At 35.4% G+C, this 57,671-nt stretch carries 50 protein-coding genes and 3 pseudogenes (2 of these 53 cut by a window edge); 31 read left to right on the top strand and 22 right to left on the bottom strand.

Annotated features, from left to right (window positions below; translation table 11 throughout):
• The 3 genes in view from ACNQGH_RS09975 to ACNQGH_RS09985 are tightly spaced (at most 20 nt apart) and all read right to left on the bottom strand, a layout consistent with a single transcriptional unit that may run on beyond the window.
• Window positions 1-1,494: the 5' portion of an arylsulfatase gene (locus ACNQGH_RS09975; RefSeq protein ID WP_417955855.1), read on the bottom strand. The gene continues 426 nt to the left of window position 1, outside the view; 1,494 of the gene's 1,920 nt are visible here — the first part of the coding sequence; the start codon lies at window positions 1,492-1,494; its stop codon lies beyond the left edge, outside the window.
• Window positions 1,495-1,513: 19 nt separating this feature from the next.
• A complete protein-coding gene (locus ACNQGH_RS09980; RefSeq protein ID WP_417955856.1) occupies window positions 1,514-2,983 on the bottom strand; it encodes a RagB/SusD family nutrient uptake outer membrane protein in 1,470 nt (489 codons plus the stop codon).
• Between the two features lie 20 nt (window positions 2,984-3,003).
• A complete protein-coding gene (locus ACNQGH_RS09985; protein ID WP_417955857.1) occupies window positions 3,004-6,123 on the bottom strand; it encodes a SusC/RagA family TonB-linked outer membrane protein in 3,120 nt (1,039 codons plus the stop codon).
• Between the two features lie 1,019 nt (window positions 6,124-7,142).
• Between ACNQGH_RS09985 and ACNQGH_RS09990 the strand changes: the two genes are divergently transcribed.
• A complete protein-coding gene (locus ACNQGH_RS09990; RefSeq protein ID WP_417955858.1) occupies window positions 7,143-7,505 on the top strand; it encodes a hypothetical protein in 363 nt (120 codons plus the stop codon).
• 815 nt (window positions 7,506-8,320) lie between these two features.
• Here the strand turns inward: ACNQGH_RS09990 and ACNQGH_RS09995 are convergent.
• The 10 genes and pseudogenes from ACNQGH_RS09995 to ACNQGH_RS10040 all read right to left on the bottom strand — a co-directional run.
• Window positions 8,321-8,623, bottom strand: a complete 303-nt coding sequence (locus ACNQGH_RS09995; protein WP_417955921.1) for a glycoside hydrolase family 95-like protein — start codon at window positions 8,621-8,623, stop codon at window positions 8,321-8,323.
• A 45-nt stretch (window positions 8,624-8,668) separates the two neighbouring features.
• Window positions 8,669-9,486, bottom strand: a pseudogene (locus ACNQGH_RS10000) (glycosyl hydrolase family 95 catalytic domain-containing protein); the annotation flags it as partial.
• A 1-nt stretch (window position 9,487) separates the two neighbouring features.
• The gene (locus tag ACNQGH_RS10005; RefSeq protein ID WP_417955859.1) at window positions 9,488-9,997 is read right to left on the bottom strand and encodes a family 43 glycosylhydrolase; all 510 of its coding nucleotides are present in this window, start codon (window positions 9,995-9,997) and stop codon (window positions 9,488-9,490) included.
• Between the two features lie 7 nt (window positions 9,998-10,004).
• Complete coding sequence (locus ACNQGH_RS10010; protein WP_417955860.1) at window positions 10,005-10,301, bottom strand: hypothetical protein; 297 nt, start codon at window positions 10,299-10,301, stop codon at window positions 10,005-10,007.
• A gap of 399 nt (window positions 10,302-10,700) precedes the next feature.
• Complete coding sequence (locus ACNQGH_RS10015) at window positions 10,701-12,191, bottom strand: RagB/SusD family nutrient uptake outer membrane protein (protein WP_417955861.1); 1,491 nt, start codon at window positions 12,189-12,191, stop codon at window positions 10,701-10,703.
• A 32-nt stretch (window positions 12,192-12,223) separates the two neighbouring features.
• Window positions 12,224-15,526 carry a TonB-dependent receptor gene (locus ACNQGH_RS10020; RefSeq protein ID WP_417955862.1) on the bottom strand — a complete coding sequence of 1,101 codons (3,303 nt, stop codon included), beginning with the start codon at window positions 15,524-15,526 and terminating at the stop codon, window positions 12,224-12,226.
• Between the two features lie 179 nt (window positions 15,527-15,705).
• Complete coding sequence (locus ACNQGH_RS10025) at window positions 15,706-16,878, bottom strand: FecR family protein (protein ID WP_417955863.1); 1,173 nt, start codon at window positions 16,876-16,878, stop codon at window positions 15,706-15,708.
• 87 nt (window positions 16,879-16,965) lie between these two features.
• Window positions 16,966-17,565 (bottom strand): RNA polymerase sigma factor, encoded by a 600-nt coding sequence (locus tag ACNQGH_RS10030; protein WP_417955864.1) that lies wholly within the window; start codon window positions 17,563-17,565, stop codon window positions 16,966-16,968.
• 811 nt (window positions 17,566-18,376) lie between these two features.
• Window positions 18,377-20,113 (bottom strand): alpha-L-fucosidase, encoded by a 1,737-nt coding sequence (locus ACNQGH_RS10035; protein ID WP_417955865.1) that lies wholly within the window; start codon window positions 20,111-20,113, stop codon window positions 18,377-18,379.
• Between the two features lie 847 nt (window positions 20,114-20,960).
• Window positions 20,961-21,038 (bottom strand): annotated as a pseudogene (locus tag ACNQGH_RS10040) (IS6 family transposase); the annotation flags it as partial.
• A gap of 27 nt (window positions 21,039-21,065) precedes the next feature.
• Here ACNQGH_RS10040 and ACNQGH_RS10045 point away from each other — a divergent pair.
• Window positions 21,066-21,365 (top strand): hypothetical protein, encoded by a 300-nt coding sequence (locus tag ACNQGH_RS10045; RefSeq protein ID WP_417955866.1) that lies wholly within the window; start codon window positions 21,066-21,068, stop codon window positions 21,363-21,365.
• A 78-nt stretch (window positions 21,366-21,443) separates the two neighbouring features.
• On the opposite strand, the gene ACNQGH_RS10050 is transcribed toward ACNQGH_RS10045, so the two are convergent.
• Both ACNQGH_RS10050 and ACNQGH_RS10055 read right to left on the bottom strand, forming a co-directional pair.
• On the bottom strand, window positions 21,444-25,010 hold the full coding sequence (locus ACNQGH_RS10050) for a family 78 glycoside hydrolase catalytic domain (RefSeq protein WP_417955867.1): 3,567 nt from the start codon (window positions 25,008-25,010) through the stop codon (window positions 21,444-21,446).
• A 149-nt stretch (window positions 25,011-25,159) separates the two neighbouring features.
• Entirely contained in the window at window positions 25,160-25,357 is a 198-nt protein-coding gene (locus ACNQGH_RS10055; protein WP_417955868.1) for a hypothetical protein, read from the bottom strand.
• 709 nt (window positions 25,358-26,066) lie between these two features.
• Here ACNQGH_RS10055 and ACNQGH_RS10060 point away from each other — a divergent pair.
• The 15 genes from ACNQGH_RS10060 to ACNQGH_RS10130 all read left to right on the top strand — a co-directional run bounded on the left by ACNQGH_RS10060 (window position 26,067) and on the right by ACNQGH_RS10130 (window position 38,079).
• Window positions 26,067-26,885, top strand: coding sequence for an alpha/beta fold hydrolase (locus ACNQGH_RS10060; protein WP_417955869.1), 819 nt, complete (start codon window positions 26,067-26,069; stop codon window positions 26,883-26,885).
• Between the two features lie 75 nt (window positions 26,886-26,960).
• Entirely contained in the window at window positions 26,961-27,278 is a 318-nt protein-coding gene (locus ACNQGH_RS10065) for a phosphoribosylpyrophosphate synthetase (protein ID WP_417955870.1), read from the top strand.
• An 11-nt stretch (window positions 27,279-27,289) separates the two neighbouring features.
• The gene (locus tag ACNQGH_RS10070) at window positions 27,290-27,922 is read left to right on the top strand and encodes a hydrolase (RefSeq protein WP_417955871.1); all 633 of its coding nucleotides are present in this window, start codon (window positions 27,290-27,292) and stop codon (window positions 27,920-27,922) included.
• A 44-nt stretch (window positions 27,923-27,966) separates the two neighbouring features.
• Window positions 27,967-29,358, top strand: a complete 1,392-nt coding sequence (locus ACNQGH_RS10075) for an alginate export family protein (protein WP_417955872.1) — start codon at window positions 27,967-27,969, stop codon at window positions 29,356-29,358.
• A 207-nt stretch (window positions 29,359-29,565) separates the two neighbouring features.
• On the top strand, window positions 29,566-30,327 hold the full coding sequence (locus ACNQGH_RS10080; protein ID WP_417955873.1) for a M17 family peptidase N-terminal domain-containing protein: 762 nt from the start codon (window positions 29,566-29,568) through the stop codon (window positions 30,325-30,327).
• 7 nt (window positions 30,328-30,334) lie between these two features.
• On the top strand, window positions 30,335-32,221 hold the full coding sequence (locus ACNQGH_RS10085) for an amidohydrolase (protein ID WP_417955874.1): 1,887 nt from the start codon (window positions 30,335-30,337) through the stop codon (window positions 32,219-32,221).
• A 12-nt stretch (window positions 32,222-32,233) separates the two neighbouring features.
• Window positions 32,234-32,662, top strand: coding sequence for a DoxX family protein (locus ACNQGH_RS10090; protein ID WP_417955875.1), 429 nt, complete (start codon window positions 32,234-32,236; stop codon window positions 32,660-32,662).
• A gap of 1 nt (window position 32,663) precedes the next feature.
• A complete protein-coding gene (locus tag ACNQGH_RS10095) occupies window positions 32,664-33,137 on the top strand; it encodes a Dps family protein (protein ID WP_417955876.1) in 474 nt (157 codons plus the stop codon).
• A 7-nt stretch (window positions 33,138-33,144) separates the two neighbouring features.
• Window positions 33,145-33,810, top strand: a complete 666-nt coding sequence (locus ACNQGH_RS10100) for a YoaK family protein (RefSeq protein ID WP_417955877.1) — start codon at window positions 33,145-33,147, stop codon at window positions 33,808-33,810.
• A 53-nt stretch (window positions 33,811-33,863) separates the two neighbouring features.
• Window positions 33,864-34,808, top strand: a complete 945-nt coding sequence (locus ACNQGH_RS10105) for a sensor histidine kinase (protein WP_417955878.1) — start codon at window positions 33,864-33,866, stop codon at window positions 34,806-34,808.
• A 9-nt stretch (window positions 34,809-34,817) separates the two neighbouring features.
• The gene (locus ACNQGH_RS10110; protein ID WP_417955879.1) at window positions 34,818-36,176 is read left to right on the top strand and encodes a sigma-54-dependent transcriptional regulator; all 1,359 of its coding nucleotides are present in this window, start codon (window positions 34,818-34,820) and stop codon (window positions 36,174-36,176) included.
• Window positions 36,177-36,179: 3 nt separating this feature from the next.
• On the top strand, window positions 36,180-36,470 hold the full coding sequence (locus tag ACNQGH_RS10115) for a GNAT family N-acetyltransferase (RefSeq protein ID WP_417955880.1): 291 nt from the start codon (window positions 36,180-36,182) through the stop codon (window positions 36,468-36,470).
• 17 nt (window positions 36,471-36,487) lie between these two features.
• Window positions 36,488-37,108, top strand: a complete 621-nt coding sequence (locus tag ACNQGH_RS10120) for an alpha/beta hydrolase (RefSeq protein ID WP_417955881.1) — start codon at window positions 36,488-36,490, stop codon at window positions 37,106-37,108.
• Window positions 37,108-37,458 carry a cupin domain-containing protein gene (locus tag ACNQGH_RS10125; RefSeq protein WP_417955882.1) on the top strand — a complete coding sequence of 117 codons (351 nt, stop codon included), beginning with the start codon at window positions 37,108-37,110 and terminating at the stop codon, window positions 37,456-37,458. The genes ACNQGH_RS10120 and ACNQGH_RS10125 overlap by 1 nt, the downstream gene beginning before the upstream one ends.
• Window positions 37,459-37,461: 3 nt before the next feature.
• Complete coding sequence (locus ACNQGH_RS10130; protein ID WP_417955883.1) at window positions 37,462-38,079, top strand: TMEM175 family protein; 618 nt, start codon at window positions 37,462-37,464, stop codon at window positions 38,077-38,079.
• A 2-nt stretch (window positions 38,080-38,081) separates the two neighbouring features.
• Here the strand turns inward: ACNQGH_RS10130 and ACNQGH_RS10135 are convergent, their stop codons facing one another.
• The gene (locus ACNQGH_RS10135; protein WP_417955884.1) at window positions 38,082-39,674 is read right to left on the bottom strand and encodes a sigma-54 interaction domain-containing protein; all 1,593 of its coding nucleotides are present in this window, start codon (window positions 39,672-39,674) and stop codon (window positions 38,082-38,084) included.
• Window positions 39,675-39,995: 321 nt separating this feature from the next.
• Between ACNQGH_RS10135 and ACNQGH_RS10140 the strand changes: the two genes are divergently transcribed.
• From ACNQGH_RS10140 to ACNQGH_RS10165, 6 genes are all read left to right on the top strand, one after another.
• Window positions 39,996-40,934, top strand: coding sequence for a ring-cleaving dioxygenase (locus tag ACNQGH_RS10140; protein ID WP_417955885.1), 939 nt, complete (start codon window positions 39,996-39,998; stop codon window positions 40,932-40,934).
• Between the two features lie 253 nt (window positions 40,935-41,187).
• On the top strand, window positions 41,188-42,189 hold the full coding sequence (locus ACNQGH_RS10145) for a type I glyceraldehyde-3-phosphate dehydrogenase (RefSeq protein WP_417955886.1): 1,002 nt from the start codon (window positions 41,188-41,190) through the stop codon (window positions 42,187-42,189).
• 177 nt (window positions 42,190-42,366) lie between these two features.
• A complete protein-coding gene (locus tag ACNQGH_RS10150; RefSeq protein WP_417955887.1) occupies window positions 42,367-44,787 on the top strand; it encodes a sensor histidine kinase in 2,421 nt (806 codons plus the stop codon).
• 444 nt (window positions 44,788-45,231) lie between these two features.
• A complete protein-coding gene (locus ACNQGH_RS10155) occupies window positions 45,232-45,450 on the top strand; it encodes a type II toxin-antitoxin system Y4mF family antitoxin (protein ID WP_417955922.1) in 219 nt (72 codons plus the stop codon).
• 5 nt (window positions 45,451-45,455) lie between these two features.
• Window positions 45,456-45,788, top strand: coding sequence for a HipA N-terminal domain-containing protein (locus ACNQGH_RS10160; RefSeq protein WP_417955888.1), 333 nt, complete (start codon window positions 45,456-45,458; stop codon window positions 45,786-45,788).
• Entirely contained in the window at window positions 45,781-46,734 is a 954-nt protein-coding gene (locus tag ACNQGH_RS10165; RefSeq protein WP_417955889.1) for a HipA domain-containing protein, read from the top strand. The genes ACNQGH_RS10160 and ACNQGH_RS10165 overlap by 8 nt, the downstream gene beginning before the upstream one ends.
• Window positions 46,735-46,956: 222 nt before the next feature.
• On the opposite strand, the gene ACNQGH_RS10170 is transcribed toward ACNQGH_RS10165, so the two are convergent.
• From ACNQGH_RS10170 to ACNQGH_RS10185, 4 genes are all read right to left on the bottom strand, one after another.
• Window positions 46,957-47,079, bottom strand: a complete 123-nt coding sequence (locus ACNQGH_RS10170; RefSeq protein WP_417955890.1) for a hypothetical protein — start codon at window positions 47,077-47,079, stop codon at window positions 46,957-46,959.
• Window positions 47,080-47,892: 813 nt separating this feature from the next.
• Complete coding sequence (locus ACNQGH_RS10175; RefSeq protein WP_417955923.1) at window positions 47,893-48,099, bottom strand: hypothetical protein; 207 nt, start codon at window positions 48,097-48,099, stop codon at window positions 47,893-47,895.
• Between the two features lie 49 nt (window positions 48,100-48,148).
• A complete protein-coding gene (locus ACNQGH_RS10180; protein ID WP_417955891.1) occupies window positions 48,149-48,349 on the bottom strand; it encodes a DDE-type integrase/transposase/recombinase in 201 nt (66 codons plus the stop codon).
• Between the two features lie 233 nt (window positions 48,350-48,582).
• Window positions 48,583-48,777, bottom strand: coding sequence for a hypothetical protein (locus ACNQGH_RS10185; protein WP_417955892.1), 195 nt, complete (start codon window positions 48,775-48,777; stop codon window positions 48,583-48,585).
• 118 nt (window positions 48,778-48,895) lie between these two features.
• On the opposite strand from ACNQGH_RS10185, the gene ACNQGH_RS10190 reads away from it, so the two are divergent.
• The 8 genes and pseudogenes from ACNQGH_RS10190 to ACNQGH_RS10225 all read left to right on the top strand — a co-directional run bounded on the left by ACNQGH_RS10190 (window position 48,896) and on the right by ACNQGH_RS10225 (window position 56,603).
• Entirely contained in the window at window positions 48,896-49,186 is a 291-nt protein-coding gene (locus ACNQGH_RS10190; RefSeq protein ID WP_417955893.1) for a DUF6922 domain-containing protein, read from the top strand.
• Window positions 49,187-49,607: 421 nt separating this feature from the next.
• A pseudogene (locus ACNQGH_RS10195) lies at window positions 49,608-50,907 on the top strand (O-acetylhomoserine aminocarboxypropyltransferase/cysteine synthase family protein).
• Between the two features lie 109 nt (window positions 50,908-51,016).
• On the top strand, window positions 51,017-52,024 hold the full coding sequence (locus tag ACNQGH_RS10200) for an alpha/beta fold hydrolase (RefSeq protein WP_417955894.1): 1,008 nt from the start codon (window positions 51,017-51,019) through the stop codon (window positions 52,022-52,024).
• The gene (locus ACNQGH_RS10205; protein ID WP_417955895.1) at window positions 52,005-53,108 is read left to right on the top strand and encodes a homoserine dehydrogenase family protein; all 1,104 of its coding nucleotides are present in this window, start codon (window positions 52,005-52,007) and stop codon (window positions 53,106-53,108) included. The genes ACNQGH_RS10200 and ACNQGH_RS10205 overlap by 20 nt, the downstream gene beginning before the upstream one ends.
• A gap of 159 nt (window positions 53,109-53,267) precedes the next feature.
• The gene (locus ACNQGH_RS10210) at window positions 53,268-54,140 is read left to right on the top strand and encodes a chromate resistance protein ChrB domain-containing protein (protein ID WP_417955896.1); all 873 of its coding nucleotides are present in this window, start codon (window positions 53,268-53,270) and stop codon (window positions 54,138-54,140) included.
• A 58-nt stretch (window positions 54,141-54,198) separates the two neighbouring features.
• Complete coding sequence (locus ACNQGH_RS10215; RefSeq protein WP_417955897.1) at window positions 54,199-54,699, top strand: hypothetical protein; 501 nt, start codon at window positions 54,199-54,201, stop codon at window positions 54,697-54,699.
• Window positions 54,700-54,711: 12 nt separating this feature from the next.
• Window positions 54,712-55,878, top strand: a complete 1,167-nt coding sequence (locus tag ACNQGH_RS10220; protein ID WP_417955898.1) for a chromate transporter — start codon at window positions 54,712-54,714, stop codon at window positions 55,876-55,878.
• Complete coding sequence (locus ACNQGH_RS10225) at window positions 55,875-56,603, top strand: superoxide dismutase (RefSeq protein ID WP_417955899.1); 729 nt, start codon at window positions 55,875-55,877, stop codon at window positions 56,601-56,603. Before ACNQGH_RS10220 ends, ACNQGH_RS10225 begins: the two co-directional genes overlap by 4 nt.
• 571 nt (window positions 56,604-57,174) lie before the next feature.
• Here the strand turns inward: ACNQGH_RS10225 and ACNQGH_RS10230 are convergent.
• Both ACNQGH_RS10230 and ACNQGH_RS10235 read right to left on the bottom strand, forming a co-directional pair.
• Window positions 57,175-57,531, bottom strand: a complete 357-nt coding sequence (locus tag ACNQGH_RS10230) for an antibiotic biosynthesis monooxygenase family protein (RefSeq protein ID WP_417955900.1) — start codon at window positions 57,529-57,531, stop codon at window positions 57,175-57,177.
• A gap of 12 nt (window positions 57,532-57,543) precedes the next feature.
• Window positions 57,544-57,671: the end of a cytochrome P450 gene (locus ACNQGH_RS10235; protein ID WP_417955901.1), read on the bottom strand. The gene runs 1,036 nt beyond the window's last position; 128 of the gene's 1,164 nt are visible here — the last part of the coding sequence; the start codon falls outside the window, past its right edge — the gene reads right to left on this strand; its stop codon occupies window positions 57,544-57,546.

The following is a 57,671-nucleotide window of genomic DNA, read 5'->3' on the forward strand; positions in this document are numbered from 1 at the left end:
GTAAAAGGACGACCCCTGAATCGTATCTTGTTTAATTTCCCTAATAGTTTCTGGCGCTTTTACTCCCAGAATATCGAGCGTTGTAGGCAAAATATCAATTACATGACTGTACTGGTTTCTAATTCCGCCTTTGTCTTTAATTCCTTTTGGATAGTACACAATCAAAGGATTGTGCGTTCCTCCTTCTGAATTGGCATCTTGTTTCCAGTGTTTAAAGGGTGTATTGGTCGCTTGTGCCCATCCCAAAGGATAATTGGTATTAAGGCCCTGAGGCGTTCCTATTTCACCAATCCTGTTCAAATTATCCAGAAAATCTTTTTCTTCAGATCCACCAGCTGCAAATGTTGGTTTACTAAGAACTCCTTGTAAAGTTCCTTCTTTACTCGCTCCATTATCCCCTATTAAAACAAAGACTAAAGTGTTATCCAGTTGATTTGATTCTTTTAAATAATTAACCACCCTTCCAATTTCATGATCGGTATAGGTAAGGTATCCGGCGTATACTTCCATGAATTTTACATAAACTTTCTTTTGATCTGCGGTTAATTTTTTCCAGTCGCCAATAAGAGGATTACGATCCGGCAATGTCGCATTGGCAGGAACCACTCCTAATTTCTTTTGATTGGCAAGTGTTTTTTCACGGTAGGCATCCCATCCTTCGTCAAATTTTCCTTTATAGGCATCGCTCCAGGAAGGGGCTACCTGATGCGGCGCATGAACGGCAGCTGGTGAATAATACAAAAAGAATGGTTTTCCCGGAGCCGCTTTTTGCTGTTTGGTTATATAGCTGATTGCCTTATCCGTAATTTGCTCACTAAGGTGTCTTCCGTCTGGCGTAACATGCGCCTGATCTTCTATTAAGTCTGGTTTATACTGATCCGTTTGAGAACCTAAGAATCCAAAGAAATGATCAAATCCCTTACCCGTTGGCCACCGGTCAAAAGGACCAGCATCCGTTGCATCTTCATCAGGGGTTACACCATACTTTCCTACACCAAAAGTACTGTATCCGTTATCGCGTAAGATTTCTGCGGCAGTTCCATTTTTCGAAGGTATTTTTCCATCCCAGCCTGGAAAACCTGCCGATAAGGCGGTGTGGGAGAATCCTCCCACATGCACTTTATGGGAATTGCTTCCTGTCAATAAAGCCGCACGGGTTGGGGCACAAATAGCGGTGGTATGAAAATTAGTATAACGCAAGCCGTTGTTGGCAAGCCCCTCTAAAACAGGCGTTGCGATCAGACCTCCAAAAGCACTGGAAGCACCAAATCCCACATCATCCAAAATGATCCAAACCACATTCGGTGCCCCCTTTGGAGCGGTAACCGGTTCCGGCCAATATTCTTTTGATTCTGCTAAGGTTTTACCAATAACCCCTTTGTAATTTGCATCGGGTTTGTTTTGGGCAAAGCCCAATTGAAGTACTAACAAGCCTGCTATCAGCAGCCCTTTTTCAGGGCTTTTGAATTTTAAATTAATTTTAAAATTTTTCATCGTTTTATTGTTTTATAGATTAATAACCTGGATTTTGTGGTAACCCTACCGGGTCAATATTTCGTTCACTTTGAGGAATCGGATATAAATTATTACGCTCTGAAACGGAAGCTTTCGCAGTAACCTTTTTCACCTCGGTAACCAAAGTTCCCCAGCGAACCAAATCATACCACCTTTGCCCCTCCTGAACGAATTCTTTTTTACGCTCTTCGCGAATGGCTTCCCTTAATTGAGGCGCTGTAAGTCCAATTAAATCCACCGTTAGATCTGGTGTGTTGATTGGTTTTCCATAGGCTCTTCTTCTTACCTGATTGACAGCCTCATAAGCTTCTGCAGTTGGTCCTCCCTGCTCATTAATCGCTTCCGCAAAAGACAATAGGATATCGGCATAGCGAATCAATGGAAAATTAATAGCCACATTGCCGCCTGCTGCCAGATTAGTAACATCCAGGTATTTTCTAAAAATGGGCTTCGGAAAAGTGTAAAGGGTTCCTGTAGCAGGATTCAGTAATTGTTTTGCATAACTCACGTCCCTTCTTGTATCTGCTGCCTGATAGATATCATAAAACAAGGCTACATCCGAAATAATATCTGCAGGTTCTGTAGCAGTAAATCCAGTAAAACTAGTACCCATGAAGGTACTTCCGCTGGAACCGTTCCCCGCCTGATTGGGTTCAAACTGAACAGAGAAAATATGTTCTTTTCCATTCTTTTTAGCTTTATTAAACACATCGGCAAAATTTTCGAAAAGCGCATATCCATACCCGCCATTGATAACTTCTTTCGATTTAGTAATGGTTTTATCCCAGTCTTTTCTGGTGATATAAACCTTTACCAACAGCGATTTTGCAGCCCCCGAAGTCGCACGTCCAATATCATTTGCTGAATATGTGGCTGGTAAACTTTCAGCAGCCGTTAGGTCCGAAATAATTTGGGCGTAAACTTCCTCCACAGTCGCTCTTTTTGATTTTAAACTTTCCACATTAATGGAAGTTGGCTCATGCAAAACTATTGGGACTCCACCCCAAAGACGAACCGCCTGGAAGTACAATAATCCCCTGATGAATTTGGCTTCATTAACCAATCTGGTTTTGATAACTTCAGAACCTGGAACTTTCGGAATATTATCAATAGCCACATTGGCCCTGTTTATTCCGGCATAAATTTGGCGCCAGGCTACCTGAACACGGTCTGACGTGGCATCATGTGTCAAACTACTTAAAGCCCTTACCTGAGGATTCGTTGCAGAAACACCGGCCGCCGCATAATCAGAAGCCATATCGGTCAGGAAATATAAATTTCTGCCAAACAGACTTTGTTCGCCCGGATCAATATTCAATGAGGCATAGACCGCAGTCACGCTGGCAACGGCATCATCCTGTGTTTTAAAAAAATTGGCTTCGGTTACAAAAGAGGTAGGTGTTACCTCTAGCTCCGTGCACGATACAAACAGACCGGCACTTAATAGGAGTGTTATTATTTTTTTCATCTTTTAATTTTTTATTTTACTTAGAAAGTTACGTTCAGTCCCGTGATGAATGTTTTGGAATTTGGATACGCTCCAAAATCAATTCCGGGATATAAATTATTTTGCTCATAAGAACTCACCTCCGGATCATAACCAGTGTATTTAGTCCAGGTGAGTAAGTTTTCGGCAGACACGTAGAGCTTAATGCTCTTGGTCCCTATTTTTGAAGAAAGACTTTTTGGGAATGTATATCCCAAGGTGATCAGTTTTAATCTCAAAAAGGAAGCGTCTTCTACATAGCGTTCCGAAACGATACCCAATGGGGAACTCGATGCTCTGGGGATTTCATTTGTTGGATTGGTACTGGTCCAACGATCTTCTAAAGCAGCAGCAGCATTTGTTCCCAGCGTAGAGATTTCTAATTGTTGGTTCAGCGCATTAAACACTTTACCACCAAAAGCGCCTTGAAAAGAAAATTGTAAATCAAAGTCATTGTACGAAAGCGTATTGCTTAAACTCGCAACAAATTTAGGCTGTGAACTTCCGAGGTCCCCTTTGTCAGCAGCCGAAATTATTCCGTCTCCATTGCTATCCTGGTATTTTCTATCTCCTACTTTTGTATTGGCAAGACTGTTTATTTTTGGCTGTGTATTGATTTCTTCCTGAGTTTGAAAAATACCATTGGTTTTGTATCCCCAGAAAGTCCCTAAAGGTTTGCCCACTTTTACGATGACCGGCTGCTGTTGCAACAAAGTACCATTGGGAACTATTGGGAAAAATTGGTCCACTCCATTTCCAATTGCAACCACTTTGTTTTTGTTGCCTGAAAAAACAAGGTTAGAATTCCATGAAAAGTTTTCTGTTTTTAGGTTTTCTGTAATCAGGCCCATTTCAATCCCTTTATTTTCAACACCTCCAATGTTCTGTAGGACGCTAGCGTAGCCTGAAGTAAGTGGGATCGGTACATTGATAAGCAAATCATTTGTTCTTTTATGGTACACATCGAAAACAAAATTTACTTTTCTATCCAATAATGACAAGTCTAAACCAATATTGTATTGGGTTGTTTTTTCCCATTTTAAATCTGGATTTGCCAAGCGGGTTGGTGCCAATCCCGTTTGTATTGTACCTCCAAAAGCATAATTGACAGAACCTATTGAGGCCAGGGAAAGGTAATTTCCAATTTCCTGATTCCCTGTTGTTCCGGCACTCAGTCTCAATTTTGCCTCCGTTACCCCTTTAAGATTTTTAGCAAAGTCTTCTTCGGTAATGTTCCACGAAAATCCTGCTGACGGGAAATACCCCCACAGCGATTTCGAACCAAATCTGGACGAACCATCTGCACGTGCCGAGACCGTAAAATTGTATCGCCCTTTATACGAATAATTTATTCTGGACAACCACGATTTCAACACACTTTCGAATGCATCACTATAGGGTTTTACAGCTGTACCGTCTTGTAAAGCATTGTAGGTATTGGCATCATTTACAAAAGTGTTGGCTCCTGCAGTAACTACCTCCCCTTGGGTGTATTGCAGCGTGTACCCTGCCAAAGCAGAAAACTTGTGATCGTCACCAAAACGGGTATTGTAATTCAAGGTGTTTTCATTCAGTACCGAACTTACCAGCCTGTTACCAATTGAGGCTAATCCTTTAGTTGCTGCCCCGGTTGTAGTATTGGATGGCGCATAATAATTTTGTTTGGTATTGATTACATCACCACTCACAGAAACTTTTGCCGTAATTTCTTTGTTCACTTTATATTCACCAAATAAACTGGTCAAAATTCTATTAATTTTAGTGGTATTGATTGTGGTTTCCAAATCATTAATCGGATTTGGCACAAACCCATTCACCGAGGTCGCATAAGGATTTTGAGTTACATTGTAACTTCCGTCCGTATTTCTGATGGGAACTACGGGAGCCACTAACAAGGCACTGACTAATGGATTAGGCTGTCTCCCGGAAGAATTGGCTCCGATACCATTCGATAGCGAATTCGTATAGTTCGTATTCACGCCAAACTTAAACGTTTGTGAATAATTCCTTTCGTAGTTAGCACGAAGCGAAATTCGTTTGAAATCAGATCCAATTACGACTCCTTTCTGATCAAAATAACTTCCCGACACAGCATATCTGGAGCGATCATCCCCTCCTGAGAATGTCAGTTGATGATTCTGGACCAGAGCGCTTCTAAAAGCGGCCGATTGCCAGTCGTATCCTCCGGAAGTTTTAAGAGCTTCAATTTGACTGGGTGAAAAAGAAGGCGCTTGTCCAATACTTGCCTGTACATCGTTACGCAGGCTTGCCCATTGAGAAGCATCGAGAAGATCGATTTTTTTAGACACGGATTGTATCCCAAAGTAACCCTGATACGAAATGATATCTTGTCCTTTGGTCCCTTTTTTGGTCGTAATAAGTATCACACCATTTGCACCACGTGAACCATAAATAGCGGTTGCAGAGGCATCCTTTAACACCTCAATAGACTCTATGTCACCTGGATTGATCGTTGACAACACGTTCACTCCTGCTCCGGACAAAGCTACTCCAGCCGTACCATTGCTATTGTCATTATAAACCAATACACCGTCTATAACATAAAGTGGTTCGTTACCTGCCGTAATCGAATTCCCCCCCCTGATACGAACACTGGAAGTAGCACCAGGCCTTCCTGAACTCTGGGTAACTACCACCCCTGGTATAGCACCCCTCAGTAAGTTGTCTGCAGAAGAGGTAACCTGATTTAAATTTGCTTTTGGAACTGAGGCGACGGCACCGGTGATGTCTTTTCTTTTTTGAGCACCATACCCTACCACCACTAACTCGTTCAGTTCCTGAAGGTCTTGCTCCAAATTAATGATAACAGGACTTCCATCGACTATTATCGTTGTTTTTTTATACCCTATATAACTTACGATTAAAGTGTATGGAAATTTTTGACCCGTTTGAAAGTAAAATTTACCTTCTGCATCCGATACCACACTATGCGTGGTTCCTTTAATGGTTACAGAAGCTCCCGGAACGGGTTCATTGGTAATTTTATCAATTACGGTTCCATTTAGTTTGGACTGAATAAGCGGTTGTGTATTTTGTGCATTGATTCCCAATGAAATCAGAAAAATGCCGAGCCACGAAAGTATATTTAATTTTTTTTTCATTACTTTGTTTTGGTTTAAATAATAAGGATCCCTGAAGGCTGATAAATCAACTTTCGCTTTCCTTTTAGAGATGAACAATTTTTTTTTTAAGCCTGCCATTTCTGTTCCCGCAGAAATGGCTTCTTTTTTTAGCTACAGCACATTTGCATTATCATTTTATTTATTTTTAAATTATTACTATTTGAATTTATCGCTACAAGATTTTAATCCCAGAAATCCGGGATTGCGTCTTATTAAAGTCAGGAAGGATTTTACATTGAAGGGTTACAGCAACAACACATTCGGCTTGGATTGCCAAATGCAGATTGTTCTTGCTTATTCAAAAAGGAGATGTATTTGAGAGTCTTCAATTTTTACGTATTAGATGATTTATTTAATTCTACTAATTTGATAGAACAAAGGTATATTAAAATTATTAACTACCAAATTTTGATTTAATTTTTTTATAAAAAAATGTTAATTCGATGCATTGTTAAAATTAAATACCTTCCAATCAATACATTATTAATGTTGCTTCTTGATAAATAGGATTAGTTGTGTATGTATTTCCTTTAACATAATCTGCTACTAATTGACGCTTGTTTAATCTTAAAGACATTAGTAAATCGGGATTAGTTTTATTCTTATACAAAATCACTAATACACCACCGCCAAATTCATTTATTTCAGGCTCGGGTAAATCATATTTTTTGTATTCTTCCAGAACCTTTATTTTACCACGTCCCCAAGATTCTATTAATCCGGCTTTATAAAATACTTATGCTAAAAGTGGGTTTCTTGGATAAGAGCTATGGGTTCGTTTTAAATCTTGCATAATACCTATTTTAAATCGCTTATTGATAAGTATATTCATTGCAGTTTTTAGAAATTTTAAAATTGTATGTTGCATTAACCAGTAAAACATAATATTTTAAAGGATAAATATTAGAAGTAAATTTACTTGCTTTTAAATATCTGATAATCAAATTATTACTATCTTTAGTCTCTTAAAAATTTTAACAACTTAAAAATAAAAAAAAATGGAAAATCAAAATCAAAACATTGGCAAATGGGAAGCTTGGACATATCCTAGCGATCTTGTTCCTCACATTTATGTCACTGGTATTATACCTACTAACGGTGTAAAACCAATTTTCACCCTAAGTGTCGATGATTCGGAAAGTACAAATGAAACAGAATTGGTTCTTCAATTAAATCCTGATGAAATTGATACTGCTGGTAAAGAAACCAGTCCGGTTGCAGAATTTTGGACACCAAGTAACAAAAAAACTGTTTTAATTAGAACAAAATCTATTAAACATGTTGCAACAGTTCCTGTAATTGCTAAAGAAAGAGAGGAAATTTTAAACCCACATGAAGCGACTGAAAAAAAATCAACTTAATTAAACAAAATTACAAATCAAGAATATGTTTCTTTTGAACAAAGAAAACAAAATGAATTTATAAAGTTAAGGTAACAACTATTTTATGTTTTTTAAGAAAAACAAAAACAGAATGTAATAGGTGAAAAACCTGGTCAACTGATCAGGTTTTTTTTATTAATCAAAAAAGACTACCAAACAAAAAACTATTTTTTTTTATTGTGGAATTTAGTTGATGTATTGTATTAGTTGACATTTTTATTGGAATTTTTTAAATATTAATTAAATATTAGCCAATTAACCCCACTCACCTGTCTAAAATTAGTTATCAAACATTAGACACTAAACTAAATATTTTGTCTTGTATTAATTTTTTTATTGCATTTGTTTATCTCTAAAAATGGATCATTGGACAAAAGGTTTAAAATAAATGAACTGAACTTATTTTTCAAAGGTATCACTGCTTTATATTTCTCAAACATTTACCAATTATCCCTTAATAGCTGTCGGTCTTTCTCATTAAGACTATCGTTGAAAGCAAATATTATTGTCATTTCTAGTCTAGTGTTTTTTAGAAATAAATAACTCTTTAGAAACTATACCGTCTGAATTTATTGGAAATTCGGATGGTAAGAACTATATTTATTTTTCGTCGAGTTGAGTTTATTCTTTATGTTTTCTGTGTTTGATTTTTGTTGACCACATACAGTCATTAATATACCTAAAGTAAGTGAGAGACTAAACCCTATTTTTTTATACATTTTCCTTTGATTAGAATTATTTTAGATTCTTGATTTAATAATTTTCATGATGTAGAATCAGATAAGCAAAATTTTTTATTTGAAATCTTCAGGTGATAAAATTCTTATTTGATCCTTTTGAAAAATGAAATCAACAATTTTCCCATTATAACGAATTTTACACTCAGTACCACCAACGCTTTTTATGCTTACCGTTTTCATTTGTTTCTTCTCCCAAACAATATCTAACTCAAAACCGCCACGAGCTCTAAGACCTTTAACAGAACCATTTACCCAAGAATCTGGTATTGCCGGTAATAGGTCAATTATATACAAATCATTATTAGCTTGTCCAGCATTTACATCTATTTCTTGACTTTGCAACAACATTTCGGTCATGCCTGCAGTTGCTCCAAAGTTTCCGTCAATTTGGAAAGGTGGATGGGCATCAAAAAAATTAGGGTAAGTACCTCCACCAGTTACACCACCTTCCTGATTATCAGTATACTTTAAAATATCACATAACATCTTATAAGCGTGATTTCCATCTCGTAATCTAGCCCAAAAATGATTTTCCATGCCTTGCTCCAACCCGTTCTTTCGTCACCTCTAAGTTCAAGTGATTTTTTACAGGCTTCAGCAAAATCCGGTGTAGTGGTTGGAGAAATCTGATGTCCAGGATGTAAACCAAATAATTGCGAAGCATGCCGCTGATGAGGGGTTGATTCTTCGTACTCCTCATTCCACTCCAGTAATTGTCCCTTGCTTCCGATTTTAAGAGGAAATAGTTTTGCTCGTTTTTCAATCAATTGACTTCGGAAATCAGCGTCAATATTAAGAATACGAGAAGCGTCAATAAGGTTAGTGAACAAGTCCCAACAAATAGACATGTCCATCGTTGAAGCTACTGCTACACCATAATTCTTTCCGTTTACACGAAATTCATTTTCTGGAGATGTGGATGGAGCCGTTACCAGATAACCCTCTTTTTCTATCAACCAATCAAAACAAAAGAGTGCCGCCTCTTTCATCACAGGATACGCTTTTTCTCTTAAAAATTCTTTATTTCCAGTGAAACTATAATGTTCCCAAAGGTGTTGGCAGAGCCAAGTTCCGCCCATATACCAATTAGCCCAGGTGGGAGCACCATCTCCCTTATTACCAACCGCATTACTCAATCCCCATATATCCGAATTATGATGTGCTGCCCAACCTCTGGCGTTATAGTATTCTCTTGCTGCAATCCTCCCTCTTTGAGACAAATCAGAATGGGCCGTAAATATTCTTAGAACGTTCCATCATTACTACCCGTCCACTATTCTTCACCTCTGAAAAGAAGTGATAATAAGTATCCTTGATTTTAAAAAGCTTATTGGCCTCGCTTCCTTTAGATTGATATATTACTTTATCCGATTCTTTAATTAAATTTTTTCCATCAGAACTAATTTTAAACAGATGAACTTTATACCCATCAGCAAAGTTGGTTCCTATGAAATAACCTTGTCCATTGTCATCCCAAAACGGGCAACCATCATCCCATCCTTTTTCTGCTAGAACTTGAGTAACTGGTTTCCAAGGTCCTTCGGCTTTTGGAGCAGTTGTCATGAAATAGCCTTGATCCGGATCGCCAAAGTAAATCCAAAATTTATTATCGTGATAACGAATAGCCCCAGCCCAAATACCTCTACCATAAGTATTCATCTTATCCCAATTCATCTCCGGTGAAATTTTTGTAATATCATTTAGCGCATGACTAATGATTCTCCAATTCACTAAATCTTTAGAATGTAAAATAACAAAACCCGGGTGAATATTGGAAAGTTGAAGAAACGGCATAATAATCATTCCCTACTCTTATACAGTCTAAATCACTATAATCTGCAGGAAGTATTGGATTCTTATAAGTTCCATCGTTTTGATCTCCCCAAGTTTGCCAATCTCCCCATTTTACTTTTTCCTGCGAAAAAGCCCCATTAATTCCAAATACGAATAAACATGCGGAAAATATAAATTTTAATCTTTTAAAAATCATCTTTTGTTTTGCTTTATCTTTAATATTCTTTTTGTCAGTTGACAAAACAATTACTGTTAGAATAATTTCGCTATCAATTACTTCCCTTCACAAATCTTCTATCTAAATTATTCTTTAAAAAATATCTTTCATCTTATCCCTTGGTACAATGAATATTATTTTTTTGAGCAAAAAGAGGTTGTCCTGCAAGAGAATAAAAAAACTATTAGAATTCTAATATTTTTTATTTATAATCATTTTCTGTATTTATAGTCTATTTTGGTAGAATGTGCATTTTATAAAATTGTTCATACAATTCTTTTTCACTTATTTTTATTTAAAATTAGCTAGGCTCAAATTAACTCCGAACCTAGCTACTGTATTTTTACTCGTTAGACACAATGCATTATGAAATCAATATTTAATAAAAAATATCCAATCCATATTTACCTACAACAGCAAGTTTTATCTTATATTAGGAATCGGTGCCCAATAATAAGTATGATCAGCATCGCTAGGGATATGTATCAATTTCTCTTCGGAAACATCACGATCAGCAAGAGCTTTAGCAACGGTTTCAGTTCTAAGAAGGTCAAACCATCTGCTTGCAGGTTCACCTCCGGCAAATTCCCATCCTCTTTCAGCAATAACAGCATCTCTGAAAGCTGTTTGAGATAAACCAGGTATAAGATTAGGTAAACCTGCTCTAGTTCTTACTTCATTAATAGCTGCGTATGCTGTTGCATCAGGGCTCGCTGACATAGCTTTTGCTTCTGCATAGGTAAGCAATACTTCTGCATAGCGTATAACCGGTACAGTCATGCTTCCCCACCAATTTGATGCTATATGAGTTGTTTTATTGTAAGAATCATCAAAACGATATTTTAAGAAATAAGGATGTTTGCGCAATGTTTTCGTATAATCCCCAGGAGTGTTAGGGTTACCATTCAAAAAATATACCTTTTGATATGTTGCATCCTTTCTAGATCCTTCAGGGAATTTATTGTAAAATGCAATTTCACCATATCCATCACTCCATCCTCCCTCATCTTCAGGTGCAAAACTGTTTGGACCACTCATATTACCGTTTTCCCATGACCAAACAGGTATATTTCCATTGTAATAGCATCCAAACACAGTCTCGTGATTATACTTATATTGTATATCAAACAAGTTAGTGCTATTAGGTTCCAAGTTATAACCCCATGTTCCTTTACTATCAATAACTTCTTTTGCTTTGGCAGCAGCTAACGCATACTTATCAGTTTGCTTAAGTGGCCATCCGGCCATTGTAAGATAGACATTGGCCAATAGTGCTTTTGCTGAGCCTTTTGTAGGAAAAATATCCACTCCATTTTGAACTCTTACACCATCCCAATGATCTGGGAGCATTGTTTCTGCCAATTTTAAATCGGCTACAATTAGTTCATAAACTTCTGCTGGTTGAGAATTAGGTAAATCAGTATAAACGATAGCTTCAGTTGGTACAGGGACAGCTCCCCAAACTCTGGTCAAAAAGAAGTAACTAAGCGCACGCGTAAAATAAGCATAACCTCCCGCTCTATTTCTTTCTGTTTCAGTAGCCTCACTAGCATTTGGATGATTTTTAATCAGTGCATTAGATGATTTAATTGCAGCATAGAAGCCGTTCCACCACACAGTCATCCTGTCATTGGATGATGTGGCATTAAAAGTGTCAAAATCGGAATAACCAAATTTATTACCAGTTCTTTGAACAGAAATATCATCTGCACCATAGGTGACAGATAGCCCAGCAGTTTGATTAAAAGCCCCGTTCAATTGAATACTTAATGCAGCAGTTGCCATATTCAAATCATTATTGGTCTTATAAAAATTGCTTGGTGTAAGACTTCCTTTTGGAGTTTCATCTAAATAACTATTATCGCAGGATGAAATACCAATCATCACAACAATTAAAAAAATATATTTTTTCATTTCTTTTACTTTAAGTGTTTTTAATAAATAATCTATAGTCCTACATTAAGAGACAAAGTCACTGTTTTTGGAGACGGATATGCACCCATATCAATACCTGCGTCTGCGTCACTAAATGGCGAAGTAGAAGATGCTTCGGGATCAAAACCTTTATATTTAGTGAAGGTTATGATGTTTTGTGCACTAATAGATAATTTAGCTGATGAGACTTTCAATAAACTTTTTGGCAGTGAATAAGATACGCTAATGTTTTTAAATCTTACATAACCAGCGTCTTGAAGAAAATGAGTTGACTCAATAATGTTTCTATTGGTCTTACTTCCCGGATTAGCCCAAACTGCAGTTGTATTTTCAGGTGTCCAATAATTAGACACTTCGTTTAATGTTGGATAAGCAACATCGCTTGTAGGAACCGCCGTTGCAGCATAAGTAGCATTAAACATCTTATTACCATGTGCACCTTGTATAAACACATTCAATTCAAAATTTTTATAACTCACGTTATTATTAAATCCCCATTGCCATTTAGGCGTAGCTGATCCTGAAATTACTTTGTCCTCAAAACCGATAGAGTTATTACCATTAGCATCTGTATAACGATTATCTCCAGCTTTAAAACCAAGTGTAGGATCGTCATTGTTATAGATACCAGTCCAAGGAATTAGATAAAAAGAACCTAATGGTTCGCCAATTTTAACTGCTTGAATCTGGCTGGTAATCAACCCATTAATTGGTCCTCTTAATAATATTGATTCTTCTCCAAGACTCACAACTTTATTTTTATTGGTAGATAGATTACCACCTATTGACCATTTGAAATCTTTAGTTTGAATAGCATTATAATCAACCGCAAATTCAAATCCCTTATTGTTTACTTTACCGATATTTTTCAAAAATGATCCACCGCCACTGTAATTTGGAATATTGGTAAACAACAATAAATCACTAGTGTTTTTATTATAGTAATCAGCGGTGATGGTTAATCTATCCTCTAATAAGCCCATGTCAAAACCTATATCTGTTTGTCTTGAGGTTTCCCATTTTACATCTGGTGTTGCTGGGTTACCTACAGTATAACCCAAATAAGCGTTATTGGTACCATAAGAATAATAAACAGGATTCAGCAATCCTAGTGTGCTGTATGGTCCGATAGCTTGGTTACCAGTTATTCCCCAGCCAGCTCTTAACTTAAGATTGGAAAAAAGATTTAAATTTTTGATAAACGATTCTTCAGAAAGCTTCCATCCTAAACCAACGGATGGGAAATTACTCCATCTATTTTTTTCTTGAAATTTAGAAGACCCATCTCTTCTCATTGTTGCAGTTAAAAGATATTTACTGTTATAGGTGTATTCTAAACGACTCATGTAGGACAAAAGACCCCAGTTAGAGTAATAAGAGGAAATACCTTGACTTCCATTCAGTGATAAATTGTTATATCCATTTGTTGTAGATGTTAATCCTGAACCACTGGCATTAAATCCAGACGTTTTATTAGAAGTGTTTTCCGTAACTAAAGTCACGGTCAGGTCGTGAAGATCATTAAAACGCTTATGAAAATTAAGTACATTACTGTTTTGAAAAGTGTATGCTTCGTTCATGCTTTGACCTGACCCCATATTCCCGGGACTAATCCAGTCATTGTTCAAAAATGCTCCTTTAGAAATTTTCATGTCTAGTCCTGCATTGACTGTAAAACTCAACCAATCAGTAATTTTATACTTTAATTTACCGTTAAAAATTCCAACATTTGAAAAATCATCATTATTTCTTTCTTTTAAAACCATATATGGATTGCCCCAAATTGTTGATACCCCTGAACGGTTATATAATCCATTTATTTTGTCATCATAAACCAACTCTGTGGGAGCCCACGTGATTGCAGACATAACAGGATTCCCCTTGCCTCCCGTATCAGTATTATTACTAGAATTAATTCTACTGATAAACATGTTAAGATCTAAATTGAAACGATTACTCAATTTTATACCTAAATTAGAACGAAGTCCGAATTTTTTTTGGGAACTGTTTACGAGTAAACCTTGTTGGTCTGTATAAAAACCAGAAATAAAATATTTAGTGTTGTCATTTCCCCCTGATACGGAAAGTTGATGATTTTGGGTTACAGCATTAGCAAAAATCAAGCTTTGCCAATCAGTTGTTTTATTAACAAATGAATCTGGATTTGGGAATACGGTAACACCCGCCGTAATGTTAGCGACTTTTGCATAGGTAACTGCATCCATCAAATTATATTTTTTCATGGGACTATTAAAACTCACAAAAGAATTATATTGAATTTTGGACCTTCCTAATTTACCAGACTTGGTAGTAATTAATATTACACCGTTTGCTCCTCTTGATCCGTAAATAGCAGTTCCTGAAGCATCTTTTAAAATCTCCATTGATTCAATGTCATTTACATTTACATCTTGAAATCCTAAACTACTTAATGCAATACCATCCACAACATATAGTGGATCATTTCCGGCATTAACAGAATTTGCTCCTCTAATACGAACTTTGATCCCTCCTCCCGGAGCGCCTGAGTTCGTATTTACGGAAACTCCTGCTACACGGCCTTGTAAGGCTGAAGCCGAATTCAATACAGGTTGATCTTTGTAGCTATCAGAAGACAATGTTGTCACAGCTCCTGTCAAGTCTTTACGCTTTTTTGTACCATACCCGATAACGACAATATCCTCTAGTTCTTGCCCTTTCTCTTTTAGAACAATAGTGAGGGGCTCTTTTCCGATGACTACCTCTTGTTCTTTCATACCAACAAAGGAAACAACTAACTTTGTAAAATTTTCGGGCACTTCAATCGTAAAACTACCGTCAAATCCAGTCTGCACTGCAACAGTGCTTCCTTTGACATGCACATTAGCGCCAGGTATAGGCTCTCCTTTTTCATTAGTCACTTTCCCCTTAACTAACTTTTGCACTAGTAACAAATTGGTTGATTCTTTTTCCATTTCATTTTTAGGAATAAACGAAATTGTTTTCCCTTCAATAATCCATGTTATTGATGTTCCTGCGAAAGCTTGTTCCAGCACCTTCTCAATCGGGGCGTCTACAACATTAATAGAAATTGGCTTAACATTTTTTAAGATCGCAGTGTCATAGAAAAAAACATAATTAGTTTGATTTTTTATGACCGATATTACTTTTTTAAACGGAACATTCTTTCCCGAGAAAGTAATCGTTTGTGAGGACACTGCTGCCGAAACTTGTAAAGTTAGAGCGATAAACAATATGGATGTTAATTTCATAACTTTCCAGGTTTTTGAAGTAAGCCAATAATTTTTTGACTTGCCTTTTGATAATAATTTCATACTTTTGGTAATTGTTTTTGGTTAATAATAAATTCTCCTTGCTTGGTTTATCTATCTGTTTTCCATCAACTGTTCCTTTTTTTTAGGAACCAGCCAGCAATGCTTCCAACATTGCTGGCTTTTTTTTATGGATAACAAATACATATTTTATAAAAAAGGGTTTCCCCGTTCTAATCTAATCAGGGCATCACTCTTAAAATCTTTCCATCGATTTTGAAATGAACCTTATTCTTTTCTAAAATTTTTAATACTTGTGATAATTGTAAATTTCTTTGTATTTCTCCTTCAAATGTTCTTGTAGGTATCCCTTTTTCAAATACAACATCCACATCATACCAGCGACTTACTTGTCGTAAAACCGTTTGAAGACTAGCATTGTCAAAGTAGAATACGCCGTTTTTCCACCCCATCACCTCTTCTAAATTCACATTGTCGTTTACTACAATAGCACCTGACTTTTGTTTTTGAGCTTGCTGCCCGGGTTTCAATAGTACTTTTTTACCTTTCTCAGTAAGTAACACACTTCCTTCTAAGAGGGTGGTATTTACGGAAGCTTCATCATCATACGCATTTATGTTAAAATGCGTTCCTAATACATTTACCTGCATATCATTCACAGCAACTCTAAAAGGTCTGGTTTTATCTTTGGCTACTTCAAAATAAGCTTCTCCAGTTAGGATTACTTTTCTTTCGTTTGCGGTGAAAGAAGTTGGAAAAGTAATCGACGAAGATGCGTTGAGCCATACTTTTGTACCATCTGATAATTCCAGATTATATTGTCGTGCTCTGGGGGTGGTCATGGTATTGTAGACTGATTGAGTATCATTGCCAGCTTTATATACCAGTCCTCCATTCTTTTTTGAAACAGTCGTATTGTTTTGATTGGCTAACAATCCATTCCGTACGCTATCCAAAACGATTTTTGAACCATTGGAAAGGGTCAGTATCGCACCCGTTTTACCCGGTTCTTTGTCATCGGCCAGCCTTGGGGTTGCTACTACTGGGGATTCATTGCTGTTTTGAATAAGAAATAAAATTCCAAGACCCATTACCAGTAAAATACTGGCTGCCACGGCTATTTTTTGCCAGTTGAATAAGCTTAAGACTGATCCTTTTTTTGTTTTTTCAGAAGTATTCATCTTTTCCCTAAGTTCTTTAATGAATTTTTTGGTTACTTCAGGACCAATAGAAGGAATTTCTACAGTGTCGTAATTTTCTCTAAGAATGGCATTCAGCTCACCCAAATATTGGGGATTGTCCAACATTGCAAGTAGCTTTACCTTACCTTCAGGAGTGATTTCTCCTGAAACAAACTGCTGCATTAGTTCTTTAAATACTTCGTTTTGATACATAAATACAAGGTTTTGGGTTGACCTAAACAGTCCTTCAATTATAAAGACGAGGATTGGTTGCTAAAGTGGCAATGAAAAATGAAAAAATTATGAAAAAAAATTTAACCCTAATAAAATTAGTGTTAATAAATTGATGTTATAACACTTGTGCAGGTAATTTCTAAGAAAATTTAAGGCCTGCACCAAATGCCAACGAACGGTTCTTTTAGCGATACCCAATTCTTTGCTAATATAATCGGCATCTCTTCCTTCTATGCGGCTTAACAGGAAAACAGAACGCCTAGGTTCTGGTAAAAGTGCAGCCCCTTCATTTATAATTTCAACCAATTCTTTAAACTCATATTGCTCATCGGGCTTAAAAAACATTTCTTGTAGTTTTTCTTCTTTTAGTGAAGTTGTTTCTATAAGTTTTTTCCGAATATGACTGATAATCAAATTACGACTCACTATAAAAAGGTAGTTATCAAAACTATTCACATCTGATAACTTTTCTCGTTTTTCCCAAATCTGAATAAAAACATCTTGCGTTAATTCCTCGGCAATGGAATATGATTTAACAAAGGTGAGGGCATGCTGAAGCACCTTTTGCCAATGTCTTTCAACTAACAAGGTATAGGACAATTCATCACCAGCCGCAATACTCAATAAAAGAGCTAATTCATTTGAATATATCAATTGGGAATTCATATCATAGGGTCTGCAAATTAGTTTTAATGCAATAACAGTGGAACAAACATAGCTAAAATAAAAACATGGTTAAGAGTGAGATCTATTAAATCTTTCCCGCTAGTAATTTTCTTTTATCATTTTTAAAATTTGGGCGCTCATGTGTTTTGAATATGCATCTTTTAGTTTAGTATTAAAAAGAAAAATTACTCCAGCTTAAAACTGTTTCTTGCAATTCTCCTAAGGTTTTTCCTTTGGTTTCCTTGAAACACCATCATCGCTGCAAAAATTAAAAACACAACTCAAGCACCAACAGTTGACAATAAAAAAGCTATTGAAGATGGTATACAAGCTGCTAATACCCAATGCGTTTAAAATCAAAACGCTTGTCGATTGGCTCTTAGGTGGTTTGGAAAAAATTCAGCTATAAAAACCCATACAACTGCCCCATGCCCTATGACATGAGACAATAATCATAAATAAAAATATTGAAACTGCCATACTTTGCCATTTTAAGAAAAAAGCTAGAAACCGAATGAAATGATAGATCCAATTGAACCTATACAGGTTTCCCATTCTCCAACTTTTCTCAACTCTTCGTTTTTCACTTCTTCATTTGAGCCCCGATAAAAGAATTAACTTATACAACACTAAATTGTAAGATCAACCGGACCTCCCCTCATTTTCATTATTTCCTCAACATCACAATAGCTTGAAGAATAATAGATTTTGGCTAGCAATGACCTTTGATAGATCGAATGATTTAAAAGCCCTGACATAAAAAATTATTTTAGATGCGACAGAGCCTTATCTTATGTCCTTCCAGAACTTGCTAAAACAACTGAAACTCACTAATGGCAGGTTTACCAGGGGCTTCAACCGAAAGTCGCACTTTCTGAGCTTCAACTACTGTTGGGAATGTAATGACAGTGTTACTCAGAGTTGTTCCGTTTACAATGGTTATCCATCTATTTTTCTTTTTATATTCAATTTTGAATGACGAAACACTCACATAATTATTCCAATTTTTTAGCTCCCTAACAAGGGCACTGCTAATTTTTATTGGTTTGCCCAAATCAACTTCTACCCATCCACTTTTTTGCCAAACAGGATTTTTAGGATTGTAACCATCCTCAAATTTTATCCCAGAGATACTGTCAGCCAACAACGGATTACGACCCGGTGTCCAGTAGGTTCCTTCATTGTCGTCAAACACAGCACCCGCATCGTGCATAAACAATGGAGCAACACTACTGCTTACTTTTGCGGGTTTATAATAAGCTAGAGATTGGGTCTTTCTAAACGGAGGGATAATAGCCAAATCAGAAGTATTTTCTTTGATTTCGAGAACAATTACTGTGATATTAGGATCTTGTTTTTCAGTTGGAACTTTTAATGTTAGTGCATTTTTATCAGATGTAAACGCTACTGCTGAACCATCAACTAAAGATGTTTTTACAATTTTACCATTGAAAGCAGGAAGTTTCAATTCCTCCTGATTAAACTTCTTTGCCTGGATAAAAATTTTATTTCCTTTGCGGGTACAATTGTATTCCGGCGTTGGAATATATGGCCCACCTTGCGTTCCGTAAACAGCCTCACTATTAGCTCCCACCCATTTACCTATTTCTTTCAAACGGGCAATAAAGGCAGGTTCAAATTCACCCAAAGCATTAGGACCCACATTTAAAAGTAAATTGCCATTTCCGCCAACGCAGCTTGTCAGTACATTCAGTAAATATTTCAAATCTTTTGGTTTGTCATCAATACACCAGGGCCATCCTTTACCCATGGTTTCGCATGTTTCCCAAGGAACGGCGTTGCAATAACTTCCCACTCGATTTTCAGGAGTGGCATAATCACCCCATTTGCCGACAAAACCGTGCGATTCGTCTGAATGAATAGCCTCTAGACGGTTGTTTATAATTGCTCCAGGCTGCAATTTACGTACAAGTTTGTAGGTCTCTTCAGGAAGAGTTGGATTAGGAAGACCATCAAAGTCAAACCAAACCAATGAAATCTTACCATAATTGGACAATACTTCAGTTAAATAACCATGCATACGTTTTTGAAAAACATCATTTGTTTTTGAACGGCAATCAGGGTCGCGCCAATCGCCGGGTGAAAAGTAAATACCGATAGGCATGTTCATTTCGTGGGCAGCATCTGTAAGTTCACGCAACACATCGCGTTTGAAAGGGCTATTAGTGATTTTGTATTCCGTCAGTTTCGAATCCCACATAGCAAAACCATCGTGATGTTTGGCAACGAAAACAATATATTTCATGCCGGCATCTTTGGCATATTGCACCCATTTGTGTGCATCGAAATTTACTGGGTTGAACTGTTGGTACAAGTGGTCGTAAATGTTTGCAGGAATTTCTTTACCACGACTCCAGCTAATATCGGCACCGGTAAGTGTGCATGGACCCCAATGGATAAACATTCCAAAGCGGGCTTCCTGCCACCAAGCAAAACGGGCTTTATCTTCGGGAGTAAGTATTTTTTGCGAAAAGCCAGATTGAAAACTGAGCAAAAGGATTAACGCAATAAAAATTATTTTTTTCATATGTATTTTATTTATTTAGACTCCAATAAAAACCTACAGAAATGAGCTATTCGAATTGAACTGTTTCCATAACCTTAAATGTTTTTTTTTAGATCTTATTTACGAATATATTCAGGTTCCGAGAAAAACTCATTAGTGTTTGCGTGGGCTAGATCATGAATATTTCATTTAGGTTAATTTATAAGTGTACATCTTAAATTTGCAAATAATAGTAAAGGTGGGTTTTATAAAAACAAATTAATCTGATAAAAAAAAAGCCAAAATACATTTTGTGAATAAGATACCTTATTTTGTTTTTCACATTCGTACTGAAGTCATTCTGTCAGCATTTTTATTAAATTATCACTATTTTTAAAATCCAAAGGTCTAATAATTACGGTTTATACATTAATTCAATATTATCTTTGTTTAATCATAAATTATCATATTCTAAATAAAAACTAAAAAGACTTGAATAACACTTGCCTTAACGCTCTTTTAGTACTTTTTAATATTCAATTTCATCACGGTAAAGTCCGACTATACTTTACAAACCAGTGAAACTTTTTTCATTTAAATAAATATAAAATCTATACTACTCCCATTTAGGCTATCCTGACATTGAAAATAAGATAAATTACAAGTTGAAGTGGATGTTTTGGAAACTTTTTCTTGCCATTCCGTCAGAAAACAATAGAGGCATTTGGACATTGGCAAACAGGCTACATGTGATTAGGAAAAAAAAAGGTTCTGTCGCAGCTCGATCACAAAATCAACTTAGTAGTGTTTTCAGTAGTCACCAATGAACAGAGTGGTTTAAACATAGTTATACCAGGATTAGTCATCTGCTTCTTTCTTAGCAGGCTGCGAATCCTAATCCATTTATAATTCTCCTCTTGATAAAACGATGATCTTGTTCGGCAATATTGTTTAGGTATTTACGTTGCCCTCTTACTATTTAAAAAAATGAACGTTGATTATAAACTCTGATAGCAACCTGTTTGATTCACTTTTGTCACTATTTATTATTCCTGGTTTACAATTACCAATCGCTCTAATTAAAAAAGATTGGACACTCATCCTTTGTTTCCTCTCGACACTTTTGCAAAAAAAACTATTAGTTGAAAAAATAAGGGAAGTTATTTGGGATTGTTTGCTTCAAAAATTAAAACAAACAGTCAACTATAAGAAAATCAATTGGAGTGCCCCCCCCTTCCTTAAAAAAGGCAATAAGCAAACAGTTAAAGAAAAGACTAAATTATTTATTCCTTAAAATTTCTGCAATAGACAAATGTTCGCTAACGTTTTTTTCATACTGGGTTATTTCTATGCTTCCATCTTTATAGCTTCGCTATTTTTCCACAAAAAATTTATAATTCCCAGACAACAGCCGAAAGACTAATTTATCCCCTTTTTGACCTATATAAGTTATGCTTTTAACCTTTTTAATTTTTTTACCGCTTTCGCTTATTTTATCTAAATCAGAAGCCTTAATAAATAGAGATGCTGTAGTATTTGCAGGAATATTTATAGTATAAACAACCTGTTTGTCTAAAATTTCCCATTCACTTGTTATTTTTCCATACATAGAATCATAGTAACCCTTTGCAAATGTTATCTTACCAGTAGGATCTGGCGTAGGCTGTAATACGAATTTTTTAAAACCAGGCTCATCTCGAGCTATACCTAACGAATTGTTAATCATCCAGGCACCTACTGCACCAAATGAGTAGTGGTTAAAGGAGTTCATACTGTTATTACCACCAAAACCATTTTCTTTAGTATAGGAATTTAATCGCTCCCAAATTGTAGTCGCACCATTTTCAACCGAATATAACCAAGAAGGATAAGAGGTTTGCTGTAATAATTGATATGCTTCTTTATCCTTACCATTTTTAGAAAGTGCATTACTGATGGATGCCGTACCAATAAAACCGGTCATTAGAGAATATTCTGGACGCATTACACCTAACTCGTCTTTATTTTTACGTTCTAATGCTGCCACAAGATTATTTACAGCTTTGCCTTCTGTATTTTTATCAAATAGATTAAAAGCAAGCGGAATCGCATAAGAGGCTTGTGTATCACTAAAACTTCCTTTTTCAGGAAGTTCTTCTTTAGATACGCGATAGCCCCATGGAAAGCGATGGCCTGAATGTATTGTTTTGCCAGTTATGGAATCTATATGCGTTTTATTGAAATGATCTTTACGGGTAATATATTCTTGCTCAAAACGTTTTGCATCAGCTGTTTTACCAAGTAGAGCTGCAACTTTTTGCATGATATCAAGATCATAGGCATAGTAAGCATCCCAAAGAATGGTGTCATCATTTTTATACCCCTCTGGACTCAACCAATCTCCGAGCAGCGATTCAGATTGTACACCTGTTATAGGATTTTGATGTGTTTTTAGATAATCGGTGTAGTGTTTCATCGCATCATAGTGCTCTGCAAGTAATGAGGTATCTCCATACTGTTGATATGACTCCCACGCTACTATAATTCCAGCACTACCCCATAGAATACCGCCAAAAGCATCTGTAACAGGGGCTGTATCGGTAAATCTTCCATTTTTATCTTGCAGGTCTCGCATGGCAAGCATATGTCGTCTTAAAAATGGGCCAACATTGGCAAGGTAGGTAGCTGTTTTTGAAAACACATTTATATCTCCGCTCCAGCCCATTCGCTCATTACGTGCGGGGGTATCTGTGGGTATATATAAAAAATTACCACGGGTAGACCATTCTATATTTTGCCATAATTTATTGACAAGAGCACTAGATGTTTCATAGTTTGCAGTGGTTAAATCTATGGAGCTTAAAACCATTCCCGTAATCTTATCTAACGGAAGTGCTTTTTTAATACCTGTAATTTCTAAAAATCTAAATCCATGAAAAGTAAAACGAGGTTGCATTATATCATTATTCCCTTTGCAATAATAAATATCGCGAACCATAGCCGCTCTCATATTCTCCAGCATTAGCATTCCTTTGTTTGCTTTGTATTCTTCAATATCAGGATATTTCACTTCGGCATAGCGCATCATTATAGTATCACCCTTGGTAGTATTTTCAAATTCAATTTTCGGAAATCCCACCATATTCTGACCCATATCATATACAAATACTCCAGGACGTACTTCTTCAACATTTACAGGCTTCATTTTTTTCACGATAGTGGCGGTGACTCCAGGCATTCCAATTAACTGTAATCTTGAAAAATCAAGATTTGGATTGGTTAAATTTTGGTTATACGTTGTTCCTTCCAATCCAATGACCTTTGTATTGGTCCATTTGGAGTCATTAAAATCTGGTTTGCTCCAATTTGTAATTGCAAACTCTTTTTGGGCATCATATACCTCCCCTTGAAAAAAGCTTCCGTATCGTATTGGTCCATCTTTATAATATTTCCAAGTCTCGGAATTTGTGGTTACCAGCTGTTCACTTCCATCAGTATAGGTGATTACAAGTTTAGCTAAAAATGATTGGCGATCGCCAAAAAAGTTCCAGTGTTCTCCAGTAAAGGTTATATTGCCACTCCACCATCCTTCACTTAAAAGAGCTCCAAATGCATTGGCTCCATTAGCTACAACTATTGAAGTAACATCATATGTTTGGTAAAGATGTGTTTTGTTGTATTGTGTTAGCCCTGGGCTAAAATATTCTTTCCCAACGCGTTCTCCGTTTAAGTACAGTTCATAAATTCCACGTGCTGTAGCATAAATTCTGGCCTTTTTAATTATTTTGCCTTCCGTTTTAAACTCGGATCTGAGCATAGGCGTTGCATTTTGTGTAGGATTCGCAATGAAATGTACCTTTTGTGATTTGGCATCTAAAACGTACTGTCCGTTGATTACAGAAAATTGCGTTTTATTTGCAGAGGAAAAAATTCCGTTATAGGAGGCTGTATTAAGATTTTCTTTAAACAAGGTATTAGAAGGTGCCCTGAAATTCATGATCTCAACATTAGAGAAATAAGCCTTTTGTCCTTTATCTAAAGTAAAGCCTATATCGCCTACAATTGGATAAGCAATATAATCTGCACCACGACCAATTGGATTAAGGTTTATACTATTGATTCTACCTGAATTGTCCACAGTTATATTGTGGTCATTGTCACTGCCATCTACATAAAAATTAAATACACCAAAAACAGAACTTGCCAAAATTTGATGTTTACTGTATTTATTATTTTGATTGATACTACTTAAAGGTATTTCAAATGTTTTAAACGGGAGGATTGCAGTATCATTTTTAGTATAACCAACACGGTAGATATTTAATTTTGCCTTACCCGTTTTGGTTCCATTTACAGCTGTAATATCCAATTCAATTTTTACATAAGAGGAATCTTTTCTGTTTTCAACACCTAAAATATTCATGTTCTTATCCATAAGACGTTCATCATTTGCTCCAAAAACAAAACCAGCCTTAACTGATTTTGTTTTTTGATCCAGTTGCATTTGATAGCTAAATTGGTAAACAGTAAGATAATGAGAGTAAAATACCATATCCCTATCGGTTCCGCCAATCCAATTGGCACCATTCCAGGCGGATAATTTTGGGTCAGAATTCATCAGCCCTGTTTCAAACCATGATTCAGCGGCCATTTCTTTATCATTTTGGTTCCAAACACTGACACTCCAAGTGTATCTTGTAGTAGCTCTAAGTCCTTCCCCATTATATGGAATACCAATTGAAGTTCCGCTCATAATTTTTTTTGAATCCCAAACAGTTAAGCCAGATTCATCTATAACTTGTATTCGATAGGCTTTCTGCGACAATCCGCGTAAGATAGCATCGGCTTTCATCTGCCAGCTAAACACCGGTTTTTTGATATCAATACCTAACGGAGTTTCCTGATATTCTGTTTGTAGTTTAGTAAGATGAAACTGTGCATGTATTAGTGTTGATGCCAACAAAAAAATAAAAATTAGTATTTTTTTTATAAAGAAATAGTTTCGCATTGATTTATATAATATAATTTGTTAAGTGTAATTATTTGGGTTCTGTTGCGGCTGTCGATCACAAATCTACTTATCAGTGCTTTCAGTAGGTCAGCTGCCAATTAACAGAATGATTTAAACATCATTATGCCAGGATTAATCATCTGCTTCATTCTTAACATTTGCACAACTTCAATTCCTCTTAACGTTCTTTTGGCTGATTCAAATGCAGCAAATCCTAATCCATTTAGAATTCTCCACGTGATAAAACGATGATCTTGTTCGACAAATTTATTCAGGTATTTACATTGCCGGATCACTATTTTAGAAAATGAACATGAATTGAATGATTTAAAAGCCGTAAAGATAAAAAATTATTTTAGATGCGACAGAACCCTCTATTTTACTACTTCTTTCCCCGCTCGAAGTACAATACAAGTAGTTTCACTGTCAAAAAATGCATCCATTGAAATTGAATGTACTGCTGTTACAAGAAAACAGAAGGCTACAATTACTTCATTTGTAATTACCTCGTTAATAAATTTACGAAATAACGTAAATTAAAAACAGCGATAAAAATTAAAATATACTAGAAATCAACTACTTACATATAAAGGTACATTATTTGGCTATTATTTGGCGTCCACCTTATTAATTTAAAATTTGTCGAACATGAAAACAAATGAAAACGAAATATTGCCTTTCTTAGAAGATCCAGCAATTTCAGCACTAACAAAAAAATTTAGCAGCGATTAATTTTGGTCTATATGGCTAAAAGCCATTCTGTAGAAGATTCATCATTCAATATCATTTAAAATTAGCAACTCAAATAAAGCAGGTGCTTTTACATATTAAATAGGTAGCATACGAGAATAACTTTTTTCTTCTCTAGATTAATCGACAGACTTTCGCGCCTTCTGTAAGCTTGTACAAGAAATTTAACAACACCTGTTAAATCAAACTTAGATTTAATCACCCTACTAATTTTGACATTTATCTCTAGAATTTATTAATCTAAAACCATAAAAAATGAGTACAATAAAAGTAAAAGACGGAACAGAAATTTATTACAAAGATTGGGGAACTGGACAGCCAATTGTTTTTCACCACGGATGGCCTTTATCTAGTGATGACTGGGATGCGCAAATGATGTTTTTCGTAAAACAAGGATACAGGGTCATTGCACATGATCGCCGCGGACACGGCCGCTCTGGTCAAAGCTCAGAGGGAAACAATATGGAAACTTATGCAGCAGACGCAGCTGAATTGACAGCTGCCCTTGATTTAAAAGACGCTATTCACGTAGGTCATTCAACTGGCGGCGGCGAAGTGATACGCTATGCGGCAAAATATGGAAAAGGACGTATTGCAAAAGCAGTAATTATTAGTGCTGTAACCCCGATTATGATCCAAAATGAAACAAATCCTGAAGGTGTGCCACTAGCTGTTTTTGATGAAATAAGACAAGGTACCGGATTTAACAGAGCACAATATTTCTATGATTTTCCTATTCCATTCTACGGATGGAACCGCGAAGGAAAAACAGTTCAGGAAGGAATTAAACACAATTGGTGGCGTCAGGGAATGATGGGATCAGTCTTAGCACATTATGAAGGAATAAAAGCTTTCTCTGAATCAGATTTTACAGAAGATCTTAAGAGTTTAGATATTCCTGTTCTTGTATTACATGGAGAAGATGATCAGATTGTACCTTATGGTCAGGCACCTAGAGCAGCAAAACTATTAAAAAACGGAAAACTAATTTCCTATCCTGGGTTTCCTCACGGTATGCCAACTACAGAGGCGGAAACAATCAATAAAGATATTCTTGCTTTTATTAAATCATAAGCAAACGTTACTTACAATTAATCAAAACTGCCTGTAATAATTCTTGCTTTATGGGCAGTTTAATCTTTACAAATTATGAGTTCATCGCAACAGCCGTCTTTTGATACAGTTACAGAAGCTTTACAATGGCTAAGTCAGCAAGGTTTTACAGAAAATTTTAATCTTGATGAAAACTGTATCCGTTATAATAATAACACACAAACCATGTCTCCTGAAGAATTCAAGATCGAATATTTTTTCCGTTTTGAAGGCGATACAGATCCTGGTGATGAAGATATCGTCTACGGAATTATATCTGACGCTTACAATATAAAAGGTGTTTTAACGAGTGCTTTTGGGATCTACGCAGACGCTGTTTCTTCCGAAATGATTAAAAAACTTTCAACCCATTAAAATCAATTTTTATGAAACCATCAATTAACTTATTATCCCCAGATAATCACGCCTTAGTCTTAATTGACTTTGAAGGACAAATGGCATTCGCTACAACCAGTATTCCGTTAAGCGAATTACGTAATAACGTTGCCATCATCTGCGGTGCGTCAAAAATCTTCAATGTACCAACAATTGTTACAACAGTAGCTGAAGAAAGCTTTTCTGGTCCGGTGTTTCCAGAAGTTGAAGAATTTTATCCAATCGCAACTTCAGGATATATCGATCGCACAACCATGAATACCTGGGAAGATGAAAACGCTCATAAAGCCATTACGGGAACAAAAAAACAAAAATTAGTTCTTGCAGGATTGTGGACAGGAGTCTGTATTGTTGGCCCGGCTTTATCTGCTATTGACGAAGGTTATGAAGTTTATGTAATTACAGATGCCTGCGGTGATGTAAGCCCGGAAGCGCACGAACGTGCCATTCAAAGAATGATACAAGTTGGTGCAAAACCAATAACTTCAATTCAATACTTACTGGAACTTCAGAGAGATTGGGCACGTGAAGAAACGTATGTTCCGGTAACGAACTTAATGAAAAAACACGGCGGATCTTACGGATTAGGGATTCATTATGCACATAACATGCTGAAACACTAATTACCAATTCTACTTGCTGTATTATAAATCTCTTATACTTCATTATGTTGGAATCATCAAAATCCATATTGCTAAACTTCAGGACAATTGTACTTTCTTTTCTTTTAATGGGAAGCATTGCATCGGCTCAAAATTTTAAGCTTTTGCGTTATGACGAAAATTATGAATTCTTAAAAGATTCGACAAGAAACTTTTATAAGAATCTAAAATTCGTTCCGTTAAACAAAGTGAAAGATAGCTATATGTCTTTTGGCGGCGAAGCCCGATATGAATATGCTGATTTCGACAATGAAGATTGGGGAAGATTAAATATTGTCCACAACAACTTCTTTTTGCAACGCTATGATCTTCATGTCGATATCCATTTAGGAAAAACCTTTAGAGTATTTGCGCAACTAAGAAGTGCTTTGCAAGACGGAAGAGTCAATGGTCCCAGAGGAATTGACGAAGATCAATTGAATGTTCAGAATCTTTTTTTAGATGTTAATTTATGGAAAAAAGAAGATGAAAAACTAGCTGTTCGCGCCGGAAGGCAAGAACTGGATTATGGCTCCGGAAGATTGATTTCCGTGAGAGAAGGTCCAAATGCGAGACTTTATTTTACAGGTGGGAAAATAATGTATACTTCAGCAAGATTCTCAATTGACGCTTTTGCTATGATGGCAAACACTGTATACAAGGGCGTTTTTGACAATAAAATGTCTAAACAACTTAATCTTTGGGGTGCCTATTCTAAAATCATTTTCCCGAAAGCAGCAAATCTGGATCTTTATTATCTCGGTATACAAAAAATAGAATCTGTATTCGAAGAAGGAATTGCTGCGGAAAAACGACATACAATAGGCGCAAGACTTTGGAAATACGGCGGTGGATTTATTTATAATCTGGAAGCTGCGTATCAATTTGGGAGTTTTGGATCAGGAACTATTAATGCCTGGACAGCCTCTGCCGATTTGGGTTATTCTTTTGAGAACATAAAATTCAAGCCAACCATAAATCTCCGAAATGATTACATCTCAGGAGACAAAAACAAAGGCGATGGAAACCTGCAAACGTTTAATCCGCTGTATCCAAAAGGAGGTTATTTTGGCTTTAGTCCGCAAATTGGGCCAGTAAACCTTATCGATATTCATCCTTATGCTACCTTGGATTTACTGCCGGAACTAAAGATGCAGGTCGACGTGGTATTTAACTGGAGATATTCACTGCAAGACGGTGTTTATAGACCAAGCGGCACGCTGAATCTTCCCGGAAGTGCTTCAGACAAACGGTATATCGGGACGGCATATCTTGCCAATTTTTCTTATAGCGTAAGTAAATACATTTCGCTTGTCAGCGGAATTCAATATTTCAAAACTGGTGCATTTATAGACGACATAATACCAAATTCTAAAGACGGCGTTTTCTTTAATGTTAAACTCGGATTTAAATTTTAATAACGAAACCAATGGGACGTAATTAATTTAACATATAGAAACATAGATTTTGTAATTTTAAAAAGGCATTTCACTTATTTAAAACGCAGCGTCAGCTATGTACAAAAAATATTTTTTTTTACGTTCTTTATATACATAAAATCTATGTTCCTATGTGCTAAATATTTTTTATGAATTACACTTAACAGATTAACTCAATTTATAATTATGAAAAACATATCGATTTTCTCAAAATACAGACCTAGATATTCTTCTCTATTTCTTTTTATCACATTTTTATTTCTTGGTTCATTTACCAATATCACTTTTGCGCAAGTTGTTCCTGAAACCAAAATGGCTTCACTTGGAACTACTGTTACCTGGGGAAAAGTTGATGGAGTTGCCATAAACGGCTTAGTTCAGGGCCCATCTGCAGCAGTAGCAGAATTACAAGTTGCCTGTGTTTTTGAATACACAGAAGGCGACATCTTCAACCCTCCCGCTCTTCCTGCAAACCTAAACGGAATGATACATTTAGACGACGCATTAAAAGGAGTTATTACCGAATTACGCAAAAGCGGAAAGTTTACAGGCCATTCATTAGAAACCTTATTAATCACACCACCAAAAGGAACTCTGGCAGCTAAGAAATTATTGCTTATTGGTCTTGGTGACCGCAATAAATTCACACCCGATTTAATGATCAGCGTAGGAAGTGTTGCTATGCGCGAAGCTTTGCGTTTGGGCGTTAGCGATTACTCATTTGCAAGTGATATCAAAGATGCGGGAATCGATTCTCCAACAGCTTTAATTGCAACAAATGTAGTTTTAGGATCTTTTGAAGCTTATAGAACACAGACTTACTTAAAAAATAAAAAATTATCAGATCACAAGCCTTTAACAGAAATCACTTTGCTTGCAGGTCCTGCATTCTACAATGTTGCAGGCGAAGGAATCAAAGAAGCAATTGAAAAGCTTAACTCTAAATAATCGAATTATGAAAGCAGATCTAATTTTATTCAACGGTAAAATTCATAGTTTCAATGCTGAAACTCCCAATGTTACAGCCGTAGCAATCAAAGACGGAAAGTTTATTGCAGTTGGAAATGATAGTAATGTAATGGAATTTGCATCTGAAGAAACTAAAATAATCGACCTTCAGAACAGAAGAGTTGTTCCCGGAATCAACGATTCGCACATACATCTTATTCGAGGCGGTCTAAATTATAATTTAGAACTGCGTTGGGACGGTGTTCCTTCACTTGCAGATGCACTTAGAATGTTAAAGAAGCAAGTAGATCGTACGCCAAATCCGCAATGGGTTCGTGTCGTTGGCGGTTGGTCTGAGTTTCAATTTGCCGAACGCAGAATGCCAACTTTAGAAGAAATCAATACAATTGCGCCTGAAACTCCTGTTTTTATCCTGCATTTATATGACAGAGCAATAATGAACAGGGCAGCATTAAAAGCAGTTGGTTATACTAAAAATACGCCCGCACCTCCCGGAGGACAAATTGAGCGCGATGCAAACGGTGAACCAACCGGACTTATTATTGCCACACCAAATGCAATGATTTTATATTCGACTTTAGCAAAAGGCCCGACGCTTTCTTACGAACATCAAATCAATTCTACACGTCATTTCATGAAAGAACTGAACCGTTTTGGAATTACAAGTGTTATTGATGCCGGAGGAGGTTTTCAGAATTTCCCGGACGATTATAAAGTCGTTAATGAATTGAATGAAAAGAAACAGCTTACAGTAAGAATTGCGTATAATCTTTTTACCCAAAAACCAAAACACGAATTTGAAGATTTTGAGGATTGGATAGATACTGTAAAATTATACCAGGGAGATGATATGTACCGCCATAATGGTGCGGGTGAAATGTTGGTTTTTTCTGCTGCCGATTTTGAAGATTTCTTACAGCCAAGACCTGATCTACCTGAAACCATGGAAGCTGAACTTGAAAAAGTAGTGCGTCTTTTGGTAGAAAATCGCTGGCCGTTTCGGCTTCATGCCACTTATAACGAAAGCATTTCGAGATTCTTAAATGTTTTTGAAAAAGTAAATCAGGATATTCCGTTTAACGGGCTTCCCTGGATATTTGACCATGCCGAAACTATTGACGAAAGAAACATCGAACGCGTTAAAGTTCTTGGCGGCGGTATCGCTGTACAAAGCAGAATGGCGTATCAGGGAGAATATTTCACAGACAGATACGGAGCAAAAGCAGCTGAAAATACACCTCCAATTAAAAAAATGTTGGAGATGGAAGTTCCTGTTGGTGGTGGATCTGATGCTACGAGAGTAAGCAGTTACAATCCGTGGGTTTCCATGTATTGGATGACGGTTGGAAAAACTGTTGGAGGTTTACAATTGTACAATGAAACCCGATTAAGCAGAGAAACCGCTCTGGAATTGTATACCAGAGGAAGCGCTTGGTTCTCTCAGGAACAAGCAAAAAAAGGAGATATCAGAACCGGAATGTTTGCTGATTTAGTAGTTCTGGATCGCGATTATTTTAATATTGGCGATGAAGACATTAAAAAAATTGAAGCTGATTTGACTATTGTCGACGGAAAAATTGTGTATGCTAATGGCGATTTCTCTTCGTTTTCTCCGCCAAACATTCCGATTTTACCAGATTGGTCGCCAACAAATAGCTATAACGGATATCCAGCAAGAAGTAATTTTCAGAGCATTGTCGAAAAGAATTCGAAAGCAACGGCAAAACCTGGTTTAACATCTCAAATACACAGTTGCAGCGGAAGCTGTGATGTTCACGCTCATAGTCATGATGTTGCCCGAATGAGCAATGTGCCCGTAAATAACTATAATGCATTTTGGGGAGCATTGGGCTGTTCCTGTTTTGCATTCTAAATTTTAAATGAAATGATTGAAATTATAAAACAAATCCTTTATTCCGATTTAGGAACATCATTCAATAATGGGGCACTTTTAATATTTAGAGTATTACTTGCAGTTGAGCTCTTTAGAGTACATGGAATGAAGAAATTCAGAGTTGAAAATGGACAGAGAGAAGCTATTCCGAATCCGCTGCATTTACCCGAGAAACTAAACGGATTAGTAGCTACTTTCTCTGACACTGTAGTTCCGTTTCTTATCATTCTAGGCATCGGAACCAGACTTGTGGTATTGCCTACAATTGGTGTTACAGCCGTAGGATATTTTGTTGTGCACAGAAAAGATTCGCTTGAAGTACGCGACGTTCCTTATATGTACACCTTATCATTATTACTTATTTTGGCACTGGGTGCCGGAAAATATTCACTTGATTATTATTTATTAAACCTAATTTAAAATGAAAGCAAACATCGGAATTAAACAAGAAAGTATCTCGAAAGTAGTTGATGTATTAACTAAAGTTCTTGCAGACGAATTTGTATTATATACCAAGACAAAAAAAGCACATTGGAATGTTGAAGGTCCTGATTTTTACAACAAACATCTTTTCTTTGAACAGCAATACCAAGCCCTTGATGAAGTTGTAGATACTGTTGCTGAAAGAATTAGAACTTTAGGCCATTATGCGCCCGGAACTCTAAAAGAATATCTGGCGCTAACACAACTTACTGAAGAATCTAGAGAAAAAAACGACAGCACCGGATATATCAAAGAATTACTTGCTGACCACGAAAGTATTCTAATTCACTTGCGTGAAAACATCAATAATTTTGCTACTGAACTACACGACGCCGGAACGAGCGATTATATTACAGGTCTTTTAGAAAATCACGAAAAAATGGCCTGGATGCTTCGCGCACACTTAAAATAATCAAATTATGGAAATACAAAAAAACATTTGGTACGTAACCCTGCTTCTCACCATGATAGCAGGGTATTGCGATACCGTAACTTTTGTCGCTGCAGATTCTATATTTTCGGCACACGTTACGGGCAACTTTATTGTCTTTGCTTATCAGATTATTAAAGGTTCTGATGTGCATGCCTGGATAAAACTGCTTACTTTTCCGGTATTTATAATAGCGGTTATTGTGGGTGGTAGAATTGCCTTAAAAAGTACCAATCGGTATACTATTTTATTTTGGGAAGGTATACTATTGGTTTTAAGCGGTATTGCCACTTATACTTTTGGCTTTTTAGAAATCTTTTCAGAGTGGACAATGTACGCCGTTGCAATGGCAACCGTATTTGCTATGGGACTTCAAAATGCTTTTGGAAAATTGTACAGCAAAGAAACATACGGCCCAACAACTATGATGACCGGTAATGTTACACAAGCTTCTCTTGATTTGGGAAACTTATTAAAAAACGGAATAAAAGATCCTGAAATTCTGCTAAGTTTTAAGAAACAAGTAGTTACTATTATGGGTTTTCTTACAGGTTGTTTTTTAGGAGCAATCGCAGGAAAGTTTTTCGGTTTAGGAACTTTAATTATACCTGGAATTGCTATCATAATCTGTTACCTCTACCATCGTAAAAACTAGGCAAAGATCTGATATTGATTTGCATATTTCTGATAATACACTATCTTTAAAAAATGAATGGTAGCCCCATTTTTTCTGCTAAAAAACAGTTATGCATATTATGTATTGCATTATTATTTTTACTTGTAAGCATAAGTGGAATCGCCCAGTCAGAAGAAGAGTTAAAATTTCAGGAATTACAAAATCATAATGATGCCATTATCAGAAATGTTTTTATAGGAAGCATTATCTTTTTAGTACTTTTTATAGTCCTTTTATACAGTCGTTTTAAACTAAAAAAGAAAACAAAGAAACAATTAGAAATCAAGAGAAAACAGATTAGTGAACAAAACGATGTGAACAAAAAATTGCTGACAGAAAAAGAATGGCTTTTAAAAGAAATTCACCATCGCGTAAAAAATAACCTTCAAATTGTTATTAGTTTATTAAACACACAATCTGCTTATTTAGACAATGAAGATGCTTTAATGGCAATACAAAACAGTCAGCACAGAATGCATGCCATGTCGCTCATACATCAAAAATTATATCAATCTGATAATTTAGCAAGTATAAATATGTCCTGGTATATTCATGAATTGATCAATTACATGAAAGATTGTTTTGCTACCGAGAAAAAGATCAATTTTGTTTTAGATACAGAAAAAGTGTATCTTAATGTAGCTCAGTCAGTTCCGATGGGATTAATAATAAATGAGGCACTAAACAATGCTATTAAATATGCATTCCCTTTAGACCGAAAAGGCGAAGTACATATATCTCTTAAAAATACAGAACAAAACAATTATCAGCTTATAATCGCAGATAATGGAGTTGGTCTTCCGGATAATTTTGAAGATACAAAAAGAGATTCGCTTGGTATGAATTTAATGATTGGTCTAAGCGATCAGATTGACGGAACTTTTGATATGAAGAATGATAACGGGCTGAAAATCAAAATCACATTTACAAAAAACAAAGAATTTGAAGGATCAACCGATAATTCTGAAATTATATAAATTTAAGTAATGGAGGAGAAAATTCTAATTGTCGAAGATGAATTTATTGTAGCAAATGACTTAAAAATCATGTTGCTCAAAGCAGGTTATCAAGTAACCGGCATCGCTTCTTCTGTGGTTCAGGCTCGAAAACTAATCGAAGTCAAAAGACCAGATTGGGTATTACTCGATATCATGCTAAAAGGTGATTTGACTGGAATTGATTTGGCTTGGGAATTGCGAGAACGGCAATTACCATTTCTATATATTTCGGCAAACACCAACCAAACAACTCTTGAAGCCGTAAAAGCTACGCATCCGTATGGATTTATGGTAAAACCGTTTAGAGAAAGAGACCTTATTGTAATGCTGGACATTGCCAAATATAAATTTGATCAGGAAAAAGGAACATTGACAGAAATTAAAATTGAAACAGAAAATCAAGAAATTGATGGAATTATTGGCGAAAGCCATCTTTTAACAGAAGTAATTGAAAAAATAAAAATTGTAGCGCCAGCCGAAACTTCTGTATTGATTCTTGGCGAAAGCGGCACAGGAAAAGAAAGAGTTGCCCACGCTATACATGATCTTTCAGCTCATAAATCAAATCCTATTGTCGTAGTTAATTGCGCTGCTTTACCGCACTCACTTATAGAATCGGAACTTTTTGGACATGAAAAAGGTGCTTTTACGGGGGCAAATGCTTTACGAATTGGAAAATTTGAACAGGCAAACGACGGAACAATTTTTCTAGATGAAATTGGTGAATTACCACTTGATTCTCAGGTAAAGTTATTGCGTGTTTTACAGGAAAAAGAAATCCAAAGACTTGGAGGCAATAAAACCATTAAAATTAATGTTCGTATTATTGCGGCAACCAATAGATCTTTAGAAAAAGAAGTTGCTGAAGGGCGTTTTAGGCTTGATCTATATTACAGATTAAATGTATTCCCGATACAATTGCCTACCTTAAAAGAACGTAAAGAAGATATTGAAGCGTTGGCCTTTTACTTTCTAAAAAAATATGCAGCAAATTCACGTAAAAATGTCAGCAATATTAGTATTGCAGCTTTAGATCAATTGATGCAATACGACTGGCCGGGAAACATTCGCGAATTAGAACATTTGATAGAAAGAAATGTATTACTGGCCAAAACAACTGAAATCGAAAAATTTGATCTTCCGTCCAATACTTCGAATTCTTTTTCAGAGAATTCCGGAAAAATCAAATCTATGGAAGAAATGGAGAAAGAACACATTATGAATGCATTACAAACTTGCAACGGTAAAGTTTCTGGCCAAGGAGGCGCTGCAGAACTCCTGAAATTGCAGCCACAGACTTTGTATTCAAAAATGAAAAAATTAGGTATAAAACAAGGATATAATTAAAATATGGAAACAATAAAACTAGAATTAGATAAGAAAAACCATGGTGCTTTTAATCTTTATGTTGATGACAAAAAACTAGGAGAAATGAGGGTAAGCATCAAAGATGATTTATTGACCGTTTACCATACTGGAGTTGAACCAGAAGCCGAAGGAAAAGGGTATGCAAAGAAACTTTTAGATGAAATGGTTTCTTATGTACGTGCCAACAATTTGAAAGTGTTACCGCTTTGCCCTTATGTACATGCACAATTCAAGAAACATCCCGACGAATATCAGGATATCTGGAAAAAATAATCTAAAAAATATGCTATATGAGTTTAGAAAATATAACAGCAGGCGTATCGCTAAAGGAGGCCAAAAAAGCGCTAATTATGCTACACGGACGTGGTGCGGGTTCTAATGATATTCTTTCGATTGCAAGACATCTTGAGGTTGAAGATTTTGCATTAATTGCACCTCAGGCAGAAAACAGAACTTGGTATCCGTATTCGTTTTTAGTTCCAATTGAGGAGAATGAACCTTCGTTTTCAAAATCATTAAAAACTATTGCTCAAGTTGTAGCTGCAGTTCAGGAAAACGGTATTGAAAAAGAAAATATTTATTTCTTGGGATTCTCACAAGGAGCTTGCCTTGCCTTAGAATTTACGGCTAGAAATGCTGCTAAATATGGCGGTGTAGTGGCTTTTACAGGAGGACTTATTGGAGATAAAGTTTACGAAGATCATTATGCCGGTAACTTCGAAAATACACCCATTTTCATCGGAACAAGCGATCCTGATTTTCACGTTCCTGTAGAAAGAGTAAATGAAACCGAAGCTCTTCTTAAAAAAATGGGCGCTTCAGTTACTAAAAAAATCTACATCAATATGGGACATACTATAAGTCAGGATGAAGTTGATTTGGCGAATGAACTTATTTTTTCTAAGAAATAATGATCCAGATTACGCGAGTTTACAGCGATAAAAATGGCGAAAGTCATTTTGAAGATTTTGAAGTTCCGTTGAAAAACAATGGCGAAATTGGATTTCTATCTGATGATGAACCTGTAAAATCGATTGTTTTTAGAGAAGTCAGTCCCACTTATGATTATGATTTTCATAATGCTCCGGACCGTCAATATATTGTTTTATTAGAAGGCGGTGTAGAAATCGAAACTTCATTGGGAGAGAAAAGAATCTTTAATACGGGTTCGATATTATTGATGGAAGACACAACTGGTAAAGGGCACAAGACCAAAAATATTGAACCAAAATTGCGAAAGTCAATATTTATAAAATTATAAAAAATGGAAAAAGAAACCATACGAATAGAGAATTTTAGTGATGCTGTTTTTGCCATCTCTATTACGCTTTTGGTCCTAGATCTTCACGCTCCAGACACTAATGCTGTAAAAAACAACACCGAACTATTGATATATTTAAAAGGCGAATGGACATCGTATCTTGCTTTTACACTTTCTTTTTTCAGTATTTTTATCATGTGGGTTAATCACCATAAGATTTTCAAACAAATTTACAGTCGTAATACTGCCATTATGTTTGCAAACGGTTTGATTCTTTTTCTGGTTGCTGCTGTATCCTATCCAACCGCTTTATTAGCCCGTTTTTTTGATGGTGAAGCTTCCAATATTGCCGCGGCAATTTATACAGGAATCTTTGTGCTTATCAATATTTCGTACAATCTTTTGTGGTTTATTGCGAGTAATAACAAAAAGCTTTTGCGTCCGGGAATTACAAATTCGGCTATCAGGAAAATCAGAAATAATTATTTATACGGACTTCCAACGTATTTAATTGCGTTCGGAATTTCCTTTCAGTTTCCGGCAATTGCTTTGACTATCAGTATGATTTTGTTGTTGTTTTGGGCAGTTTCTTCAGGAAAAATAAATATCGCCCAGGAATAATATCAGCCTAAAAAATGCTCTTTTTTAATTCCTAATTTCTGCATTTTCGAAATTAAAGTTGTTCCCGGTAAGTCTAATAGAACAGCAGCACCCTGAGGACCGGAAATTCTACCGTTACATTTTTTTACGACCCTTAAAATATGGTCCTTCTCTACTTCCTGCAGTGTTTTTATGTAAAATTCAGTTTCAATCTTACCCGATTCTGTCCTAAAAATTTGAGGAAAAATCATTTCTTTTATAACCTCATCTTTGGCAAACAAAATACTTCTTTCCACCATGTTTTCTAATTCTCTAACATTTCCCGGCCACTCATTTGCCGTCATACTGTTAAGGACTTTTTTAGAAAAACCTTTAATCTTTTTTCCGATTTTTTCAGCATGTCTTTTTAAGAAAAAATTTCCTAAAACTGCGATATCTTCTCGGCGATCACGTAAAGCAGGCAAAGGAATTGGATATACATTTAATCTGTAATATAAATCACTTCTAAAACGATCTTCGGCAACTTCTTTTTCAAGTGATCTGTTTGTCGCTGCTATGACTCTTGCATTTACTTTTATGGTATTTTCTCCGCCAATTCTTTCAATTTCTTTTTCCTGTAAAACACGAAGCAGTTTTCCCTGCAGTTCTAAAGGCAGCTCTCCTATTTCGTCTAAAAAAATGGTACTGTTTTCGGCTTGTTCAAATTTCCCGATTCTTAATTCTGTTGCTCCCGTAAAAGCACCTTTTTCATGTCCGAATAATTCACTTTCAATAAGATTTACAGGAATTGATGCACAATTCACTTTAATCATTCTTTTATTCGAAACCGACGACAAATTATGAATGGCACTTGCTGCCAATTCTTTTCCAGTTCCGGTTTCACCAAAAATAAAAACCGTAGATTGTGATGGGGCCACTTGAGCGATTAATTCATAAACATTTTGCATGGCATTACTGTTGCCTACAATTCCATGAAAACCTTCACTTTTTATATCTAAAGCTAGTGCTTTTTTTTCGCCTAAATTCCTTTTCAAAATCTTCAATTCATCGATCTTATTTTCATATTCTTCTGCCATCATAATATTTCTGACGGTAATAGAAAGTTGCATGGCGATGCCACGAATAGTTCGGCTGGATTCTCTGCCAAAAGTTGTGCCATTTTTAAAGAAAAGAAAAAGCACATTTCGATTTCCTTTAATATAAGGAAGACAAATCCCAACTCCATTTTTAAAACCTTTGTTCTGCACTATATTGATGTAACCCGGAAAATTGTTTTTCTTATCCTTTACAGCTTTTAAATCGAAAACCACAGTATCGGCAGACTCCAAACAAGCATTAAAAAAACCATCATTCATGGCATAACTTTTCCCTTCTGATATTTTCTGTAAAAATTGATAAAAAATTTGATATTCCGTTTCATTTTCATTTGATGAAGCAAAAATGAAATCATCAAAATGGAAATGTTCTTTTAATAAACCGCTAACGACCGCATTAAATTCCTCTTTGGATAAAGCTTGAGCAAGTGCGCTGCAAATCGACAGAATCTGCAGTTGTTCTTTTTCTCTTTCCTGTAATCTGTTCATAATAACTGCGGTCTGATCTGTCCTCTTTTCCATAAACAATAATTGGTGTGGTATTTTAATGCGGTAACGGGGTAAATTTAAGAAATGGCCTTATTTAAAATACTATTGATTTTTTAAATAAAACATTTTCAATTCATAAAATTACGACATATCGTATAATTAAAAACTATATTTAATATTTAAATTACTAATTAACAACCAATTAAACAAAACGGAATATTATTTGGTTTTATTTGTCCAACAAAAAAAATTATCGTTTTTTTTTATTTCTTAATCTAGATTAATGGATGCACAGCCATAACGGAAGTAAATTTGTAAAAGAAAATCAATAACAACTTATAAATAAAAAATACTATGGAAAATAAAATTTTAGGCTTACACCATATTACTGCAATCGCAGGTGACGCTAAACGTAATTTCAACTTTTATTCAAACATATTAGGATTACGTTTCATTAAGAAAACAGTGAATTTTGATGATCCGGGAACTTACCATTTTTACTTTGGTGATGAAGTTGGAAGTGCTGGAACAATCTTAACATTTTTCCCTTGGGGAGAAGGAATTCAACAAGGAAGAAAAGGTTCTGGAATGGCAACAGAAATTGGATATTCTGTGCCAAAAGGAAGTCTTGATTTCTGGCAGAAACGTTTTGAAAAAAACAATGTAATTTACAATAAACCAGCTGAAAAATTCGGAGAAAAATATCTTACTTTCTTAGATCCAGACGGTTTAAAATTAGAATTAATCGAATCTAAAACTGAGGACAACAGAAAAGCTTGGGAAACTGACGAAGTAAAAGCTGACGTTGCAACAAAAGGTTTTCATAACATCACTTTGACTTTAAACAGCATCAAAGCTACTGCTGCCATCTTAACAGACCTATTTGGTTACAAATTGATCGAACAGGATGTAAACCGTTACCGTTACGCAACTGATACTGTAGAAAATGCTGCCATTGTTGATTTGGTAGAATTGGCTGAAGAAAAACGCGGACATGTGGCTAACGGATCTGTGCATCACGTGGCGTTCCGTGTGAAAAACGACGAGATTTTAATGCACTTCCGTGAAAAAATCGAAGATTATGGTCTATCGATTACACCACAAATAGACAGACAATATTTCCACTCTCTGTATTTTAGAGAACCAGGGGGAGTTTTGTTTGAAATTGCTACAGAAAATCCTGGATTTACTGTTGATGAAAGTTTAGAAGAATTAGGTCAAAACTTGAAACTTCCTGCACAATATGAGTCAGACAGGGCCAAAATTGAAAACCATTTGGTTAAAATTAATTAATTCTAAAATGCAGATTAAACACATAGAATCATAGAAACTAAAAACTATTTTCTATGTGTTTTCCAAATTTAAACCCAGCAAATTAAAAAAATTGAACACATTCGGAACATAGAAAAAAAAGAGGTTTTTTAGTCAAATATTTGAGTCACATAGCTATGTGTTTTCCAAAAAAGTAAAACGTCTTTTACACAATAGAAATCTATGTCTCCTATGTATTGAAAAATAAACCCAGTAAATTAAAAATACATATATCATGGCAAAAATAGCATTATACGGATTTGGCAGAATCGGGAGACAGTTTCTTCGAGTAGCTTTAAAAAACAATTTTTTTGTTCCTGAAGTCATTGCAGACATTCAAGATATAGACATGTTGGGAGCACTTTTTAGCGTTGATACCAATTATGGCAGATGGCAAGAAGAGGTAAAAACAGTAGATGGAAATTTTATTATTGGCGACAAACAAATTCCGTACAAGAATTCTAAACTGGAAATTCCAGATTGGAAAGCTTTAGGAGTTGACTTGGTTGTAGATTGCACAGGGCGCGCCACTACAAGAGATAATGCTCAGAAACACATTGATAACGGAGCAAAATATGTTTTAGTAAGTGCGCCAAGTAAATCTTTAGCAGATTGTGATGCCGTTCTTTTAAAAGGAATAAATTTGGATGAATTTGATGCTGAAAACCATAAAATCATCAGTATGGGAAGCTGTACCACAAATGCATTGGCTTCTGTTGTAAAAGTGATCAAGGAAAACTTCGGGATTGAATATGGACTTTTTTCAACTGTGCACTCTTATACCAATACACAATCATTGACAGATCAACCAATGAAAGACAGACGTGATTCTTGGGCTGCTGCCGAAAATATAATTCCGTCATCATCTGGTGCTGCGAGAGCTTTACAGTTTATTTGGAGCGATCTTAAAATTACTGGAAAAGCATACAGAGTTCCAACAAGAACTGGAAGTATTGCCGAATTAAATTTGGTTACTACAAAAGACTGTACCATAGAAGAAGTAAACAATGCATTTAGAAAAGCAGCATCAGAAGGCTCTTTAAAAGGGGTCATGGATGTTTTGGAAGACCAATGGAGTTCTGCCAGAATTGTGGCCGATCCGCATTCTTCTATTATCGATTTACCGCTTACAGTAAAAGAAGGCAACTTGCTTTCTGTAGCGACTTGGTATGACAACGAATGGGGTTTTTCTAACAGACTTGCTGAAGTTGCTGCTTATATATCTGGAAAGATTTAATTTACAGCAATACCCTTTAATAATTTGTTATTAAAAGCTATCTATTTTTTAGGTAGCTTTTTTTGATTTTGTGGACTTACCATTATTGATTAAAATGTTTCAGAAAAATAACTGCAACTTCTAATGCAAAAAAGTTTTATAAACTATTAGCTTTACTGCACCAAACAAAATTAAACCATGAAAAAAGCAATCTTTTTAAGTCTGTTATTTCTTTTAACCATAAAATCTACTAGTCAGAACCAAATTGCTGAGAATAAATTGCAGCTGCAGAAAACCCGATTAATGATTCAGGATATGGGCATCTACGTGCACAGCTCAAATCAGGGGGTGATTGATATAGACAGTGCGATGGTTTTAGTCTGTAAAGCCAATATAATCCCTTATACATTAGTTAATGACGAAGGTTATAATGACGGATCTTACTTTCCTGGAAATGATTTAATTAGTATTAGTAATATTCGCGGTGCGGAAAAATTGCTTCCAAAATTACAATTGGTGAACCAAATAAAACTGACCTTACAACTGGCCAGCTTTTACCTTTTTAAACCCGGCACAAACAAAGCGGATCTTAACCATTCTTTTCTATATATCACTAAAGCTGAAAAACTTGCTAAAGAAATCAAAATTAAAAAATGGAATTTTCAAACTAAATTTCTTTTGGCAAAATATTATTATCAGGCGGGAAATACCGCGTTAAGCAAAACTATTTTCGCACAGCTTACTGCCGAAAGCAGAAAAACTAATGACAATAAAATCATCGCTGAAGCAATTGACAATCAAGGAACTTTTATGCCAAATGATAATCCTGAAAAAGCAGTTGTTTTAGCTGAAGCTATGGATCTCTATAAAAAACTAGGTTTTAAAGAAAAAGAAATTGAGACCTTAATGAAAATAATTACGGTTCATTTCTGGACTGGAAACATTAAACTAGCCAAAGAGGAATGCTTACGCAGCCTGGCTCTTCAAAAGAAAATAGGATTCGAATATACGCACTATACTGAAACGACTATTGCCTATATCGAAATTCTCAATGATAATGTAAAAAATGCTCTTTACTATGCTTTACAGAGTATACATTCAATGGAAAAAACAAAAGACTATGGATTTGCTGATAGTTTTTACATGCGTTTAGGTAATATTTATAACAGAATGGGGTATTATGAACAAGCTATTAAATTTTACGAGAAGGGAATTAGTTATAATCAAAGAGAACTTAGCGGCGGTGCCTGGTATAAAAGTTTTTTCAGTGCCTTAGATTCTCTTACTGATCGAGGGAAATTTTCTGAAGCTTTAAGTTATCTCGAAAGTACCTACAAAAAATATCCTCCTCAAAATGACTTAGACAACATGATACTTTATGAGATTAAAGCATATTGTTTAGAGCATTTAGGCAGAATGAAAGAAGCCGAGGCTACTTATGAAAAAATGGATTTTTATGCGCAAAAATTAAACACTGTAGAAACGATAAAAGATGTCGCTACGCATTATTCCTACATGGCATTATTTTATACCAAGGTAAATAAAGTAGATAAAGCTAAAGCTGTTACCAATAAAATATTTTCTATAACCAAAGATAAAAAACAAGGCTTTAATCCTAACATTCTAGAACTTTCGCTATTTAAAATTGATTCACTTTCCGGAAACTACTATTCGGCAATTAAACACTATGAAAATTATACTAAAATTCAGGATTCTATGTTCAATATTGCTAAGAATAAAGAATTTGAAAACTTGAAATTTAAATACGAAACGGTAAATAAAGAACACAATATCAAATCTTTAAAAGAACAGGCTAAACTACAGGAAAGCAAATTAAATTCTTCAAGACTTTTAAATACGATTTCAATCAGTTCATTAGTTTTATTACTGATTATTATTGGTTTATTGTACAACACATCAAAAATTAAGCAGCGAAACACCCGTAGATTAGAACTTGAAGAGAAAGAAATTAATCTTAAAAATTTAAAGCTCCAGCAGTTGGTTGAGGAGAAAGAATGGCTTTTAAAGGAAATCCATCATCGTGTAAAAAACAATCTTCAAACCGTAATAAGTCTGCTCAATTCTCAATCGGCTTATTTAAAAGATGATTTAGCAATTTCTACTATCAAAAACAGTCAGAACAGAATACATGCGATGTCGCTTATTCATCAGAAATTATATCTGGGAGATAATTTGTCTACTATAAATATGCCTTTTTATTGCAGTGAACTGGTCGAATATTTAAAGGATTCTTTTAATGTTGAACAATGTATTGATTTTGAAATGCACATAGACCCGATTGAATTGGACATTTCGCAGGCAATTCCGCTCGGATTAATTATGAATGAAGTCGTTACCAATTCTATAAAATATGCTTTTCCAAATAAAACGAATTGTCTTATCAAAATTTCACTTATAGAAATTACGGAGAACTGCTATATATTGATTATTGCTGATAATGGAATTGGAATTCCGAACGTATCGGACCTGCAAAACAGCAACTCCTTCGGTATGACACTTATTCAAGGTTTAAGTGATACACTCGAAGGAGATTTGTCTATAGAGAATGAAAATGGTTTAACTGTAAAATTGGCTTTTAAAAAGGAATTTAAACAATAAACTTGAATGGCTCGAGTATCTGACGCGAGTGTTTCTCTCATGCTGCAGACGATTAAATTTTATTTATATATTTATAAAAGACAGGTTATTGGAAAAAACGGTCAGTTAGACCACGTTCTTTCTGCACAATTTGAACAGTACTTTCAGAGTAAAGTGACCAGTATTATTCAATTTAAACCGAGCATACTACCAACATAGGCCTAAGTTATCCAAATCATTACAAGTTCACATTTACAAGTAAAATTTCACAAAATTATATGATCAATTGGAACCGAATTTAAATAGTTATTTCATTTTGGTAATTAGTGGTCAATGCCACTGATTTTTGCAATGAGATCTTTTTTTATTATATGCCTAAACATATAAAAGTTATTTATATATTTAAATTATATGTTTAAACATATAATTTAGTACATTTGTTTAAATTCGTTGTAAAAGCATATAATTATGACACTAGCCGATTTTGTAAAAGAGAAAAGAAAAGAAGTAAAACTGACGCAAGAAGCTTTTGCCGAACGTGCCGGAGTAGCACTTACGGTAATTCGAAAAATAGAACAAGGGAAAGAAAACCTCAATCTGGAAAAGGTTAATCAAGTACTCAAAATGTTTGGGCATACTCTGGCTCCGGTAAATGCTAGAGAATTAGCCAAAACCAACAAATAATAGGAATGAGGAAAGCAGCTATATACTATAAAGACCTCTTGGCGGGAATACTCACGGAAACTGATGAAGGTGAATATGTTTTTCAATACGAAGAAAAATACATCAAAGAGTACCCAAAGCAGTTTCTCACGTTTACTATGCCAGTAAGTCCAAAACCCTATACTGACAAACGTCTATTTCCTTTTTTTGAAGGATTGATTCCCGAAGGATGGTTATTAGATATTGCTTCCAAAAATTGGAAAATCAATCAAAATGACCGAATGGGCTTGCTTTTGGCATGTTGCCAAAGCTGTATCGGAGCCGTAAGTGTCCAACCAATACCACAGGAAAATGAATAATAAAAAGTGTTTATATTGTTACAAAGTATTGGACGAAAATACAGCCGGAGATTTTCACAAACAGTGCAGTCTGGATTTCTTCGGAACTAAACAGCAGCCATTATTTGAACATTCACTGAAACAGATGGCAGAATTGGCAAAAAATGTAGTAGAAAGAAGAGTGGCCGTTCCAGGAGTACAGCCTAAACTTTCCTTATCTTTAGTAAATGATACTATTCAGGACGGAAACAAAGGACGTCTTACCGTCGTAGGTGCTTTAGGAGGAAATTATATTCTCAAACCACCCTCCGACCGCTTTCCGGAAATGCCTGAAAACGAACATACAACGATGCGTATTGCTGAAGCCTTCGGGATAAATGTCGTAAAGTCAAGTTTAATCCGTTTGCAATCAGGAGAGCTTTCTTATATTACCAAACGCATAGACAGAAAAGACACAGGCGAAAAAATCCATATGCTCGACATGTTCCAGATTACTGAGGCTTTTGATAAATACAAAAGCTCAATGGAAAAAATAGGTAAAGCTCTAAACGAATATTCCGATAATACTTTGCTGGATAAAGTGTATTTTCTGGAATTAGCCATCTTCAGCTTTTTAACGGGGAACAACGATATGCATCTGAAAAACTTCTCTATGATAAACACAGAAGATAAATGGATATTAGCTCCGGCCTATGACCTCCTAAACGTAGCTATAGTCAATCCAGACGATACCGAAGAATTGGCTTTGACTTTGGAAGGAAAAAAGAAAAAGATAAAATGGGGAAATTTCGAACGATTAGGCAAAATGTTACTACTAAACGACAAACAAATTGGAGGTATTAGGAAACGTTTCCTCAAAAACAAAACAGTTGCTATCCAATGGATCGATAATTCGTTCTTATCAGAAGAATACAAAGAAAAATATAAAATCCTTTTGGAAGAAAGATATACAATACTATACCAATAAAACATACATAAATCAAACAGGATTTCTTCTTTTGATCGTGTAGCGACCTGTGAAATTTCTGGAAATAGGTCACTTGATGATTTAACAGATTCAAAATCATTCATTATTCCATGATAAATTTTGATTGCTAATTGAGTTTGGTCAACCTGCACATTAGGCAAATTGCAACATATCTTCACCTATTTCAAATTTTTCAAGTAAGTTTCCGATTGAATTACTGACTTAAGCTTTAGCAGCTGCAATATTTGCAATTGCTTTATCTTCATCAGCTCTCTTTTTAAGTATGTCAATAAAACTTTGTAATTTTTCTCTAATTTCGGGTTTGACTTTATAGATTTCTTCCATATCGGATAAGTAAACACCTTAATTCATAGTGGATTTATTCAATTGATGGCAAATACTGCTACTTTTTAAGAACCGAATATATTTCCAAGCCTTCAATAAATCCCTCTTGAAACTTTTTAGCGCTAAAACTTTTCGCCATCAATTTCAATTTTGTTTTTTTCCAAAACTTCTATAAGAAATTTATGTATTTGAAAATCGCTGGAATTTTTCAAACTCTGTTTTAGTTCTTCGAATTTGTTTTCTTTAATTAATTGTATCATTATTTTGTTTTTTTTTTAAAATTCTGAACTAAAGTTTTTTATATTTTGATTTTCCTTGAATATGTTGAATTGCCGCCAACTAATTTATCACGAATAAACTCGACCGCTTTTGTTGCATAATGGTATGATAAGGGAAAGTTTTTCTTTTGCCTATTTTTTATTCATGCTGTTACAAATATAAGTATATTTCTTACACATTAGAGGGGCTGCCATTTTTTTTCCATTTGTTCCCGTCGCATTGGTTTTTCACTACAAGACCAATCTTTATGGCTCATCCCGCCGAAAAAGGCAGGTCTGGTTTTTCGCTATAGTCCCTTGCTTCATAAACTACACAAGAGGATTTCCACATCCCTCGCGCGGGTATCGTTCCTATTCATTATTTGGTTCTTTCGCATGTATTTAATAAAACGCAAGTGAATTAGACTACACTCTACACTAAGTTTATGCTACAAGTTTATAGAAAGATTTAAACATAGTAATCCCCAGGATTAATCATGTGTTTCTTTCTAAACATGTGTACAACCTATATTCCATCTAACGTTCGTCTGGCAGATTAAAAATTTTTAAATCCTAATCCATTTAAAATTCTCCACTTGATAAAACGATGATCTTGTTTAACAATGTTGTTAAGATATTTACATTGCCGAATTATTATTTTACAAAAGGAACTCTTATTATAAACTTTGATGGCACTTATGCTTGAACCGCTTTTATCAATCTTAATTATTCTTGGTTTACAATTATTGCAAATTGCTTTAATAAGAAAAGATTAAACACTCATTCTTTGTCTTCGTTTGGTCAATAGAAAATCAACAGTATTTCCTAGATTTATCAAGAGCTCTATATAGATAACACCACTGCCCTTTAACTTTAATATATGTCTGGTCCATTCTCCAACTACTACCAACACTTAGTTTACGTTTCTCCATTTTCGCCTCAATAAATGGCGTAAACTTATATACCCAACGTTGAATTGTAGCATGATCAACCTGAATTCCCCGCATCTTCATTATCTACTCAACATCTATATAGCTTAAAGTAAATCTAACTTTGAAGTATACCGCCCGGAGAATAATAGATTTTGGATAACAATGACCTTTACTGTTCATGAATTGAATAATTTTAAATTCCAAAATTTAAATCTGATGCGACAGAATCCTGATATTCAATCATAGTAATTTATCATTAATTTGTTGATGAAACACTATTGTATAATCTATATGTATATTTACGGATAGATAACCTAAGTATTCCAGTGAAAGTGTGCCTCGATAAAAGGACTAAACTTATACACCCAACGCTGAATTGTGGCATGGTCAAGCTGAACTCCTCTCATTTTCATTATTTCCTCAACATCCCGATAGCTTATCGTAAAAGTTTGAAATGTACAGATTGAAGAATAATATATTTTGGATAGCAATGACGTTTGATATTTCATGGAACGAAGGATTTAAAAGCCCTAAAGATAAAAGTTATTTTCAGATGCTACAGAACCTTAGCTATTTAAAACATTTATTAACGATTGTTATTACAAAAAAAATCACTAATTTTCTATTGTGAAACAATCAGTTAACATAGCGACAATTTTTCCCAAACACTTATTTTGGGATATGGATTATAGTAAACTTAGTTTCTCCAGAGATAAGGATATTATAATCCCAAGAGCTTTGTTTGCCACAAACCAAGAAACTTTTGCAACAGATATTGTTAAATTAGAACGGTATTATTCCAAAACACTAATTCTTAAATACCTAAAAACCACAAAAGAGCGTATTAGCAACGAAGTTTGTGCAATGGTAGCAAAAAGATACAATGTACCCACTTTTGCACGTTTCAAACAAGTATGAGTGCAGTAAGTGCCATTCTAAAACAAACTATTTTAGAATTACCTCAAAATCTGTAAACCTCTGTAAATACTTAGCTTTTAATTTCTGCATCGAGAATTAATACTTCAATCCTACTGTTACACATCACATTAAAAAGAAATTTTTTAAATATAACTATACTAATTCCATAGAACTTATAAAATAATTGAGTTTTTTCTTGGTGGAATAAAAAATAGTTTGCAAATTTGCCTTATCAAAACAACGAAAAAATGAAAACAAGCCTATACAATATGTGTAAAATGATGCCGGAATCTTCCGCAGAATTTCTATTATAATTATTTTAAAAAAATAAATAGAACCTCTGCAAGCCGCAGGGTTTTTTTTATGCCCGTTTGGCTTTTCATTTTTATTTAGTAAAAAAACATTTAAAAATATAACGATTATGAGCACAAAAAAAATTGAAACAAATGCACTGCATGCAGGTCATAACGTAACCAAAAATGCTGGAACAAGAGCGGTACCCATTTATCAAACCAGTTCTTATGTTTTCAACAATTCAGAACAGGCCGCCACTTTATTTGGCTTGGCTGAAGATGGATTTATCTATACCCGACTGAACAATCCCACCACTGCTATTTTAGAGCAGCGGCTGGCTACTTTAGAAGGAGGAATTGGAGCGGTGGTTACTGCTTCAGGAACCGCTGCCATTGCAACAACAATTTTGGTTTTACTGAAAGCCGGAGACCATATTATTGCATCGAACAGTCTCTATGGCGGGACCTACAATTTATTAAAAGTGACTTTGCCCAGATTAGGCATCACCACCACATTTGTAGATCCAACAGATCCGTCCAATTTCACGAATGCCGTAACGGAAAATACAAAAGCTTTTTTTGTCGAATCATTAGGCAATCCCAAATTAGACGTTTTGGATTTGAAAGCAATTTCAGCAGCAGCTAAGGCTTTCAAAGTCCCCTTTATTGTTGACAATACCGTTGCCTCTCCTTATTTATTGAATCCGATTCGGTATGGAGCCGATATTGTAATTCATTCGCTGACAAAATACATTTCCGGAAACAACCTCACTTGGAGGTGTTATTATTGATGCAGGAAAATTTGATTGGGCCAATGGAAAATTCCCTGAATTTACGGAACCCTCAACGGGTTATCACGGCCTGGTTTATCATGAAGCATTAGGCAATGCGGCTTTTATTACAAAAGTGAGAATAGAGGGCTTGCGCGATTATGGCGCGGCCTTGAGTCCTTTCAATGCCTTTCAGATTATTCAGGGATTAGAAACCTTGCCCGTCCGAATGCACAGGCACAGCCAAAACGCATTGGCACTGGCACAATGGCTAGAATTCCAGGATGAAGTGGCCTGGGTGCATTATCCTGGTCTTAAAACAAGCAAATACTATATTTTAGTTCAAAAGTATTTGCCAAAAGGGCAAAGCGGAGTCGTTACTTTCGGATTAAAAGAAGGATATGAAGCAGCTAAAAAAGTCGTCGACAGCACACAATTATTTTCGCTTTTGGCCAATATTGGAGATACTAAATCACTAATCATTCATCCGGCCAGTACCACGCACCAGCAACTAACCGATGAAGAGCAATTGAATGCCGGTGTAAGCAAAGACCTGATTCGACTGTCGGTTGGTTTAGAAGATATTGACGACTTAAAAGGAGATTTGAAAGCCGCTTTCGCAAGCATCAAAGAACTTCAAAAAATACAACAACACTAGTTAGTTTTGTTTTTTGGTTGAAAAGTGGGTCTTTGGCTTATTGATTTAAGTACAAAGACTACTTTTCTAAAAAACAAAAAAAATGATTTACTCTTAAAACAAAACACATATGAAAAATATAGAAAAAATAGATCTCTTTAATTTTGATTTAGAAATAGGAAAACAGAAAGCGTATCTTGCCTTATCCTATCAGGTTTTTGGACCACCTATTGGTCATGCACCGATAGTGGTGGTGAATCATTCTTTAACAGGAAACTCAGCCGTTTCCGGAGAATCGGGATGGTGGAACGGAATTGTTGGAAAAAACAAATCCATTGACACTGATTATTTTACCGTAATTGTTTTTAATATTCCAGGAAACGGATACGATAACCAAGCTGAAAATTTAATAGATAACTACCGTGATTTCACCGTACGTGATATTGCCAGGATTTTTTGGGAAGGCTTATTTTATTTAAAAATTGAAACTGTTTTCACCGTTATTGGCGGAAGTCTGGGCGGGGCAATTGCATGGGAAATGACAGTGTTACAACCCGAAAGAATTGAAAATCTAATTCCTATTGCGACAGATTGGAAGGCAACCGATTGGGTAATTGCCAATGTTTTGATTCAGGATCAAATCCTCAATAACTCGGATGACCCAATTGTTGATGCCCGGTTGCATGCTACTTTACTATACAGAACTCCAGAATATGTAAATCAAAGATTTCAAAGAAATAAACTGGACAGCTCTTCCATTCTTCAAATCGAAAATTGGTTGCTGGATCATGGGATTCAATTAAAAAACAGGTACCGACTGGCCGCTTATAAATTGATGAATCATTTGCTCAAGACCAATGACATTACCCGAAACAGGAAAGATTTTTTGGCTGTGGCAAAAACAATCCAATCCCACATCCATCTCATTACTATTGACTCTGATTGTTTGTTCATAGCTGAAGAAAGCAGGAAAACCTACCATGGATTGAAAAATATAAAACCCGATGTTTTTTATCATCAGATTCAATCTATTCATGGACATGATGCTTTTCTAATTGAATTCAACCAATTGTCAGATATATTGAAACCCATTTTTTTAAATCATAAAACACAAAATTATGTCAGCGCTCAGAATTAATATCGTTCTTTTTGGAATAGGAAATGTGGGAGGCAGTTTAATACAACAGGTTCTGGAAAGTCAGTCTTTTTTTCAGGAAAAATACAATATCGAATTGCGTTTCCCAATTATAACCAATTCCAGTTTAGCTTTTTTTGAAAAAGAGGGCTTAGCAAATACTTGGGAAGCTAATTTTACCCAATCCGCTATTCCTTTCAGAATAGAAGATATTATAGAATACACTACCAATCAAGGATTAGAAAATCTGATTGCCATCGATGCAACCAATGGTCCTTCATTGGTAACATCGTATATTTCACTAATCCAACATGGGTTCAATATTGTAGCGGCCAATAAAACGGCCAACATTTTGCATCATGATTTTTATAATGAGATCCGTAGAAATCTAAAAAAATTCGATAAGGATTATTTATATGAAACAAACGTCAGTGCCGGACTGCCAATCCTAAACACCATTAAAGAGTTGCATTATTCAAATGAAAAAATCACAAAAATCAGAGGTGTATTCTCCAGTTCTTTGAGCTATATCTTTAACCGATTTGGGAATGAAAACACTCCCTTTTCAAAAATATTAGAAGATGCCGAAAAATTAGGCTATACTAAAGCGGATTCCCGCGAAGATCTTTCCGGAAATGAGGTGGCAGAAAAACTATTGGTTCTGGCTCGGGAAATGGAGCAAAAAGTGGAATTGAAAGAGGTGAAAATTGTGCCTTTATTGCTGCCTTATTTAAATAAAACCAATACAAGGTCATCATACGACAATACTAAAAATTTATTTGATAAGCCGTATAAAATTGCTAAACTGACTCAGCATGAAAATCATGTTTTACGATACATCGGAGAATTTGATATTGAAAGTAAAAAAATAGATGTCAAATTAATTTCTGTACCTATTCATTCTGCACTTGGTCAGCTAAGAGGTACTGAAAATTTAATCGAAATATATACCAAAACGAATGGGACCTATCCGATCATCCTTCAGGGAGGTGGCTCTGGAAAAGAAATAGCCGCCAGGGCCCTACTCAAAGATATTTTAAAAATTTCAAATCGAATTAAACAAAAAGAAACCCTTTGGTTACACTGATGATTATTGTGCATCTGTTAAAGACGTAAATAATCTATAAATAGCTGCCAAAGTAATGGTCGTTTTGATTTATAAAAAAAAACTAAATTAGCACTAATTTTAAAATCATAATTTTTAGAATTAAATAGAAATACCAACAGGAACTCAAACCCTTATTTTATGAAATGGATCACTCGAGAAAGGCCTAAAATTGACCGATTAGCCTGTCCTTGGCTGATAAAAAATTTTGTTGATAAAGAAGCCGAGTTTATTTATGTCCCATTCCGTGAAGTCAATGAAAAAGCAAAAGAATTAGGGGCCATTCCCTTTGATATCCCCAATGTGGAATTTACGCATTATAATGAACAAAGTACTTTTGACTATATTGTAAGGAAGTATAAAATAGAGGACCCTGCCATTTCGATTATGGCAGCAATTATTCGTGGTGCAGACACAGACAGACATGATATCGCAAAAGAATCGGCAGGACTTTGGGCAATTTCGGCAGGGCTTTCCCATAATATTACGGACGACTATAAACTGTTAGAAACAGGAATGGTTATTTACGATGCCCTATACAGTTGGGCAAAACATTTATACCAGCAAAATCATTTGCAAAACAGCCCTTTTGAAAACCTGCTTCACGAGGTATATAACAAATTTTTAAAGGAGAAGAAAACAAACAATAAGAAAACACCACCAGCTTGGGTCAAAGATTTAAAGGAAATTATCCAGGATCAGATAGACACTCAATTTACTTTCGATCTCAAAAAGATTTCCAATGATTTAGAACTTAATCCCTCCTATTTATCAAGGGAGTTTTCGAAATATTTTGAAGACCTCAATTTTGGTGACTATGTTAGAAAATTACGAATTGAAAAAGCAATAACCCTTATCCAAAATTCAACGTATTCGCTTACAGAAATTGCTTACATGACCGGTTTTTCAGACCAAAGTCATTTTACCCGAATTTTCAAACAAAGTACTGGAAAAAACCCCTCTTCCTATCGAAAAAGTACACGGAAAAGTAATCCAGATACAAAAGGTAAATAGCATTCTATTTAGAACTGTCGAAGATAAATAATTTTGTTTTCTTTTAATAGAAAACAGTATGACACACTTTAGATATGCAATTATTTTTACTTTACTGGTTTTGGGTACAACCGTTTTTTCTCAAACAACCTATCCAAAAATTACGGCTTATGTTGGTGTAGTGCATCCGATAGTATCCTTCAGTAAAGACGAAACAACCCTTAATTTTAGGGACAACTATACCGTCGGTTTTCCAACAGGAATTAATATTTGGAAAAACTCAAAAATTGGTTTCTCTTTTGAAATAGTCCCTACCATAAAAGCAGTGGATGGAAGTAGTAAGATGAATAGTTTGTTGTTTCATCCGGGCGTACTGGTAGCACTGGGAAACGGGTATACATTTGCTGGCAGAGCCGCATTTGAAACTAGTGGCAGGTATGGTGTTACTCCGGTATTCAACAAAACAATAAAGAAAAATGAAAACTGCAGCTATTATGTAGCCATCCCATTACCTGTGAGATTTGGCAATGAACATCCGGCAACAGCTACTTTGGGGTTTCAATTTGGTATCGCCTTCTAAAAACAACTTATCATGAATGAAAATAAAACCTACACTTTAAAAGAATTATTCCTTTATTTCTTAAAATTAGGAACTATAGGTTTTGGGGGTCCCGTTGCATTAGTTGGCTATATGCACCGGGATTTAGTTGAAGACCGAAAATGGATTTCAGAAGAAGAATACAAACAAGGTTTAGCTTTAGCACAATTAGCGCCTGGGCCATTGGCGGCTCAATTAGGTATTTATATTGGATTTGTGCATTATCAAATTTTGGGGGCAACTTTGATAGGGTTTGCCTTTGTTTTGCCTTCTTTTATAATGGTAGTCCTGCTAGGAATAGCGTATCAATTATACGGTGGCCTTTCCTGGATACAGGCCGTGTTTTATGGCGTAGGTGCTGCGGTTATAGGTATTATAGCAATGAGTTCTTATAAACTGACGCTAAAATCAATTGGCAAATTCGATGTAGCATCCTTTAAAACAAATTGGTTATTGTGGTTGTTTTTTGCTGTTGCGGCCATCATAACTTTTGCCACACAGCAGGAATATGTTTCATTATTTATAGCAGCAGGGCTTTTATATATGATTGTCAAAGCGCCTCCAAAATGGTGGAATATCAGCAGTGCCAGTTCTTTGGTACTACTGCAAATTGGATTTTGGAACTATGAAAATACTACCCTTGTAAAAATTGCCGTTTTCTTTGCCGAAGCCGGAGCCTTTGTTTTTGGTAGTGGATTCGCTATTGTTCCTTTTTTACATACAGGAGTTGTAACCGAAAATCACTGGTTAACAGAGCATCAATTTGTAGATGCAGTGGCGGTGGCAATGATTACTCCAGGTCCGGTAGTTATCACTGTTGGTTTTATAGGCTATCTCGTTGCAGGTTTTCCCGGAGCATTGGTAGCTGCATTAGCAACCTTTTTACCCTGCTATTTATTTACTGTTATTTTGGCTCCCTCCTTCAAAAAAATTGCACAAAATAAATCCATAAAGGCATTTGTAGAAGGTATTACAGCGGCTGTTGTTGGAGCGTTGGTCGGTGCCGTTGGTGTAATTGCCTCCAGAAGTATTATAGATATTCCTACAGCACTAATTGCTATTGCCGCAATTTTTGCTTTACTTTATATCAAGAAAATTCAAGAACCCTATATTATTGCCGTTGCAGCAGTTTTTGGTGTAATTATAAAATTAATGGTATGAACAGAAAAGAGTTTTTAAAATCAGGTACTCTACTTGGCGCAGCTGCAGTAGTACTTCCTACTGCCAATGCGTTTGCTAAAAATTTAGCGGATAATTCAATTGATAAATTAGTAGATGCAAATGGTAATTATATACAGCAAACCTTGCCGTATAGCGAAAGTTTTTTAGAACCTTATATGGATGCTGAAACCTTGTACTTACATTATACTTTTCATCATGGAGGAGCTGTAAAAGGGGCAAATAAAGATTTGCAAATGATAAAAAAAGCATTGGATGAAAATAATTTGGAAACCATTGATTTTTGGACAAAAAAACTATCCTATCATTTTTCATCACATATCCTGCATTCTATATTCTGGACAAACCTTACTAATAAAACGACAGCACCACAAGGGAATTTACTCAAGCGAATTGAGAAAAGTTTTGGCAGTTTCGATCGATTAAAAATGTTAATTGCAGCCACTTCTAAAAATGTAGATGGTAACGGTTGGGGAATCCTGGCCTACCAACCTTACAGCGACAGTTTAGTTATTTTGCAATGTGAAAATCACGAAAAACTAACGCAATGGGGGGCTATTCCGCTATTGGTTATCGATGTTTGGGAACACGCCTATTATTTAAAATACAAAAACAAACGAACCGACTTTGTAGATGCACTATTTCATATTATTAATTGGGATAATGTAGCAATGCGATTGAACGATGCTGAAAATTTGATGAAATAAAATAGCTTTTTACGTCGTTATAAATCGGATTTTTATTGTTTTTTGTTACTCCAATCCTTAAAGTGCACGACCATGGGAGACATGTTTAAATTAATGAAGACAAAGAGCAATCATGCCGAGAATAAAAACATTATTTGCCGAAAATACGAAATGAGTTAAAAATATCTGGCGAAAAGTGTACAGAGATGTTCGCTTTGTCCTGGAATAAGATGTTCAAAATAAATCTCTCATCCCGATTTAAACTGAACGGGTGATTCCGAAGATTGGTGTCAATAAAAACAATTAAAGCTGATTTCTTTGCAAACTTGTTCTTCTTTTAAAATCATACTCTTTTTGGAAACCTTCTTCTCTTTTAAAAGTGAAATAAAGTATGAAACTTCTTCTTTGTCAAGCGAAATGTGTTTGCTAATGTTTTTCAAAATTATGTTATGCATCATGTGTCAATTTTGGATAAAGTTAGCATCTTTAATTTTTTGTAACCTGTTTTCGTATTATAAATTCCATTGCTGATGGATTTTGGTTTGTAAAAAAGTGAGGAATTGACGGAAATATTCTGTACAAATTAAAAAAATTACTCCTTCTGCTTAGAGTGAAATGTTTTGCTGTCTGACGGAACTTCGGTTCGATCAATCATTCCATAATCACGCTTTACATCTGCTATCCGCAGGTGATAATCTCTAAATATTCCATCTCTACCTTTAGATTGTGCCCAACGATGCATTTCCAAGCTTCTCCATTGCTGAATACTTTCTTCATCTTTCCAAAAAGACAAAGATAAAACCTTCTCTGGGTCATTCAAACTTTGGAACCTTTCAATAGAAATAAAACCTTCTATTTTGTTCAATTCAGGTCGCAATTGGGCTGCGATTTCTAAATATTCCGCTCTTTTCCCATTGCTTAGGATTACTTCAAAAATTACTGCTATCATGCTGTTTTTATATTAAATAGAAATTAAAAGATTCTTAGATAGTCTAACATTCGATAATGGTTCATATTCTATCTTTTTTTCAAGAACCTTAATATTGGTATACGTCCTAAATAAATACAGTAACGCATCCGTCGTCAATC

This window comes from Flavobacterium kochi (genome assembly GCF_048286715.1).
GTDB lineage: Bacteria > Bacteroidota > Bacteroidia > Flavobacteriales > Flavobacteriaceae > Flavobacterium.

What these genes read in the sequence shown, in the direction of transcription:
- ACNQGH_RS10100 (WP_417955877.1), top strand. Translation starts at nt 33,145, where the DNA reads ATGGAAATACAAAAAAACATTTGGTACGTAACCCTGCTTCTCACCATG.
- ACNQGH_RS09980 (WP_417955856.1), bottom strand. Translation starts at nt 2,983, where the DNA reads ATGAAAAAAATAATAACACTCCTATTAAGTGCCGGTCTGTTTGTATCG.
- ACNQGH_RS10060 (WP_417955869.1), top strand. Translation starts at nt 26,067, where the DNA reads ATGAGTACAATAAAAGTAAAAGACGGAACAGAAATTTATTACAAAGAT.
- ACNQGH_RS10200 (WP_417955894.1), top strand. Translation starts at nt 51,017, where the DNA reads ATGAAAAATATAGAAAAAATAGATCTCTTTAATTTTGATTTAGAAATA.
- ACNQGH_RS10165 (WP_417955889.1), top strand. Translation starts at nt 45,781, where the DNA reads ATGAATAATAAAAAGTGTTTATATTGTTACAAAGTATTGGACGAAAAT.
- ACNQGH_RS10085 (WP_417955874.1), top strand. Translation starts at nt 30,335, where the DNA reads ATGAAAGCAGATCTAATTTTATTCAACGGTAAAATTCATAGTTTCAAT.
- ACNQGH_RS10230 (WP_417955900.1), bottom strand. Translation starts at nt 57,531, where the DNA reads ATGATAGCAGTAATTTTTGAAGTAATCCTAAGCAATGGGAAAAGAGCG.
- ACNQGH_RS10225 (WP_417955899.1), top strand. Translation starts at nt 55,875, where the DNA reads ATGAACAGAAAAGAGTTTTTAAAATCAGGTACTCTACTTGGCGCAGCT.
- ACNQGH_RS09985 (WP_417955857.1), bottom strand. Translation starts at nt 6,123, where the DNA reads ATGAAAAAAAAATTAAATATACTTTCGTGGCTCGGCATTTTTCTGATT.
- ACNQGH_RS09995 (WP_417955921.1), bottom strand. Translation starts at nt 8,623, where the DNA reads ATGACCGAAATGTTGTTGCAAAGTCAAGAAATAGATGTAAATGCTGGA.
- ACNQGH_RS10215 (WP_417955897.1), top strand. Translation starts at nt 54,199, where the DNA reads ATGACACACTTTAGATATGCAATTATTTTTACTTTACTGGTTTTGGGT.
- ACNQGH_RS10070 (WP_417955871.1), top strand. Translation starts at nt 27,290, where the DNA reads ATGAAACCATCAATTAACTTATTATCCCCAGATAATCACGCCTTAGTC.
- ACNQGH_RS10035 (WP_417955865.1), bottom strand. Translation starts at nt 20,113, where the DNA reads ATGAAAAAAATAATTTTTATTGCGTTAATCCTTTTGCTCAGTTTTCAA.
- ACNQGH_RS10185 (WP_417955892.1), bottom strand. Translation starts at nt 48,777, where the DNA reads ATGAAATATCAAACGTCATTGCTATCCAAAATATATTATTCTTCAATC.
- ACNQGH_RS10080 (WP_417955873.1), top strand. Translation starts at nt 29,566, where the DNA reads ATGAAAAACATATCGATTTTCTCAAAATACAGACCTAGATATTCTTCT.
- ACNQGH_RS10180 (WP_417955891.1), bottom strand. Translation starts at nt 48,349, where the DNA reads ATGAAGATGCGGGGAATTCAGGTTGATCATGCTACAATTCAACGTTGG.
- ACNQGH_RS10025 (WP_417955863.1), bottom strand. Translation starts at nt 16,878, where the DNA reads ATGTATCAAAACGAAGTATTTAAAGAACTAATGCAGCAGTTTGTTTCA.
- ACNQGH_RS10205 (WP_417955895.1), top strand. Translation starts at nt 52,005, where the DNA reads ATGTCAGCGCTCAGAATTAATATCGTTCTTTTTGGAATAGGAAATGTG.
- ACNQGH_RS10090 (WP_417955875.1), top strand. Translation starts at nt 32,234, where the DNA reads ATGATTGAAATTATAAAACAAATCCTTTATTCCGATTTAGGAACATCA.
- ACNQGH_RS10030 (WP_417955864.1), bottom strand. Translation starts at nt 17,565, where the DNA reads ATGAATTCCCAATTGATATATTCAAATGAATTAGCTCTTTTATTGAGT.
- ACNQGH_RS09990 (WP_417955858.1), top strand. Translation starts at nt 7,143, where the DNA reads ATGGAAAATCAAAATCAAAACATTGGCAAATGGGAAGCTTGGACATAT.
- ACNQGH_RS10095 (WP_417955876.1), top strand. Translation starts at nt 32,664, where the DNA reads ATGAAAGCAAACATCGGAATTAAACAAGAAAGTATCTCGAAAGTAGTT.
- ACNQGH_RS10020 (WP_417955862.1), bottom strand. Translation starts at nt 15,526, where the DNA reads ATGAAATTATTATCAAAAGGCAAGTCAAAAAATTATTGGCTTACTTCA.
- ACNQGH_RS10120 (WP_417955881.1), top strand. Translation starts at nt 36,488, where the DNA reads ATGAGTTTAGAAAATATAACAGCAGGCGTATCGCTAAAGGAGGCCAAA.
- ACNQGH_RS10130 (WP_417955883.1), top strand. Translation starts at nt 37,462, where the DNA reads ATGGAAAAAGAAACCATACGAATAGAGAATTTTAGTGATGCTGTTTTT.
- ACNQGH_RS10150 (WP_417955887.1), top strand. Translation starts at nt 42,367, where the DNA reads ATGAAAAAAGCAATCTTTTTAAGTCTGTTATTTCTTTTAACCATAAAA.
- ACNQGH_RS10145 (WP_417955886.1), top strand. Translation starts at nt 41,188, where the DNA reads ATGGCAAAAATAGCATTATACGGATTTGGCAGAATCGGGAGACAGTTT.
- ACNQGH_RS10160 (WP_417955888.1), top strand. Translation starts at nt 45,456, where the DNA reads ATGAGGAAAGCAGCTATATACTATAAAGACCTCTTGGCGGGAATACTC.
- ACNQGH_RS10110 (WP_417955879.1), top strand. Translation starts at nt 34,818, where the DNA reads ATGGAGGAGAAAATTCTAATTGTCGAAGATGAATTTATTGTAGCAAAT.
- ACNQGH_RS10015 (WP_417955861.1), bottom strand. Translation starts at nt 12,191, where the DNA reads ATGAAAAAATATATTTTTTTAATTGTTGTGATGATTGGTATTTCATCC.
- ACNQGH_RS10135 (WP_417955884.1), bottom strand. Translation starts at nt 39,674, where the DNA reads ATGGAAAAGAGGACAGATCAGACCGCAGTTATTATGAACAGATTACAG.
- ACNQGH_RS10210 (WP_417955896.1), top strand. Translation starts at nt 53,268, where the DNA reads ATGAAATGGATCACTCGAGAAAGGCCTAAAATTGACCGATTAGCCTGT.
- ACNQGH_RS10125 (WP_417955882.1), top strand. Translation starts at nt 37,108, where the DNA reads ATGATCCAGATTACGCGAGTTTACAGCGATAAAAATGGCGAAAGTCAT.
- ACNQGH_RS10170 (WP_417955890.1), bottom strand. Translation starts at nt 47,079, where the DNA reads ATGGAAGAAATCTATAAAGTCAAACCCGAAATTAGAGAAAAATTACAA.
- ACNQGH_RS10115 (WP_417955880.1), top strand. Translation starts at nt 36,180, where the DNA reads ATGGAAACAATAAAACTAGAATTAGATAAGAAAAACCATGGTGCTTTT.
- ACNQGH_RS10075 (WP_417955872.1), top strand. Translation starts at nt 27,967, where the DNA reads ATGTTGGAATCATCAAAATCCATATTGCTAAACTTCAGGACAATTGTA.
- ACNQGH_RS10065 (WP_417955870.1), top strand. Translation starts at nt 26,961, where the DNA reads ATGAGTTCATCGCAACAGCCGTCTTTTGATACAGTTACAGAAGCTTTA.
- ACNQGH_RS10220 (WP_417955898.1), top strand. Translation starts at nt 54,712, where the DNA reads ATGAATGAAAATAAAACCTACACTTTAAAAGAATTATTCCTTTATTTC.
- ACNQGH_RS10105 (WP_417955878.1), top strand. Translation starts at nt 33,864, where the DNA reads ATGAATGGTAGCCCCATTTTTTCTGCTAAAAAACAGTTATGCATATTA.
- ACNQGH_RS10140 (WP_417955885.1), top strand. Translation starts at nt 39,996, where the DNA reads ATGGAAAATAAAATTTTAGGCTTACACCATATTACTGCAATCGCAGGT.